Genomic DNA, 57,671 nt, shown 5'->3' on the forward strand with positions numbered 1-57,671 from the left:
AATAGCAAATAAATTATTTTCCAAGGCTTGTGATTTAGAAATTGCCGAAGGGTGCAATAATCTTGGATATTTATATGAATCCGGCAAAGGGGTAAAAAAAGATAAGAGTATGGCGAAAAAATACTATGGTAAAGCCTGCGATCTAGGGATTAAACGCAGTTGCTACACCTATAAAAAACTAAACGAGCAAGGTTTTTGATCCATTTAAATTTTAAGCCGCCCGTTAAGCCCGTTTAAATTTGTGGCTTAAATTTAAAGGTCTAAATTTAAACCATATTATCCGCGCGGCGGTACTAAAAGCGCGCAAAATGCGCGGACTTAAAATTTAAACCCATTCGCGCCAAAATAAAAGGATACGTTCCGCCACCGTTAAAATTTCAGATGAGACGTTAATTCTTTAGGAATTTTAAAATTTTAAGCCCTCTTTTTTGCGGGCTAAAATTTCGAGCGAGCCGTTAAGGGTGAGCCACTAATTCGTAGCGTTCGCATCGAACTGCAAAAATTTCCTGATCTCATCCATCGCCTCTTTGTTTGAAAGGGTAAATTTGATCTCGATGCGGCGGCTGGCGTCCTTGTCCTCGACGCCTCTGCGCATCACGGGCTGCGTGTAGCTGCGACCGCTGGCTATGAGATATTTTTGCAGTCGCTCATCTTTATTCCACGAATTGATGAAATCCATCACCGCAAACGCCCTATTTTGCGAGAGCTCTAAGTTATACAAATACCCGCCGTCGCTGTCCGTGTGCCCCTCGATGATGATCTGATCTAAATTTTCGCGAATTTCGTCGTTATTCAAAAGCGCGGCGAAATAGCTCTGCAGCGTCGAGCGGAGCGTCTCTTTGGCGCTCTCTTTCAGCTCGCTTGAGCCTTTGTCGAAAAGGATCGACGAGCTTAGCGTCATCGCGCCGCTTTCGTTGTCGATGCGGATCTTGCCACCCAGCTTCTCCTTCAGATCGGCGATGATCTTGACCTTCATTCCGGTTAGGTTGCGGATGCGGTTTTTCGTGACGTTGAGATCCTGCAAAATTTTATTAAAATCGCTCTGCTTCTGCGTGAGCTGATCGAGCAAAAAGGCGATTTTAAGCTCGTTTTGGCTGATCGTAGCGTTGGCGTCCTCGCGCGTTTTTTGCAGAAGCGAGTTTATGTCTAAATTCTCTTTTTTCAACCTCTCCGCCATCTCGGTCAGATCTTCGATCTGTATGAAGTAGATGGAATTTTGCTTTCGAAGATCGGTGTTTTCGATATTTAGCTTCTCGAGCTGATCGCTAAAAATTTTATTCAGCGCTTCAAGCTCGGCGCTTTTTTTCTCCTGGCTTTGCAGGCTTGCTAGCGCGCTTGAAATTTGGCTTTCTTTCTCTTGCAGGTTGCTTTGCGTGAGGAAGTATTTGACGATGATGCCGCCTACTAAAAGCACGAAAACGAAAAGCAGTCCCGCCATCAAATCGGCGTACGCAATCCAAAAGGTCTCTTTTTCTTCGTTATTCGTTTTCATCTAAAAGTGCTTTTTCATCGATGCTCGCAAGCGTTTTGCGAAGCTCTTCGATGATGCTTTCGTTGCTCGTTCGCGCAGCGCCCTCTCCAGCTAAAAGTGCCTTCAAATCCGCGCTTAGCCCCCTAAAGCTAGCGTCAATTTTAGCGGCGTAAGCATTCTGCGAACTTGAAATTTCGCCCGCAAACCCACCTAAGGAGGCATTTAGGCTCTTTATTTGAGCGCTTAATGCATTCGTAACGTTAGCCAGCTCGCCTTGTCCGTCCGTTAAAGCCTTGGACTGGCTTAGATACTGCGCGGAAATTCCGTTTTGAATTTCGATTAGGCTTGCAGATACGGACTTAAGCGCAGATAAAATTTGAGCGAAGCTCTTATCTAGCTCACCGTGAGCAAGATTTGTCCTTTGGATCATCTCTCCTGCTTTTTCAAGCTCTTCTTGTGTAATCGCCATACTTCGCTTCTCAGCTTCCATCACGCTTTCAAAAGCGCCGATTTTTTCATCGATTAGGCGGTTTAGCCTTTCGGTAAAATTCGTAGAGCTCATCATCGCAAATGAGCGCGAAATTTCAGAATTAGCGTTTAAAATTTCGCTCAGATAGCCCTGCGTGATCTCGTCTTTGTTCCAGAAGAAATTTTTAGTAGAATTTTTGTATTTGATGAGCAGACGCTCATATTTGCTGATGCCCTTTTTCTCGAAATATATCCACCAAAGCGCCAAAAAGATTCCATAGATCGAGACGTAAAATGCTGTACCTACGCCGCCTAGAAGCTGCGCAATCTCGGTTTCTAGCCCATCGATATTGCTTGAGGAAAAGTGTGGCATCGAAATCGCAATCGAGATGAAAGTTCCTAAAATTCCAAGCATCGGAAAGACTGCCGACGCGACGGAAGCGTAGTTTTGATTACGTAGCGAGTAGCCGTATTCGTCCACAAAAAGATCAAAGCTAGCATCGGATTTTTTCTTACCGCCGATACTTAAGAGATTGGCGACGATGTAATTCTTTAGCTCACGCTTGAAATCATCGATATTATTTTGAAAATTTAAGCAGCCGTATTCTGCATTATGACGAGCTAAAATTAGTGCAATAATAAGCAAAACTGCAAGCATCAGGATTGAGTGCGTTTCTACCTTCAGCCCGATAAGTCCCAAATAGCCCAGCAAAAACACCACAAAAACCGCGATCGGCAGAGCTGCGATCTTAAAAAAAACGCCCGCTAGCGAGCGCTCCTTCGCCTCAGGTAGCGTAATATCGAGCACTTCGTTATTCGGGCGATCCATATTAGTTCCTATTTAGGCAATTTAGATTGTCAAATGCGACCTGCAAGCGCGCCACCATACTCTGCTCGCCTGCTCTCAGCCATTTGCGAGGATCGTAGAATTTTTTATTCGGTTTATCCTCGCCTTCCGGATTGCCGATTTGAGCTTGCAAATAGCCGCGATTTTTGGCCTCATAAGCACGCACGCCGTCCCAAAACGCCCACTGCGTGTCGGTGTCGATATTCATCTTTATCACGCCGTAGCTAACGGCTGCCTTGATGTCGGAGGTCTCGCTGCCGCTGCCGCCGTGAAAGACGAAATTTACGGGCTTTTCGGATTGCAGATTAAATTTCTCGCGCACGAATTTTTGCGAATTTTTTAAAATTTCAGGTCTCAGCACGACATTGCCCGGTTTATACACGCCGTGGACGTTGCCGAAGCTTGCTGCAATGCTGAATCTATCGCTGATTTTGCCAAGTCGCTCATAGGCGAGTGCGACATCTGCAGGCTGGGTGTAAAGCCGCGCGTTATCGACGCCGGTATTATCGACGCCATCCTCTTCGCCGCCTGTGACGCCAAGCTCGATCTCAAGCGAAACTCCAAGATCGCTTAAAATTTCCAAATACTTCTCGCAGGTGGCTAAATTTAACTCCAAATCATCCTCGCTAAGATCGAGCATGTGCGAGCTAAAAAGCGGCACGCCGTGAGCTTTTTTATGAGCGGCATTAGCTTTAATAAGCTCATCGATCCACGGAAGCAGCTTCCTTGCGGCATGATCGGTATGCAAAATTACCGCGACGCCGTAATGAGCCGCCAAAGCATGCACTTGATGCGCACCTGCGATAGCGCCTAAAACTGCGGCATTAGGGCAAGCGGCACCCGCATAAAACGCCGCGCCGCCGTTGCTAAACTGAATGATAACGGGCGAATTTGCGATTTTAGCGCTTTCCAAGACGGCGTTTATGGAGTTGCTCCCCACTACGTTTACCGCAGGGATCGCAAAGCCCTGCTGCTTCGCATACGCATAGACCTTACTTACGTCATCGCCGCTTAAAACGCCCGGCTTTACTATATCTAAAACGCCCATTTTTAGCTCCTATATTATTTATACTCGATTTTAGCGTTTTTGTGAAGATCTGCCGCTTTTTGCTCGACTACTTTCGCCGCTTTTTGCTGTCTAAGTACGCGCTCTATAAAAGGCTTTGCCTCGCTTTGGCTAAGCTGCTTTTTAGCTTGAGACTCCTCTTTTAACACGACGTGATATCCAACCCTGCTTCTAATCGCTTTAGTAGTGATTTGACCATCTTTTATCTTAGAGATAGCATCGGCAAAAGGCTTGACCTGATCGCTAGGCATCCAGCCTAGCTCGCCGCCGGTTTGTTTAGCCTGCGGATCGATAGATTTAGCTTTGGCAAGCTCTGCAAATTTAGTAAATAGTGCACTGTCGCTAAGCCCTTTTAACTGCTTAATAATATCGTTTGCCTCAGCTTCGGTTTTAACGACGATCTGAGCCGCTTTGATTCTCGCAGGCTCGGTAAAGCGCGCCTTGTTTTTGTTATAAAAATCGGCTATTTCTTTATCGTCGATATTTATTTTACTGGCTTCTTTAGCCTGCCATACACGAAGCGCTAAGTTATCTTTTACGATTTCAAGCTCTTTTTTATAAACGTCCTCATCCATAACGCCCGATTTTTTAGCTTCATCCGTTAGCAGCATCAGATCAATGCCTTTATCGATAAGCTCCTTTTTTTGCTCTGCATTAAGAGCGGCGATATCTACATTGCCTATGCCTTGAAGTAGCGGAGCAAGCTCTTTTTCGGTTACATCTTTGCCATTTACGGTAGCGTAAACGGTAGCGTTAAGGCTGATAGCGGCAGCCAAACTAAGTGCTGTAAATAAAACTTTTTTCATCACAATTCCTTAAAAAAATTTTAACGGCGATTATAACTCAAAGTTGTTAACAATCAAACTGTACTTTAGAATTTTAGGGTAGAATTCCGCCTTGAGGAAATGCAAATGAGAAGTAAAAAAGATATTTTAGAGATAAAAAAGAGAATTTTGCAAAACTTTGCGGAAGAGCGCAGCGAGCTGAAATTTAAAGACAACTATCAGCTTTTGGTCTGCGTGATGCTTAGCGCGCAGTGTACCGACAAGCGGGTAAATTTGATCACGCCGCGCTTTTTTGCGGAATTTCCTAGCGTTGCAGAGCTCGCAAAGGCCAATCTGGCGAGCGTTAAACTGCTAATTAGCTCGTGCAATTTCTACAACAACAAAGCGGTAAATTTGATCAAAATGGCACAGGCGGTGGTTAGCGACTTTGGCGGCGTCGTGCCGCTTGATGAAACGGGGCTCAAATCTCTTGCGGGCGTGGGGCAAAAGACCGCTCACGTCGTGCTTTTGGAGGGCGCGGGCGCAAACGTGATGGCGGTGGATACGCACGTCTTTCGCGTCGCGCATCGCCTAGGGCTGAGCCGTGCAAAGACGCCCGAGCTTACGGAGCGCGATCTGAGCGAGGCTTTTAAAACGGATCTTGGTAAGCTGCACCAAGGCATGGTGCTTTTTGGCCGCTACACCTGTAAAGCGATCAAGCCAAACTGTAAGGAGTGCTTTTTAAACGGGATGTGCAGCAGCAAGGATAAGAATTTTCCGTAAAATTTAAGTCTATGTTCGCGAGTTAAATTTTACGGATTTAAATTTTATGAAATTTTACTTTTCGGAGCCTACTGCTTTGCCAGCCAAGCCCGGTATCCTTCGCTTTTAATCACGTCCGCGATGCTTTTTGCCATCTCCTGCGGCAAAAATTCGGACTTTTTATCGATGACGGACACTAGCGCGTAAGTGCTATCGTAATCTTGCAGCGCTAGGCCCGCGCGCACCAGCGTTTCGTATAAAAACGGCTCGTCTTTTTCGATGCTTACCGCATCATCGTTTAAAAATTCATAGATGAACGCAAGCTGTTTTTTATCGCCGATTTTTAAAAAATAATCGGCTAAATTCGTCGCGCTCTTAATGATGATTTTGCGTAGCTCGTCTATCTGCCGTGCAGAGTAACGCTCGGTAATCAGCCGCCAATTTTCCGCCATCCTCGCCGCAATGATAGACAGCTTGAAAGCTCTGCCGCCATAAGCGTATTTTTCGCTTTCATCATCTATTTTTTCTATAGCCCCGAATTCGCTCACTATGTACTCGTATAGCTCCTCATCGCTGCCGCTGAAATTTTCTAAATATATCGTCTCGGCGATAGTCTCGGAATTTTTGGGCAGATCGCCCGCGTATTCGGGCTCCTGCTCTTCATTTTCTTCGTCCCAGGCGGCTTTTCTAGCTTCAAAAGTTTTAAAATCCACTAGCGGATTAACACCCTTTTTTACGAATTTAAAAAAGGCAGAAATATCGATCTGATGCTCATCTTCGCAAATTCCGTCCTTAAACATCAGCTCGCAATTTTGAAAAAATTCCCAACCATCAAGCGCGCCCAGGTAGCTTTGACCGATCTGTCCGTCTAGGACATAGACGCATTCGCTAGCGCTATGATCAGGCATCGCGTGGTCGTTTGAGACGATATACGGCGCTTGCGTTTTTCCAAAAACCTGCAACATTCCGTCGTTGTATTCGCCGCTTATGCCCCAAAGCGCCGTTAGATTGCCGCCGATTGCGATAACGCCGTCCTGCGAATGCAGATAATTGCACGCCGTATCTTTGGCGACTTGCAAAAACAGATAATCATCATCGACGATATCGCCGCTGATAAATAAATTTCCATTAACAAACATCGCTCGTGCGCTATTTTTACCGCCCGCGTCGTTAAATTTATCCTTAAGCCAAGAGGAATTTAGCGTGCCTCCCGACAGGCTAAGATCGCCCTCAAACACCAGCACGTCAAAACTACCATCCAAATATAAATTTGAGCCGTATTTTTTCTCAAATTCATCATAAGGCAGTATAAAAACGGGTGGAATTTTAGTTGCGAAAGGGCTGCGGTTTTCGTATCGCTTTGCTTGTGATTTAGCGATCTGCTCGCAATTTTGCAGAAAATTTTTGATCTGGCTTTTCATTTTATCTCCTTTTAAATCATTATTTACGGTTTGCGTATTATTTATAAAAGTTTTTTGTTTGGACGACAGATCCACCGCCATCGCGCAGGCCACGCCAAAAGCGCACAAAACGGCGATCAATGCTAGTCGTAATATCTTTTTCATTCGCATACTCCTTAATTAAAACAATAATTTTAACCGCAAAATTTTAAGGCTAAGTATCGCGAGATGATTTTGAAAGTTGTGCAGAAAATTTTAATCAAGACTAGGAATAAAGTCCGTCGCAGATTAAAATTTTCAAATTTCTTTCAAAACCAACGTAGCGACGCCGCAAGCGTAATTTCTATAAAGACGCTCAAAAGAGAAACCGCCGTTAAATTTTAAAGGCGAAGTATTTTTTCTTTAGACTAGGCGGAAACGACGGAGGCTAGGGAGCGTATACGCAATACGTGACCGAAGCCGACCGAGTTTCCAACGACGTATAAAGGAAAAAGACAAGCCGTCCTAAGCTACTGAAGTCTAGCGATTATGTTTCTTACTACCTCTGCTACCATCTCCACCGACGCTATCTCGCAGTGCTCGTTCACCGAGTGAGGCGAGTGGATGTTTGGGCCTATGGAGCAGGCTTGCAGCTCGGGCTGTTTTGCGACCAGTACGCCGCACTCAAGGCCTGCGTGCACGGCGGCAAATTTAGCCTGCGGCTTTTGTTTTTGCAGTTCCTCAAGCACCAGATGGGCAAAGTCGCTGATGCACGGCGCCCAGTTCGCCGAGCGGTCGGTTACTCTAACCTCAAAGCCCAGCGCGCTAGCTAACGTAGCTGTCTCAAAGCCTAGATTTTCGAGCCCATCTCGCTTCATCGCGCGTCCGAAAAAGTCAAACTCGATCACGCCCTCTTTTTGCTTAACGGTCGAGAGATTTATGCTTTCGTTTACCATACCAAGCTGCGTGTCGTAGCTGCGCACGCCCTGAGCGAAGGAGTTGATGAGCGCCAAAATTTTACCGCTATTTACCAGTACGTCCGCTTCGCCCTCGCCTAGGCTCTTTACCCACGCTAGGCCGCGCTGCTTTGGCTCATGCGCACATAACGCCTTACACACGGCGTTTGCGGGGATCGAGTTACTCCTCTCGCCAAAATCTAGGCTGATTAGCTCACAGCCCTCCTCGGCGAGGAATTTCGCCAGCAGCTTCGTCGCGTTTGGGATATTTTTATGTATCTCGTTGCCCGAGTGCCCGCCGCTAAGCCCGGTAACGCCGATCTCGTAAATTTTACCGCTCTTTTTGACGCTCGCGGCGCCGATTTTCGCGCTCACGTTTATGCCGCCGGCACAGCCCAGCGTTACGCGGTCATCTTCTTCGCTGTCTAAATTTAGCAGATTAGGCGATAAAATTTTACCCTTAAAGGCGTTTGCGCCCACGAGCCCAACCTCTTCGTCGTTGGTAAATAGGCACTCTAAATTCGCAAACTCCCGCATCGCGCCCATCATCATCGCCACGCCGATGCCATCATCAGCGCCTAGAGTCGAGTTTTTCGCCCTTAGTATGCCGCCCTCTTCGATGAGCTCTAAATGCGGCGCTGCACCCACGCAAACCATGTCGTAGTGGCTTTGCAGACAGATTTTAGGCTCGCCCTTTACGGCGTGGATATTGCTCGCCTGATCGATGTTCACGCTAAAGCCCTGGGAGCGCGCAAAATCCGCCAAAAACTCCCTCATCTGCTCCGTTTCGCAGCTACAGTGCGGTATCTCGCACAGCCTCTTAAAATCGTTCATAACCTCGTTTTTTTGCATGTTTGCTCCTTTTGAATTTATTATATCCGCGCGTTATTGCGACACACCCGTTGAATTTAAAAGCAACCGCACTCGCTTAAGCGCTTACGAAATTCTGCTAAATTTAAACGCGACCGCGCCGACATAGCGCTTCCGCAAAATACGCGCAGAATTTCAATCGCGCTAGTTTACGCCGCAGGTAAGCCGCGCAAAATGAAATTTTATGCAAATCACAGGAATTTTACCGAAATTTAGCAAGAATTTTATTTAAAATTTAGTCCGAATTTCGTAGGGGGATTTTTATTTTACGATTACGCCTTCATAGCCCGTTTTTGCGATCGCCTCAAGCATCGCAGTCTCGTTTGCGTCATCTTTTGCTACGACGGTCGCGGTTTTGCTCTGCTGCGAAACCTTCGCGCTTATCACGCCTGGCGTTTGCAAAAGCGTCTTTCGCACGATTGTGGTGCAGAGCGGGCAGTGGATTTTTTCCACGTAAATTTTAACCTCTTTGTCGGCAAAAAGCGCCGTAAATCCAAGCATCAAAAACAAAATTTTACACATAAAGCTCTCCTAAAATTTCGGGATATGTAAGCATAAAGGCAAGCAGGGCTCCTAAGAGCACGTAAATCAGGATCCACTTTTTACGCCTGCTTTGCAGCGAGCATGCGCGCGACTTTTTGAAAAAGAAAAACGCCGAGAGCGCGAAGCAAAAAAGTGCTAACGTAGAAAGCGGCGCGCGGTAACCTTCCAGCGCCTCCGCGCCTGAAAAAATGGAAAAACTCGCGCCGAAAATCAAAAATAAAAGCGCAGGCAGACAGCAAAAAGTCGCCGCGACTGCGCTAAAAATCGCGGCAAATATCAGCCACAGACTGCGCGTGCTGAAGCGATTTTTGCCAGGATATTCTCGCTTTTGCGTCAAGGTTTCTTGCGCGGGATTTTCTAGTTCGGTTTTCAAATTTTGCCTTTAAGTATAATCTTAATAATCTTGTCGCGCCCTCGTCGGCTTTAGGCGTGGAATTTTATCTGCAAATTTTACCGCTACCAAATTTCGCACAGAGTGGCAAAGAGGCGAAATTTTAAATTCCGCAAGCCGTAAATTTTAAAATTTCGCGCCGAAAAATTTCAAAATTTTGCTCGCTTTAAAATTTCAAAATTTCGCCGCCATGTCGCTCGCAAAATTCTAAAAATTTTAAAATTACACGCCAAATAAGACGCAGAATCTTTTCTGATGCAGACGCGGCAGCACGTAGATTAGGCGCGCTTTTACACATCCGCCCAAAGTCGTCTAGCGGGAAGCCTTTCTTGTATACCTACTCAAAAAGCTCAAGTAGTTCGACGTGCCGCATAGCAAAACGCGAACCGCTACAACTCTTTCGATCTGTAATCGTAGCTGAAATCTTTCGGCGAGTAGTAATTAAGCGTGTTGCCGTCCACTTCGCCGTAAGGATAGCCGAAATTATTGATCGGAAACTGCGCTGGGCGTGGGCTTAGCGTGAAGTCTCTGCCGTAGTTAAAGCCGATCCAGCACATCTCCCAGTTGCCGAATAAATACTCGCGGATTTTAATGAGCTTGCTGTCGTCATTGCTTAGCTTCTCGCCCAATCGCACCTTTGTAACGTCCGCGGGATCGACTGGGATCCAGCCGTAGCCTTTGAGATAAAATTCCGCCCTGCAGTGCTGCGCGCCCGAGATATGGCTGACGCCGTCTTTAGGCGCGGCGCCCATTTGAGCGCTAAATCTCGACGCGCCGACGCGGATGCCAAACATCTCTCTTGCGGCGATACCCTGCGCGCGGCAAAGTGCAACGAAAACGCTATTTATGTCGGTGCATTTGCCGCTTAGCTTGCCGCTACTTAAAATTTGCTTCACGTCCCCTAGCCCGCAGCCTAGCACACTGTTATCGCGCTGCATAGTGTTCGCCACCCACGTATAAATCGCGCGCGCCTTTTCCAAATCGCCCTTGATGCCGCCTGCGATCTCGTCTGATTTTTGCTTAACGACGCCGTCGATTTGAATCTGCGTGCTAGGCTCTAAAAACTTCGCCACCTCGGGGTTAAGCTTTTCGTTCGGATTAAATTTTACCTTGCTAAAATCGGTATTTCGCTCAAAGGTCTCGACGCTAAATTTAATGTTTAGCGTGGGCTTTGCCACACCGACGTAGCCGGCATAGAGCGTCGGAATTTCGCCGTAGTCCACGGACGGATCGTTGAAATTACCGTCAAATTTTACGTCGCTTACTTTTTGATATTCCGTGATAAGAGGAAGCGGTATCCAAAGCCGCGTCTGCTTACCCTTCTCCAAAATTTCGTGATTTAGCGATAGCCCGAAAGCTCTCTTTTTGCCAATGACTTTTTCCCCGCCCAAAATGGTACTCGGAGTTGCCATAACGGCGCCTAAAATCGCAGTGTTTCTTAAAAAATCGCGTCTTTGCATGAAATGCCTTCAAAATAAAGTGGCTAAGCCTTAGCCCTAATTTACGCGCTAATTTTAGCCTTTTGCGGCTTTGAAATTGCTAAATTTTAAAATTCCGCAAGCCGTAAATTTTAAAATTCTATCCATATTTAAAATTTCAAAATTTCGCTCGCTTTAAAATTTTAGAATTTTGCTCGCCGCGGAATTTTAAAATTTCAAAATTTCGCCCAAAGACATAGCGCGAAATTTCGCCAAAGCGGGCGTGATAGCCCGCAAACTAGGCGCGCAGGTAGTATACAGCGGCGTAGGCAAAACCACGCAAAAGCGCCGCTGTCGCAAAGCCAAGCGTACGCTTCGATGAAATGGTTGAGCCTCGACGAAGCGCGGCGGCTTAGCTTAAGCCAAATTGCGGCGGTAAAATGCAAGCCGTCAGAGGATTAAATTTCTCGCGAAAAATACTCGTAGATAAAATTTTTAGGCGAGTACGGATCTTTCGGCGTGCCGCCCACTTCGCAATACGGATGCGAAAAAATTTCAATCGGAACGTGCGCCGGGCGCGAATTTAGCACGATTTCGCGAGCGTAGTTAAAGCCCAGCCAGCACGGCTCCCAGTTGCCGAAAAGATACTCCCGCACTCGCGCGAGTTTGGAGTCATCCTCGCTTAAGCCTTCGCCGAGTCGCACCTTTGCGACGTCCGCAGGATCGACAGGGATCCAGCCATAGCCTTTTAGATAAAATTCCGCTCTGCAATGCTGCGCGCCCGAAATTTCAAGCACACCGCCGTTTAGGGCACCCATGACGCCCATTTCAGGCGAAAATTTCTGCGCTGCGCCCGTGCGGATGCCGTAAATAGCGCGAGCAGGAATGCCCGCTGCCCTGCAGAGCGCAACGAACACGCTATTAATATCGGCGCATTTGCCGCTTAGCTTGCCGCTGCTTAAAATCGCCGCTGCATCGCCGCTGCCGCATGCGATCACGCTATTATCGCGACTCATATTTTTTGCGACCCACTCATAAATCGCGCGCGCCTTTTCCAGATCGCCTTTAAGCGAGCCGGTGATCTCGTCTGATTTTTGTTTCGCAGCGCCTTCTACCGGAATTAGCTTTGAAGGCTTTAAAAACTCCTCGATCTCGGGGCTCAAGCGCTCGTTTTCATTAAAGCTTACCTTGCTAAAATCGGTATTTCGCTCTGAAATTTCAATATCGAAGCTAAGCTCAAAATAATCGTCATCTTCGCCTACGACACCTTGCTCGCCGTATTTGCCGACACCCGCTCTTACCTCTTTATCGGGTGCGAAGCGCGCGTAGTACGTGCTTATATGATCTCCGCAGATAGCCGACTCTTGTGCATTTGAGCGGGCATGATATTCGCCAAGCAACCTCTGATAGGGCTCTTGCAGCACTAACGGCAGCCAAAGCCGCACCTCTGCGCCACTACTTGAAATTTCGTGATTAAACCTGAGACTGAATTTTCTCGTTTTTGCTTCTTGCATTTTTGCTCCTTTGCTTGAATTGCAAGTCGATTTTATCTCTTTGCGCCTTAAAATGGATAAAATTTTATGTTAAAATGGTGCTAAATTTGAAATTTTAGGATTAAAAATGGATCTGCAAAAAATCAGAGACGAGAACTTTAAAAAGCTGCAAAGCGGGCAAAACCGCGAAATTTTAAGCGCGATCGAGGCGCTACAAATAGGCGAGTGCGACTGCGAGTGCGGTGACGTCGTGCGGGCGAGCTTTAGCGCGAAAGCGGATCAGAGAGATGAAATTTTGCGTATCGCGCGAGCGCTAAAGCCGTGGCGCAAGGGGCCTTTTGCGCTGAATGATCTTTTTATCGACGCCGAGTGGCGAAGTTTCGTAAAATTTAACCTGCTGCGGCCGTTTTTAAATCTGAGCGGCAAAACCGTCGCTGACGTGGGCTGCAACAACGGCTACTATATGTTTCGCGCAAGCGAGCTAGCGCCTGCGCGGCTAGTGGGGTTTGACCCGAGCGCGCTATTTTATCTGCAATTTCGCTTCATCGAGAAATTCCTCCGCAGCGGCGCGAAATTCGAGCTTTTGGGTGTGGAGCATCTGCCCTTTTACGAGCACAAATTCGATACGATCTTCTGCCTCGGCGTAATCTACCATCGCAGCGACCCCGTAAAGATGCTAAAAGATCTGCGCACCTCGCTAAATACGGACGGCGAGGTGTTTTTAGACACGATGTATATCGAAGGAACGGGCGATTTCGCGCTGTGCCCGAAAAACAGCTACTCAAAAATTTCAAATATCTACTTCGTCCCGACCGTCGGCGCGCTACAAAATTGGTGCGAACGGGCGAAATTCAGAGATTTTGAAATTTTGGCTCAAAAGCCCACGGATGCTAGCGAGCAGCGCAAAACGGAGTGGATCGACGGGCAGAGCCTGGAGAATTTCCTAGACCCGCTCGATAGCTCGCGCACGATCGAGGGCTACCCCGCCCCGCGGCGTATCTACGTGCGGCTTCGGGCGTGATCTGCGCCTTTAAAAACGCGTAAAATTTACTGAATTTATCGACTCGCGGGGAAAATTTTGCATTCGGCGGGATGTGAAATTTAGCTAAATTTAGCGAGCTTGAGCCAGATTAGATCGCATTGTAGCGGCTGGGATCAGTACGGCGGCGCTAATTTAAATTTAGCCTCCTCCCGCACGCGTTACGCTTTGCGTCTTGCATGCGCGGCAGTGCGAAATTTTGCTAAATTTAATCAAGCGGCGGTAAATTTTAAAATTTTATCTGCGCAGCGCACGCCAATGCGCGCATCGTGCGAACGCAGCGCAAAATTTAACGCCCGCAGCGGCAAATAAAGCTGTAAATTTTGGCGCCTACAATGCGAGCAAAGCGGCATCAATTCCGGTGCCCGCGAATAAAGCGGTATAAAATTTAACGCCGACCGGCTTCACGCCACTTCGCCGCTTCGCCGCTTATTGTGCAACGAAGCGCAATTAAATTTAAACGATCAGCGCTTAAAAAGCTGCAAAAAATATTTTAAATTTTGCCTCTCGGCCACTAGGCTAGTATTTGCTCCGTGCCCCGGATAGAGCGTAAAATCGCCCTTTATCTGCAAAATTTTACGCAAAGACTCTCTCATCTGCTCGCCGCTTGAAAAGGGAAAACCCCCCCTGCCGATAGAGCCTTTAAATATGACGTCGCCGCTAAAGATCACGCCGTCCACTTCAATCATACAGCTGCCCGGCGTATGTCCGGCAAAAAGACTAAATTTAACGTTAAAGCCCGCTATTTCAAAGCTTTGCTCCTGCCCTTTTACTAGTACGTCAGCTTCTATGGGCTCGGGCATCGTCTCAAAAGGATCCGCCCGCAGCATAAAAGCATCTTCCTCGTGGATATAAATTTTAGCGCCCGCCCTTTGCAGCTTGGCGTCGTCGTAAATATGATCGAAATGCCCGTGCGTATTCAAAACCGCGGCGATCTTTCCCGTATTTTGCATCACCCAATCAAAACTGCCCTCGCCCGGATCGATCACTAGATCGCCCTGCTCGCCCTTTACGATGTAGCAATTCGTCACGTATTCACCGAAAGCTTTTTTTAAAATTTGCATTTAAATCCTCCTTTTAAGCTTAAATTAAAGCCGTAATTTAGCCAAAAATAGTTAAAATTCGCGCAATTTAACGTAAAATTTTAAGGCTAAATATTATGTTCTTGGACGATTTGCTGCCGCAACTGACCGATTTTTTATCGGAGAGACTCGATGAAACAGGTGCGGACGCCTTTGTAGTGGGTATCAGCGGTGGGCTTGACAGCGCCGTGGTTTCTGCGCTTTGTGCACTTACCGAGATCCCCACTTACGGGCTTATCCTACCTAGTGCGGGTTCAAATTTAGAAAATATGGCCGACGCGATCTTTCACTGCGAATCCTTTAATATCGCCTACGAAATCCAAGAGATCGCACCATTTGTAGAAAATTTTACCGCTTTAAATCCCGGTGCAAGCCCGCTTCGCATCGGAAATTTCGCCGCGCGAATACGCATGAGCTTGCTTTATGATTACAGCGCGGCTAAACGCGGCGTAGTCGTAGGCACGAGCAATCTTAGCGAGCGGATGCTCGGCTACGGCACGATCTACGGTGATATGGCCTGCGCGTTTAATCCGATCGGAGAAATTTTTAAAACCGATCTGTTTAAATTTGCAAAAATTTTATGCATAGACGATGCGATCATAAAAAAAGCTCCCAGCGCCGATCTATGGGAAAATCAAAGCGACGAACGTGAGCTTGGATACAGCTACGAGATCTTAGATAGTGTGCTAAGAGATATTTTTTCGCACGAAACGCTGCGGACGAAATTTCGCTCAGGCGAGCAAATAACCGCAAACGATCTAAAATATCTGCAAAACTCGCGCCACAATCAAGAGCTGGTGAAATTTATCGTCCGTAGAATTCTTAAAAATAATTTTAAGCTTCGCGCGCCCGCGGTCGCCCGCATAGAGCCCACACACTAAGGAGAGATTTATGAAAGAGATACCGTTTTATAAGGCTCAAATCGATAAAAAAGAGGAAGACTTAATTAAAAGCGCCCTCTACAATAGCGATATAAGATATAGCGAAATTTTTGAAGAGGATATTTGTAAATACTTCGGCGTAAAGCATGCCGTATCGACTACGAGCGGCACGACGGCGCTGCATCTAGCGCTTTGTGCGATGGATATTAAGCGCGGAGATAAAATTTTATGCTCCGTAAATTCCTTCCCCAACGTCGCCGAAGTGATCCGCCACTTCGACGCCGAGCCCGTTTTCGTAGATATCGATCCGATAAGCTTTAATATCACGAGCGAAAGCCTTGCTCGCACGATAGATCAGAACCGCCACAAGAAGCTAAAATGCGCTTTCATCTCGCACATCGCGGGGCTTGCTGCGGATATAGACGCCATCAGCGAGGTTGCCAAAAACGAAAATATCATCCTCATCGACGATGCGTGCCGCGCTATGGGCGCTACCTATAAGGGCGCAAAAATCGGAGCGCTTAAAAGCTCGCTCATATCGTGCTTTCAGATCAATCCTCAAGCGCAAGACGCGATCTCTACGGCGGGCTTTTTCGTTACGAACGACGATGAGATCGCAAGCGCCGCGCAAATTTTAAGAAACGGCGGCATCGTTGGAGACGCCTTTTACAAAGACGGCAATATGTCCTTTACCTACGACGTCGATCGCATCGGTCAAAAATACGATCTTGACGCCATAAATTCCGCCTACGCAATCGCCCAGTTTGCAAAAACCGATACCTTTATAAAGCGCCGTAAGCAGATCGCCGCAGCGTATCGCGAGCAGCTCGCAAACTGCCCTCACGTGACGCTTCCAAGCGACAGCGAGGAGCATATCTATACTCAATTCATCGTAAAGATCGACAAAAACCGCGACGATTTCGCCAAGGCGCTGATTTCACGCGGAGTGAGCGTTTCGCTGCACTATGTGCCGGTGCATCTGCTAAGCTATTACAAAAGCAAATATAATTACAAGGTCAATGATTTCCCGAATGCGCTTAAAAACTATCAGCAAATTTTATCCCTGCCGATCTACACGGCGCTTAGCGACGATGATGTGAGCTACATCTGCGAGCAAATCAAAGAGATAGCGCAAAATCGTGTTTAAACTCCTAATCGAGCGAAACCTATACGACCCGAGCCCCGCGTGGCTTGCGCTAGGGGTGATTTTAGCACCTCTTTCGCTACTTTATACGCTGATCGCCTGCCTAAAAAGGCTCTTTGCTAAGCCGCAAAAATTTAAAATTCCAATAATCAGCGTCGGAAATTTAACCCTCGGCGGCAGCGGAAAAACCCCGCTAGTGCGGGCGCTTTTTAAAGAATTTAACGGGGAGTTTAAAACCTGCATCATCCTTCGCGGATACGGGCGCAAAAGCAGAGGCTTGCTCGAAGTAGCGCTCGGCGGACGGGTACTTTGCGACGTGGAGCAAAGCGGAGATGAGGCGATGGAATACGCGCTGTTTTTGCGCGGCGCAAACGTGATCGTTAGCGAAGATCGCGCCGCAGGGATTTTGCGCGCGCAAACTCTCGGCTTTGAGCTCGTGATCTTGGACGACGGATTTTCTAAATTTAATATCTCTAAATTTGATATTTTGCTGCGCCCGCAAAGCGCGCCGAAGCTACCCTTTTGTCTGCCGTTCGCCGCGTATCGCTACCCGCCGTTTTTTTATAAATTTACGGATTTCATACCCTCTCCGAGCGACATTTCGCAGGAGCTTAAAATCATTTCGGCGGCGGATCTGCAAGAGGGGCTAAACGACACGGATGAAATTTTAAATCCTGCGGATGAAATTTCGGATTTAAATTTAAATCGCGCGGCAGATGAAATTTTAAATTTAAACCCCGCGGCTGCGGATAAAATTTTAAATTCCAAAGAGGCGAGCTTTGAGAGATCCCGCACGATCTTAATCAGCGCTATCGCCAAACCTTGGCGCTTGCAAGAGTTTTTGCCGCTCGCAAAAGCTCACGCATTTTTCCCCGATCATTATGATTTCAAAAAAGAGCAGATTTTAGAGCTGCTAAGGCGCGAGGGCGCGGAGCATATCCTTTGCACGGCGAAAGATTACGTGAAATTAAGGGATTTGGGCGCGGAAATTTCGGTGATTTTGCTAAATTTAAAGCTAAGCGAAAACTTTATACGCGAAATTCAAAACTACATAAACCAAGCTATGATAAAATAAGGTTTTTAAAGGAATTTTATGATAAAAAAGAGCAAAACCGCCGAAGTCATCATCTCCGCGCTGCCTTATATCCGTAAATTTAGAGATAAAATTTTCGTCGTCAAATACGGCGGTGCGGCGCAAACCGACGATGCGCTCAAGCTTGATTTTGCCCGCGACATCGTGCTTTTGCATATGGTCGGCATCAAGATCATTGTCGTGCACGGCGGCGGCAAAAAGATCAATCAGACCCTGGATAAGATCGGCGTGCAGAGCGAGTTTAAGGACGGGCTTCGCGTAACGAATAAAGACGCGATCGAAATTACCGAGATGGTGCTAAGCGGCGCGGTAAATAAAGAGATCACGGCGCTTTTGAACCAAAACGGCGCGCCCGCGATCGGTATCAGCGGCAAGGACGGCGGGCTTTTGAGGGCAAAATTCCTCGATGAGAAAAAATACGGCTTCGTAGGCGAGATCACCGAGGTAAACACCAAACTGATAAACGACCTGCTGCAAAAGGACTATCTGCCGGTGATCGCCCCGCTTGCGGGCGGCGAGACGGACGAAAACGTGAGCTTTAATATCAACGCCGATCTCTGCGCCAGCAGGATTGCAGCCGCGCTAAAAGCGAGCAAGGCGATATTTTTAAGCGACATTGACGGAGTGCTCGATAAAGAAGGAAATTTAATCAGCAAGCTCGATGCCGCGCTAATTTCGAAGCTTAAAAAGGACGGCACGATCGCAGGCGGCATGATCCCCAAAGTCGATGCGTGCCTGCAGTGCGTGCGAAACGGCGCAAATGCCGCGCATATCATCAACGGCAAAATTCCGCACTCTATCCTGCTTGAGCTTTTCACGGACGGCGGCATAGGAAGTTTGATAAAAGAAGAAATTTAGGCGCGAGCGCGGAGGCGGCAGGCTTAAAGCGGCGATGCCGCAAGTCCGCGCAAGAAGCGTAAGCGATCAAATTTGAAGCGCCTAGGCGGGCGTAAATTTTAAATTTTAAAAAGGAAAAAGATGAAACTGGTTTCAACGAGAGATTTTTCGCAAAAAGCGGATCTTAGTTACGCGCTGCTAAATCCGAGCGCGAGCGGCGGCGGGCTTTTCAGCCCCGAGCGGCTGCCGCTTTTGAGCGAGGATTTTTTTAAGCAGTGCGAGGATCTGAGCTACAAACAGATCGCGCTTAAAATCATCGAGAGCTTCGATTTTGACGTAAGCAGCGAGGTCTTTGAAGACGCGCTAAAGCGCTACGATAAATTTGAAAATCCCGCCTGCCCCGTCCAGATCAAAAAGCTAAGCGAAAACGCCTATATTTTGGAGCTTTACCACGGCCCGACGCTCGCGTTTAAGGATATGGCGCTGCAGCCCTTCGGCGCGCTTTTAAAAAGCATCGCAAAATCCAGGAATGAAAAATTTTTAATAATGTGCGCCACGAGCGGCGACACGGGGCCTGCGACGCTAGAGGCTTTTGCGGACGATGAAAACATCAAAGCGGTCTGCCTCTATCCGCAGGGCGGCACGAGCGAGATACAGCGCCAGCAGATGGTTAAACAAAGCGCGGCAAATCTTAAAATTTTAGGCGTGCGCGGCAACTTCGACGATACGCAACGCGCTCTAAAATCGCTGCTAGCTGACGAGGATTTCAAAAACGAGCTCGCGCGGGCAAATTTAAATCTAAGCGCCGCAAACTCGGTAAATTTCGGTAGGATTTTATTTCAGATCATCTACTACCTCTACGCTAGCATCTATTTCTCAAAGCACGGCGTATTGAGCCCCGAGCAAAATTTAAAGCAAAGCGATCAGTGCACGGCGGGCGGTAAAAATTTTGGCGTCGCAGTGGACGCAAACAGCGCGCAGAGCGTAAAACAGAGCGCTAAATTTAACACCTTCGACGTCATAGTGCCTAGCGGAAATTTCGGCAACGCGCTGGGAGCGTATTTCGCCAAAAAGATGGGCGCAAAGATCGGCAAAATCAAGATCGCTTCAAACGCGAACAATATCCTGACCGAGCTTTTTACGCGCGGCATCTACGATCTACGCGGGCGCGAGCTCATCCGCACAATCAGCCCTGCGATGGATATTTTGATTAGCTCCAACGTCGAGCGGCTGCTTAGCGATATGTTCGGCGATGCGCGCACTAGCGAGCTGATGCAAAGCCTGGCGCGAGATAAATTTTATCAGCTTAGCGCGAGCGAGCTTGCGAAGCTGCGCGAGGTCTTCGAGGCGGATTTTTGCGACGATGCGCAGTGCGCTAAATTTATCAAGCAAGAGAGCAGCCGCGGCGTGCTGATCGACCCGCACACGGCGACCTGCTTTAAGCTACTTGACGAAAGTCGCCTAAATCTCGTCGTTTCAACCGCGAAATGGATTAAATTTACGCCGTCGATGATCGGCGCGATCAAAGGTAGGGTTTGCGAGGACGAACGAGCCGATATGATCGCGCTTTCGAAGGAATTTCGCAGCGACATTCCGCCGCAGATCTCGCGCCTTTTTAGCGCGCCGCAGGTTCACTCCAGCGTCGTGGAACAAAGCGAGATCAAAAACGCCATAATGGAGTGGATCAAAAAATGATAGTAATCCCCGCGCGCCTTGCTTCGACGCGCTTTAAAAATAAAATTTTATGTGAGTTTGACGGCGTGCCAATGTTTATCAAAACGGCTCAAAATGCCGCCAAGGCGGACCGCGTGCTAATCGCCGTAGATGAGCCGCAAATTTTAAAGATCGCGCAAGATTACGGCTTTGACGCCGTTCTCACCGCGCGCGAGCATCAAAGTGGCACCGACCGCATCGCTGAAGCGATCGCAAACGCAGCGCTTGCTGAGGATGAGATCATCATCAATATCCAAGCCGACGAGCCCTTTTTCGAGAGCGAAAATTTGATTAAATTTAGAGATTTCGCCAACGCCATGATCGCGCAAAAGGGCGCATTTATGGCGAGCTGCTACAAATACATAAGCCAGCAGGCGGCAGAGGATCCGAATTTAGTCAAGCTCGTGCTTGATAACGCAGGCTTTGCGATCTATTTTTCGCGCTCGCTCATCCCCTACCCGCGCGCGGCATGCGAGTGCTACCTCGGACACATCGGCATCTACGCATACAGTGTGCGAAATTTAAAGCGCTTTTGCGCCCTGCCCGCCTCGGTACTGGAAGATACCGAAAAACTCGAGCAGCTTCGCGCCATAAGCGCCGGCGAGAAGATCGCGATGCTTGAAATAAAAACCGCGAGCATCGGCATCGACACGCCGGCTGATTACGAGCGCGCGCTAAAGGAGTTCGGCGATGGAAATTGATCGCGCCTTTTTAAACACGAAATTTAAAGCGAACGGACCCACAAAATTTAACGATAATGGGCTGCTGCGCGGCGCGGAATTTGGGATGCAGGGGTCTGCCGCGGAGCGTAAAATTCTAACGGCGCATGAAATTCTAATGGCACATGGAATTTTAAAATTTAAAGATGCGAGCGCAAGATGAACTACGATGAATACAGATCTGCAGTAGATACGCTAAATACGTGGGCGCGGGCATATTACACCGACGATAAGCCAATCGCGAGCGACGAGGAGTATGACGAGCTTTATTCAAAAGCAGAGAAATTCGAGGAGCAAAATCCCGCGCTAGCACTGCCGTACTCGCCTACGCGGCGCATCGGAGGCGCGATCAGCGAGGGCTTTTCCAAGCTCGCTCACGGCGCGCAGATGTGGTCGATGGAGGATATTTTCGACGACGCGGACCTTTTGGCGTGGCTAGCTCGCGGCGAGAAGGGCGGCGCGCAGTTTTACGTCGAGCCGAAATTTGACGGCGCGAGCCTAAATTTAACCTACGAAGGCGGCGTGCTGATAAGCGCGGCGACGCGCGGCGACGGGCTTATAGGCGAGGACGTAACGCAAAACGCAAGAGCGATCAAATCGGTACCGCTTCAGATCCCCTACGCGCAAAGGATCGAGATCCGCGGCGAGACGCTGATCGCCAAGAGCGATTTTGACGCGCTAAACGACGAGCGCGCCGCAAACGGCGAGAGCCTGTTTTCAAACCCGCGCAACGCCGCCGCGGGGAGCCTGCGCCAGCTGGATAGCGCGATCGTAGCGAAGCGAAAGCTAAAATTTATCCCGTGGGGAGTGGGCGAGCATTCGTTAAGCTTTGCGCTGCACTCGCAGATAATGGAGTTCGTGCGCAGTCTCGGCTTTTTGCGCGACGAGTTTTGCCGCATCTGCAAGAGCGCAAGCGAGATCAGAGCTGCATACGAGGCGCTGCATAGCATGCGCGCGAGCAAAGACCTGATGCTTGACGGCATGGTAATCCGCGTAAATGAACTTTCAAAGTGCGCCCAGATGGGCTATACGGTGAAATTCCCGCGCTTTATGGTCGCGTATAAATTCCCTGCGATCGAAAAGGTAACGCGGCTGCGCGAGATCAATCTGCAGGTCGGCCGCACCGGCACGGTCACCCCCGTAGCCGTCGTAGATAGCGTAAACATCGACGGCGCGAACGTTTCAAACGCGACGCTTCATAATTTCGATGAGATCGCGAGACTTGGGCTGATGAAAAACGATTTCGTGGGCATCATCCGCAGCGGTGACGTGATCCCGAAGATCACGAGCGTTTATAAACAGCGCAGAGACGGCACGCAGAGTGAAATTTCGCGCCCCGATCGCTGCCCGGTTTGCGGCGAGAGGCTGCTTGACGAAGGCGCGCTCATAAAGTGTCAAAACCTCGATTGCAAGGCGCGCGTGATAGGCTCGCTGATCTATTTCTGCTCCAAAAAATGCATGAATATCGAAGGGCTAAGCGACGCGACGATTACGCAGCTTTTTGAAAGCGGCAAAATTTCAAAAATTGGCGATATTTACGCTCTCGGCGCGCAGGATTTGGCGGATCTTGAGGGCTTTGCGGATAAAAAAATTTCAAATCTTTTGGGCGCGATAAATGCGAGCAAAAACGCGCCGCTTGAGCGCTTCATCGCCTCTTTGGGGATCGAACACATCGGCGAGGTGGCCGCGCGCAAGATCGCCGCGGCATTCGGGCAGGATTGGCTAGATGCGAGCGAAGATGAAATTCTGCGGCTGGAGGGCTTTGGAGAGGCGATGGCAAGGAGCCTAGCGGAGTTTTGTAAAATAAATCGTGAGAAAATTCTAAATCTAAGCGAAATCATCACGCCGCGCGCGCCCCAGATGCAGACCACTAGAAGCGCCTTCACCGACCGCAGCGTCGTCATCACCGGCACGCTCAGCCGTCCGCGCGACGAGTTTAAGGCCAGGCTTTTGGCGATGGGCGCGAAGGTGCAGGGCTCGGTATCTGCCAAGACTGACTTCGTACTCGCAGGCGCAGAAGCGGGCTCCAAGCTACAAAAAGCTCGCTCGCTTGGCGTGCGGGTGATCGACGAGAGCGAGTTTGAAGCACTCGCAAGCCTGGCGACGACCGACGCAAATTCGCCTAACAAGAGCAAGCCTGAAGCGCTTGCGGGGAGCGGCGAGTGAAGGTTTTTTGCTTGGCGCCGAATCCGCACTCAAACGGCGCAGGGTTAAATTTCAAAAGCAATCTCCGCTCTGCGGCGCTTGCGTGTTTTATGAAGCGCGAGAATTTTAAAAATTTTGTAGCGCACGAGCAAGCGGCAAGAGCGACAAATCGAGAGGCGGTTTCTGCGAGGCGCGCGGGCTCCGTCTGCCGCGGCGCTAAAACGGCGGGCGCGATGCCGATAGATGCGGCTGCAAGCAAGAATATCTCAAATTTTGCGGCGCACAAACGCTGCGCCGATAGGAAAAATTTTAAAATTTTCTCTAGCGGCAAGATAAAATTTGCAACGCACGGCGAGCTAAAATTTACAATGCGCGGTATGGTTAAATTTATGGCGTGCAGCTGGCTGAAATTTGAGCCGCGTAGCACTGCTACGCGCGGCTTTGCTTTGTGCGATAGAATTTTAAACCCAAGGCTGCTCAAAAGCTGCACAAGCTTTAAGGTTTCATCGCGGCGCGGAGAGAAAGCAAAATGAGATTTGATCTGCTCGTTGCAAACACGCTTAAAATCAGCAGAAATCAGGCCGCTACGCTGATAAAGCAGGATAAAATTTTGCTGCGAGGCGCCGTGCAAAACAGACCCTCCGCGCAGATCGCGCCCGAGCAGAGCGGCGAAATCGGTACTGCCGAGCAAATTTACGTAAGCAGGGGCGCGCTCAAGCTTGCGGGCTTTTTGGACGAGCTCGCCGAAAACGGGCTTTTGGCAAGCTGCAGCGTAAATTTGCCTAACTCGGCGACAGAAATTTCAAAGCCGTGCAGCGCCGCAAAGGACGCGGATAGCAAAGCGACAGCGACGCAAATTTCAAGCGCAGATTTTGCGGCTACGGATAAAATTTTGAGCGCGAACGAGACGACCGAAATTCCAAGCGCGACGGCGGCAAAGATCGCAGAAACAAATACCGAGGCGATCCGTACCGCAAAAACTGCCGATACGGCGGAGCTTTTACAAACCGGTGCAGGCAAGCAGACAGTGGAATTTTTACAGATGAGTATAGGCGCAGAGACGGCAGGGCTTTTGCAAACGGACGCGGGCGCCGAGACGACAGAGATTTTAAATGCGGCGAAAGCCTCTAAAACAGGTGGAAAGGTAGACGCGTGCCGCAGAGAAGGCAGTGCGGAGCCTATGCAAGCAGAGCCCTCGCAAAAAGATATTTTAAATTTAGCGGGAGCCGATGTTTTGGACGTGGGCAGCAGCACCGGCGGATTTGTGCAGATTTTATTGCAGCGCGGCGCAAAGAGCGTGACTGCGCTTGACGTCGGCAGCTCGCAGCTAAGCGAAATTTTGCGGCGCGATCCTCGCGTGATCGTGCGCGAAAACACCGACATCAGGGAGTTTACAAGCGAGAAAAAATTTGATCTAATTACCTGCGACGTGAGCTTCATCTCGCTAAATTTGATCTTAAAAAGTCTCGCGAGCCTTGCAAAAAGCGCTCTCATCGTGCTATTTAAGCCGCAATTTGAGGTGGGTGCGGAGGCGAAGCGAAATAAAAAAGGGGTGCTCAAAGACGAAAAAGCGGCGCACGGCGCACGGGCAAAATTTGAGCGGCTATGCGCCGAGCTGGGGCTTGCCGTGCTGCATACCGGCGCTTGTAAGATCACGGGCAAAGAGGGAAATCAAGAATTTTTCTATCTTCTAAAAAGGACGAACGATGAAATTTAAAAGCTTAATTATCTTGGCGTTTTGCGCGCTATTTTTGGGCTCATGCGCCAAAAGTCTGAGCCCGAAAGCGCCGATCGTAAAAAACTTCGACATCGCTAAATTTAGTGGCGGCTGGTACGAGATCGCCCGTATGAAGGGCGGCGGCGAGCTGCAAAACACCGCGTACGAGTGCTTCATCGATAAAAACTCCACGATCAATCTTCTAAAAACTGCCAAAACAAGCTCTGGTAAAATCGAAAACGAGCAGCACGTGTTGGAGTTTGCAGGCGATAAAAGCGTAGGTCTGCTCTATCAAAAAGGTCTGATTTCCGACTCCCTCTACCGCGTGGCGCAGGTGGACGGCGACTATCGCTACGCCCTGATCTTCGGCGCCGATACGAGCGAGCTTTACATCCTCTCGCGCACCAAAACCCTGCCCGAGCCGATCCGCATCCTCTATCTGAAAAAGGCGAAGCATAGCGGTTACGACACCAAAAAAATCGTATGGACAAAGCAGCAATAATGGCTAATCAAAAATCAGGCAAAGACCATACAGAGGCTTCGCTGCGGAATTTTAAAGAGCAAAATTTCGTAGCGCAGAATTCCAGCTTGAAAAATTTTACGGAACAGAATTTCACAAGTAATGGGGAAAATTCATCTCAAAATATCAAACGTCCAAGGCAAGAATTGAGCGAAAATAAAACCGGCGATGCGCACCGCGAAGATAAAGCAGACACCGACGCCGCTTGCAGTAACGAAACGGCTTATGGCGGCACTTGCGGCAATGGCGTAGACGCGCAAGCTCAAGGCACGCTTCCTGCTTGTGCGGAAGTACTGCGTGCGCGCCTAAGCGAGCAGTTCGCACGAGGCGATATTTTCGCAACGCTACAAGGCGCAAACCGCGATGACGTGCGCGCCGTAGCAATCGGCAACTTCGACGGCATGCACCTTGGGCATCAAAAATTATTTCAGCGCCTAGGCGAGCAAGGCGCAATAATCGTAATCCTAGCAGGTGGTGGCACGAAGCTAACCCCTTTTGCGTCGCGGCAGGCTTTCACGGACAAAAAGATTTTTTATTGCGATCTACGCGCTATCAAAAGCCTTAGCGGAGGCGAATTTATCGCACTTTTAAGGCAGAATTTCATAAATTTACAAAAAATTGTCGTCGGTGAGGATTTTCGGTTCGGGCGCGACAGAGCGTGGGGTGCGGAGTTTTTGCGGCGCGAATTTAGCGGGCAAACCTGCGTCGTAGGGGAGTTTTGCTTAAGCGGCGGCGGCGTGCATTCAAGTAGGATCAAAGAGCTTTTATCGCGCGGCCAGTGCGAAGCGGCGGCGGAGTTTTTAGGGCGAGATTACGAGATCTGCGGGCGGATCGTGCGCGGTCAGGGGCGCGGGGCGCGGGAGTTCCTAGCGACGCTAAATCTTGATGCGAGCGGCTATTTTATGCCAAAAAGCGGCGTATATGCGAGCCTAGCACGCGCCGGAAGCAAGGAATTTGCAAGCGTGAGCTTCTTGGGGCACAGGCTCAGCACCGACGGGGTTTATGCGCTTGAAACGCACATTTTAGGGGACTTTGCAGGCTTTAAGGCGGGTTTAAATTCCGCGCAAGATCGCGCGCCGTGCTGCGAGGGGCAAGCCGCACATTCTGCGCGAAATTCAGATGAAATTTCGGCGCGTAATTCGACCGAAATTTCTACACAAAATTTTGCGGCGAGCGAGAGCTTGGACGCCGAAAATAAAAATTTAGAGGCTACAAGTAAAAATAGCACCACGAAATTCGTCTGCGTGAAATTTATAAAGTTCCTACGTGAAAATCGCAAATTTAGCGATCTAGCGCAGCTTAAAGAGCAAATTTTAAAAGACGCTTCAGAGGCGGAGGCGGTACTACGAAGCCGTAAATTTTAATCTGCGGCTTGTAAGCTTAAAGATGAAACTTGCGGGCTGTGTGCTTGAAATTTGATGCGTCTGCCCGCGTTTTGCATCTAGGCGTATTAAATGAGCCGTCCGCGTCGTCCCGTATAAAAGTCGTGCGCCCGTTGTCACTGAGAATACTTGGTTGCACCGCCTACGTCTGCGATGCCATATATGGGAGGTGTACACAAAAGTGGCGCGCAAGCCGATAAAAAGTCGTTAAATTTTAACGACGTACCATCCGCAGGACTTTAACGCACCTTGGGCTTGGGTTTATATAAGACGAGGCAAGTGCAAGCCGTACTGAGAATCGAGGGTGATAAAAAATCTTAGTTGCGCTGCAAAGCTTTAAAATTTAGCAGATCTGAGCTGCCGAGCAAGAGTCAAGCGGCTAAATTATGCGCCTAGCTAAACGCTGGATTTTGTCAAGCGGCCTCATTTTACGGCGCATAAAATCGCAAAATGGGCGCGAAATTCTACCAATGGAGCTTTGACTATGCTTTTAGTTTAAGTTTGTAATTAAAGAATTTAAAGGAGCTGTTTTGGTAGCGTGAGATTTGGCGACGTAAAATTTAATGCTGAGAAATTCCAAGCCCGCTAAATACGGCGCAAAATTTCAAGAACGTATTTGCACGGCACGGAATTTTAGAGTCTGTCAAGCAAGACGTGAAATTTAATCATGCATCGAGCGTCTCTGGGCTAGAAGTTGGGCGCAAACTGGGATGCAGCTCGCTTGCATCAAAAGTGCTCATGCTGCGTTTAAAATTTAGGTATGCTTCGCGCGGGGCAAACTAAGCGCAATAATTCCATGCGTAGCGGTCGCAAATAGAGTGTCGCGTAAGTGAAGAAAGCACGGCGTGAGAATTCTGCGCTTAGCATGCGTAGAAAGTATAAATCGAGTGCTGCGTAAATAGCGAAACTAAAAGGAAACGGATGAAAGACGAAATTTTTAAAGAGCCTATCAAAAAACAGTTTGAGTTTGACGCCAGCGTCGCGTCGGTTTTTGATGATATGATCGGGCGCAGCGTGCCGTTTTATGAGGCTAGCACGCGGCTTAGCAGCGAGCTTTTGGCGAGGATACTGCCGCAAAAGGCGCGCGTGATCGATCTTGGCTGCTCGACTGCGACCGCGCTACTGGCGCTGTTTGCGCTGCGCCCCGATCTGCGGCTGTGCGGCATCGACAGCTCGGAGGCGATGATACAAAATGCCCGCGCTAAGGCGGCGGCGTTCGGCGCGAAGCTCGAGCTTAGCGTATCGGACGTGCTGGATGCGAGTCTCGCGGACTGCGATGCCGTGATTTTAAACTACACCCTGCAGTTCATCAGACCGCCGCGCCGCGCCGCGCTCGTGAGTAAAATTTACGACGGATTGCGTGAGGGCGGAGTTTTGATCTTTAGCGAAAAGATTATCTACGAAGAGCCTGCGCTCGCGCGTCAGATGATCGAAATTTACGAGGATTACAAGCGCGCGCAGGGCTATTCGCGCTACGAGATCGCGCAAAAACGCGAGGCGCTTGAAAACGTCCTCGTGCCCTACACCGAGGCAGAAAACCGCGCCTTGGCGCTAAGCGCGGGCTTTAAGCGCGTCGAGAGTATCTTTAAATGGGCGAATTTTATGAGCTTCGCGGCGTTTAAATAAAAGTTCAAATTGCAAGAAGCAAAATTATTTTTAAAAAATTCCAAAAACGGAATTCTACGAGCCGCCCTATTTTTGGCGGCATAGTAAAGCTTCATCCAAATTTTTGGAATTTGACAATTAGATTTTGATACAAATAACGCGAATGTATAATTCTAGCTGTATGCAAGACGGCGCAGATAAAATTTATCGCCGCTTGTAATTTCAAAATTCCGTCGCGGATGTGAACTACGCAAATTATTGGAATTCGGCAAAATTTCAAAATTTCTATGGAATTTTAAAATTTCATAATCCAAGCAGAATTCATAAATTTTACAAAATTCTCAAAAAATTCAAAGATTGAAAAAGTGTGGCTGTCTAAATTTCAGGCATAAAAAAGCGCCCGCCGTTTGTCGGACGCTGTGTATAAATCGCGGGGCGAAATAAACGCCGCCGCGAGCAAAGGAGCTTATTTATCTCTTAAATTTAACTCGCTAACGAGCTTGGAGTAAACCGCGTAGTCTTTGTTTTTAAGATATTTCATCATTCTTTTGCGCTGACCTACTAGCTTTAGCAGTCCTAAGCGAGATGAAAAATCTTTCGGATTTGCTTGCAAATGAGAGGTCAAAAGCGTGATCCTTTCGGTAAGAAGCGCGATTTGCACCTCCGCAGAACCTGTATCTTTCTCTCTTCTAGCGAATTTCGCAACTATCTGTGCTTTTTGAGCCGTGTCTAAAGCCATGATGACCTCCTGATCGGTAAAATAGGAAGCGATTATACTTAATTAACCTAAATTTTTGCTTTCTTTGTGTAAAATGCACGCTTTCAGACCAAAGGAGAGAATAAATGCTTTTTACAAAAGCAAGCGAATATGCCCTACTTTCAATGATTTGCATCGCGGGCAAGGAGGAGTCGATGGATGTCGATTCGATCTCTAGCGAGCTTGGAATTTCACGCAGCTTTTTGGCTAAAATTTTACAAAATTTAGCTCGCGCGGGACTTTTAAATTCCTTCAAAGGCGCCAAGGGCGGCTTTGTGCTCGCGCGCAATGCGGATGAGATCACGCTAAGCGAGATCATCAAAAGCGCCGAAAGACGCAAGGCGACGGTATTTGACTGCACCGCCGAAGGGATCGACGCCTGCCCGAACGGTCGCACGCTATGCCGCGTCAATCTAATGTTCGGCGAGCTTCAAGAGAAAGTCGATGAGTATATGGATACGATCACGCTAGCAGACGTCATCGGCAAAGAACGCAAATGAAAATATATCATCTAAGCCACACCGATCTAGACGGCTACGGCGCGCAGTTCGTCGCGGCGCACTATTTGACGGACGTGGAATTTTTCAATGCCAACTACGGCAAGGAGATAAACGAAAAATTTGAACTCATCCTTGAGCGTATCGACGAGCGGCTCGCTACGGACGCAGACGAAAAAAGCCTGGTTTTAATCACCGATCTAAATTTACTGCCCGCGCAGTGCGAGAAATTTAGCGGCGAACTAGCCCGCCGCAACGCCCGCATGATCCTTTTGGATCACCATCAAAGTGGGCTTGAGTGCGCGAAAAAATTCCCGTGGTATTTCCTGGACTCTTCGCGCTGCGCCACGAAGATCACCTATGATTTTTTCAGCGCGATGTTCGGCGGCAAGACGCGGCTGGATAAACTCGTGCGCGTCGTAAATGCCGTGGATATCTGGCTGAAAGAGCAGAGCGAGTTTGAGCTCGGCAAGGTCTGCCTCGGCATGGTCTCGGGCGCGAAAGAGATCAATAAGATCATGTTCGAGCGGGAGAGCAGGGATTATATCTTTTACTTGCTGGAAAAAATTTTTAAATTTCAAGATGAGCCGAGCGCACACATCGCGCTAGATAGCGCACTGCACGGCATAAAGAAAGAATTTTTTAAAAGCGAGCGCGACGATACGCTAAGCAATCTCGTTTCGCACTTCGTAGTCGATCGCCTAAGCGCGCAAAAGCAGCGCTTCGAGATCAGCTACCTCGATAAAAAGGGCATTTTGACCTACAATATCGGCAACGTAAGCGTCATCGGCAACGACTTTTTGACGCAAAACCCCGATGTCGATTTTTTCATCGACGTAACGAGCAAAAAAACGCTCAGCTTCCGCGCCGACGGCAAAATCGACGTTAGCGAAATGGCAAAGCTGCTCCTAGGCGGCGGCGGGCACGTAAACGCGAGCGGCGGGATGTTTGCGGGCTTTAAAGACGCGAGCTCGTACGAAGCCGTAAAGGCGCAAATCGTGGATCTAATCGAGAAAAAAACTCAAATTTCAAAGGAAGAAGATGAAAAATAATGACGAAAAAATCGCCGAGCAGGACCTCATCTACGAGATTAATATCCTGCTTGACGCGATGCTGCTTTATGCGGGCATCAAGCGCGAGCGGCTCGCCGATGCGGTGCAGCTATATATCGAAAATATCGACACGGTGCTTGCGAACTCTGACGCTAGCGGTGCGGACGAAGTGATCGCCGTGGTAGAGTTTTTGCGCGGCAAACACGCGGAGTTATTTGAAAATAAGGGCTAGCTCGCGAAATTTTAAGCGAAATTTTGCGAGCTAGAATTTTACGAAGCGCAAACTATGCGGAGTAAAATTTCATTTAGCGCAGAAATTTATAGAGCAAGAAATCCGCGAGATAAAATTTTGCTAAATAGAATTTCAAAACGCAAAATACGGAATTTTGCGGGTTTAGATTTAAAATTTTAAAATTTAGCAAGTAGGCTTTGCGAATAAAATTTTAAGGCATGATGGCTGTAGAATTTTGTTTTAAAATTTTATGCTGTCAAACAAGAGCAAAATTTCAAGGCTTAGAATTTACGTTAAGAAATTCCGCGCAATAGCAAATTTAAAATTTTAAGTGCATTTTGCAGCACGGAATTTTGCAAAAAATTTTAGACAACGCGGGGTGGCTCTGCGTAAAATTTTAATCTAGACTTCGCGCGGAATTTGCATCAAAACTCCGCGCGGAATTTTGCGCTCAACTAAGGCGCAAAATTCAAATATAAAGGCGCACTCTCCGCTTGCCAGTGCGGTACAAAGAGTGCGCTGATTGCGGAATTTTAAATTTAAAAGCACGATTCTGCCGTCTAAGATCAAAAAATGGCGTAGCGTCTAAGCTTACCGATAATGACAAAGCTCGCTTTTAAAGAAAAAGAGAATTTTATCTGCAAAAGCGCAAAGATAGCATTTTAATATACTTTTGTTGTTTCTAAGCAAAATAGGTCTGCTGCCAGAGGTTTTTAAATAAGCGCGCTTGATAAAATATTATCGCTAGATATGATGCAGGTGTAAGTAAGTACGCCCAAACGCGGTAAAATTAAAACGAACGCAGCGCTCTCTATCGTCGCAAAGCCAGGCATCGTAAAATAAAAAGCTTGGGCGGAGCGCTTAGAAACAAAATATCGCGAAATAAGACGTATTCAAAGCAAGGTGCCTATAAGATGAAGCGTCGTAAAATAGAATAGCAAAGCAACGTGTCGATAAAAATAGACGCCGCGAATCAGGATTTAGTAGCAGTAACGCAGAACGCGATTAAATTTTAAGCCGGCGGCGCGCTAAATTTTGAAATTTTATGAATTTAAAACTTTATGAAAGGATAGAAATGAAAAAGATTTTTTTGTTTGCATGTCTCATGCTTTTGGGCTCGCAGCTTTTCGGCGACGATAAGGTCTATCGCCTAAGACTTGCTAGTACGTGGGAGGCGACTACGCCCGTTTTGGGCGCTGCCGCTGAGGATTTTAAAAACTATGCCGAAAGCCTTAGTGGCGGTAGGCTTCAGATCCGCATCGATACGCCGAGCAAGCACAAGGCAAGCTTTGGCATATTCGACTTCGTCAAAAGCGGTCAATACGATCTAGGATATACTTCGCTTTATTATTATAAAGGCAAAGATGCTAAAACTATGCTCTGGACGGCGGTGCCTTTCGGTATGACTACTGATGAGCAGCACGCGTGGTATTACTATGGTGGTGGACGAGAGCTTAACGATAAGATATTCGCACAATACGGCATGAAGACCTTTTTGATGGGATCTACCGGCATGCAAATGGGCGGTTGGTTTAAAAAAGAGATCAACTCGGTTGCAGATTTGCAAGGGCTTAAATTCCGCATACCGGGGCTAGGCGGAGAGGTGATGAGCAAGCTGGGTGCCACTATAAACACGGTGCCTACGGGCGAGCTATTTATGGCGTTAGAGATGGGTACGATCGACGCGGTCGAGTGGGTAAGCCCCGTCTATGATATGCCACTTGGATTTCACAAAGTGGCTAAATACTACTACACAGGCTGGCAAGAGCCTATGGGAGACTGCCAACTGCTAGTAAATCAAAAGGCGCTAGAGAAGCTGCCTACGGATCTTCAAGCGATCTTAGAGGCTGCAGCAAGACTTGCCGGAGAGAATTTCCAAAATAAGGGCTTTTATGAAAACGCTCGCATTTGGGCAGAGCTAAAAGCGCAGTTTCCGGATGTGCAGGTGCGCGACTTCCCTGCAGACGTGATAGCCGCGCTTAAAAAAGCAACGAATGAAATCTTAGACGAAGAAGCGGCGAAAGATCCGATGTTTAAAGAGATCCTAGACAGCCAGCGCGCATTTTTGAAAATCGGTAGAGAATGGAATAAAATAAGCACCGTAGCCTACATAAATAACGTAAGCGGTATCGCAGGCGAAAGTGCAGCAAATCCAATCTCCGCAAGCCCTAGCGGTACGACAAGCTCAGATTCTGCAAGCAGCGAAAATCACGGCGCTGCGAGAGATTCTAACGCGACGGACGGCAAAAATTTAGGAGTGACAAAGTAAAGTGGGTGCTACTAGCGATAAAAATTAAAGCGAGACGAACAGACCGGCACAATAAGTAGCTCAGGCGCGACGAGCGGCAGAAATTTTAACTACTTTTGCATAAAGTAAATGGAATTCTGCCGCAGCAGCTTTGGTGCAATAGCTTTAACATCAGAGCTTAGTTTCATAAATCTCATCCACAAGCAAGGCAGAAGCTTTGGCACAATAGCTTTAACATCGCAAGCAGCGTGATCTGGCGCAGCAAAGGGCTCCCGCGTGAAAATAGAACGCCAAAAACACACGATAAAATAAAATTATAAAAATTCCGAGCTCCAAGCACGGCGGAATTCGGAATTTTAAATCTAAAATTTTAAAATCAAAATTTATGAATTTCAGACGGAGCGCGAAACTACTCCAGCTATGCTAGAAACCGGCATTTGCGACCATTAAGACTAAAAGCCGCGTCTAGCGCTTTAAAAGCCTATGAGCCTTTTGTATTTATATATTAAAATCACAAAAATTGCATTTGCGTTATTAAAATTATGACATTTCTTGGCAATATAGGCTAATTCGCATAAAATCAGCCTGCGCGCGTTAAAATTTAATCAATAATGTAATTTGGTAAGATTTGTCGCGATAAAATAGCCTTATTATCATGCTTATCTTTAAAATTTACTCCATTACGCCGCTCTTATAGAGACTACATTTATTAGGATTTAATAAATCACGAATGCCTGGTCTCTGCCGCCACATCTATTAAATGAAATAGCAGATAAATTTCTATGCCCTTTTATCGATAGTGCAACTACGCAAAAAAGCGTATTAATACCGCGAAATTTATTGAATTCTTGAAATTTTTGATCTTTAAAATATCGCAAGACGGCTAGATCGCCAAAATTTCATATTATTTGAATTGATTGTTAAAAAGTAGATTCGGGAGCATAGCCCCGAATCTACGGATAAGATTTTAAATTCTTAGAATTTAATCGGATGGTGGTGGAAGTCGTCGTAAACGACTTTATTGGTCTGAAATTTAATGCGCTTAAGCTCGCGGATACGCAAAAATTCCTCTTCATCGATCTTTTTAATCTGAATCGCTGCCTTAAACGTAGGCGTTTTGGCGATGAGATCCCAGCCGCCGCTAGTTAGCTCGTTGCAGCAGCTCTCCCAGTAGTGATAAGACATCTGAATGATACCATCCATTATACACTCGGTGATGTCCGCCTTGATCGCGATATAGCCGTAGCGGCTCCACGCGACGATGAAATCGCCCTGTGAAATTCCGTATCGCTCGGCGAGTTTCGGATTCATTTCCGCAATCGGTCCTATCGCGTCGCCGCCTTGCTCGACAGTCTTAGAGCGCCTAGTCATCGCGCCTCCTGCGTACTCGTAAACCTTACGCGTAGTCAGAAGCTGGATTGGAAACTCTGCATCGGTCTTCTCATCGACCGAGCCCGCCATTACAGGATAATCTTTCGGCATATTCATACGCTTTGCGAATTCCTCTTTGGCGCTTTCGATCTTGCTCTTATCATCCACGAATAGAACTGGGACGAAATTTCCTTTACCGTCCGGGGTAAAGAATTTTTTATCAAGGTACAATGCAGGTCCGCCCATAGAATTCTCATCAGGGCACGGCCAGTGAAGTCCGTGGTATTTTTTGATACGGTAATAGCTCATTCCGCCGTAGTTGTGCGGAGCTACCCTGCGCACCTCTTCCCAAATCTGCTCTGGAGATTGAAATGTGAAATAATCACCTAGTCCTAGGCGTCTGGCAAGCTCGCAGATGATAGCCCAGTCTTGTCTAGCTTGTCCCGGAGGGGCAACTACAATCTCGCTATGCTGTACGCGGCGCTCGGCATTAGCATAAGTGCCCTCCTTCTCGCCGCTGCAAGCTCCAGGAAGCACGACATCTGCTTTGCGGCTCGTCTCGGTTAAGAAAATATCTTGGATCACATACATCTCTACCTGCGAAATCGCGCGCAAGAAGTGGTTTGCGTTCGGATCGGTCATAACCGGGTTTTCACCCATCGTCCAGAAGAATTTTACCCTACCATCAAGAATTGCGTCAGGCACTTCGGTTTTATGAATACCGATCTTGCCATTTAGATGACCTTTCGGCAAATTCCACTGGCGCTCAAACCAATCACGGGCACTTTCGTCGGTTACGGCTTTATAGCCGGTAAATACATTAGGAAGCATTCCCATATCGCAGCATCCTTGGACGTTTTCTTGTCCACGGATCGGTAGATCGCCGCTTCCGAGCTCGCCTACGTTGCCCGTTACGAGCATTAAATTTGAAATGTCGCAGACTGCGCCCACGCCGTGGTTGAAGTGAGTTACACCCATTCCGTGCGTGATAACCGCAGGTCGCGTAGTAGCATAAATTCTGGCCGCTTTTCTAATATCCTCGGCGTTTAGCCTAGTGTATTTAGCTACGGCCTCAGGCGAATAATCCTTAACCGCCTCTTTTACATATTCAAAACCCTTGGTGTATTTATTAACGAATTCATGATTTACCAAATCCTCGTCGATAATAGCATGGATTAAAGCGTTGATGACTGGGATATTGTGCTCCGGCTCAAGCTGGAGGTGGATATCTGCGCGATTTGCAAATTCCGTCTTAACCGGGTCAATGACGATGAGTTTGGCGCCTCTATTTAGCGCTCTTTGAACGTGCATAGCTACGATCGGGTGGCCGTTTTCAGGGTTTGAGCCGATCATCATAATGCAGTTGCTGTGAGTTCCGATCTCAGTAAAGCTATTTGTAGCCGCTCCGTTACCGATTGTTTTGGCAAGACCTGCCACAGTCGGAGCGTGTCAAATGCGCGCGCAGTGATCGATATTATTCGTGCCTAAAATTCTAAGTAGCTTCTGCGCTACGTAGTTATCCTCATGCGTGCAGCGTGCGGAATAGTTTCCGGCTATCGCGTCGGCACCGTATTTTTCTTTAACCTCGAGCATCTTTTTAGCAACCAAATCAAGCGCTTCGTCCCAGCTAGCTTCGACCAAATCGCCGTCTTTACTAAATTTGCCATTCTTTTTACGAATTAGCGGAGTAGTAAGCCTATCTCTAGAGCCTACGTAATTCCATCCGTAATAACCTTTCAAACATAAACAACCTTGATTTACGGGGTTGTCGCTTACGCCGGTTGCGGATTTGATATAATTGTCTTCCGCAGTCAGCTCGATTTGACAGCCTGTGCCACAATAAGGGCATATGACCTTGCCTTTATTCGCCATATTTTCTCCTTTCGAAAATACTAAACATGCAAAATTACCATATATGCAATTTCGGCACAATTATATAAATTCTTACCTAAAATAAAATTGAAATTTTGCCTTAAGCTAAAAGAATTTTTTCAATTATAATTAGGAGTAAGTTAGGGTAATTTAAGTAGTAATTTAAATTTTAAAATATACTTTAATACTGATATACTAGACTTTTAAAGCAAATAATCAACTAACCGGTTTAAAAAAGAAATTAGTTTTTAAATTTAAGCTTTTAAAGCAAATTTATCAAATAAATTCCAAATATCGTCAGATAAATGACGGAATTTTTTTGCGGACTTAAATATAATTACACCAAAATTTTTAGTAAAAAATTTTTAAAATTCCTTAAGTCAAGGAGAAAGGTATGAAACAACATAAATTTGTAATCTGCGATTACAAACGATGTATCGGTTGCACGACGTGCATGGCGGCCTGTTACTCAAGTGCCTACGAGCGCGGCAAGCTTGCTAAATCGCGACTTACCGTGCTTAGACAGGCTTACGGCGTTATGCCTACGCAGTGCAGGCAGTGCGATGACGGACCATGCGCAAACGTCTGCCCTACCGGTGCGCTTCGCTTCGATAATAACTATATCGAATTACACGAAGAAATTTGCATCGGATGCAAGATGTGTACGCTCGCCTGTCCTTATGGCGCGATCAGCTCGAATGCCGAGCTTATGCCGTCAGTAAATTATGCGGTCGAGCCGAAGTATTATCTCGAGATCGAAAGCCAAGCGGGCGCCAAAAGCACCGCCATCAAATGCGATCTATGCAACGGACGCGAGAATGGTCCTGCATGCGTCGAGGTTTGCCCAACTAGCGCTATCATTATGATAGATCCTAAAGAGGGTAAGCATAAATTGGGCTTTGCGATAGACTACGATGCGGCTAATGCTTTTGCAAAAGACGTGTTAAACGGCGAAATCAGTTGCGTCGCCAAAAAAGAAGGAGGCGCAAAATGATAAGCGTCTATACTTTATTTATCGTCAGTGCAGTAATTAGTATCCTTTTATACTGCGCTCCAAAAACTGCTGTTAAGGTGGGATTTGGATTAGGTGCTATCAGCTGTTTTTACGCGATGTGTCATTTCGTAGCTAATATGGGCGTAAGCGATAGCTTCGTTTTGGGCGGTACTTTCTTATATGCGCCAAAATTTGCTTTAAGTCCGCTTGGAAATTTCTTCAGCTTCGTAGTCGTTTTTATAGGCTTTGCAAGCAGCGTTTACGGTATGAGCTACGCCGAGGAATATATCGGAAAAGCAAATATCGGCGTTTTTGCATGTTTATTTAATACCTTCATCTTATCTATGCTTTTAGTTATCAGTGCGGATAATGTATTTTGCTTCGCTGTTTTATGGGAGCTTATGACGTTAATTTCGTCATTTCTAATCATAGTAAACGATGGCAAAGGCACGCTCAAAGCTGTTATGGTATATCTAGGTATAGCGCAGATCGGTGCATTTTGTATAACCTGTGGATTACTTATCATTGCAAACTACGCAGGCAGCTTTGAATTTGCGAAGTGGGGAAACGTAAATATGCCGATGGGCGCTTCCGTAGCTACTTTTATACTATTTTTGGTCGGCTTCGGCTCAAAAGCGGGAATGTGGCCTTTTCACGTTTGGCTACCGCAAGCTCACCCTGCGGCTCCATCAAACGTCTCTGCTCTAATGAGCGGCGTTATGATTAAAGTAGCGCTCTTTACCCTTGTTAAATTTACACTATTTTTACCGCTAAGTATCTATTTCGGACTTGCAGTTTTGATCCTAGGAGCAGCTAGCTCGCTTTTTGGCGTTTTATACGCGTTGTGCCAGCACGACTTTAAAGCGCTTCTTGCGTATCACTCAGTTGAAAATATCGGAATTATCCTACTAGGTCTTGGCACCGGAATTTACGGCGTCGCAGCAGGCAATGTAACGCTAGCCGCAGTTGGATTTTTAGCAGGCTGTTACCACGTAGTAAATCACGCAATATTCAAAGGCTTGCTATTCTTATGTGCAGGCTCTGTAATCCACGCTACTCATACGCAAAATATGGACGTGCTAGGAGGGCTAGCTAAAAAAATGCCTCTAACTGCTGTTGGTATGTTTATCGGTATCATGGGTATTGCAGCGCTTCCTCCGGTAAACGGCTTCGTTTCAGAGTGGTTTACCTATCAAGGAATGCTTCAAGGCGCTAAGGAAAGCGGAATTTTCATTAGATACGCTTTCTCGCTAGCAGTAGTCGCACTTGCGCTTACGGGCGTTTTAGTCGGTATGCACCTTAAGCTTTATGCGGTAATCTTTGCAGGAACCCCAAGAGATGAAAAAATTTGGGAGAATGCAAAAGAAAGCCCATTAGGAATGGTTTTAGGAATGATCATTTTGATGATAGGTTGCGTGGGATTTGGCGTAGGCGCACATTTCATAGTCGATTACATTATGCAGGCGGTAAATTCTATCACTTCCAATAGCGGGTATGTCGCAAGCCTAGGCGCTTCGTCAATCACTTCGCCTTTGGGAAGTATCGTTTCAACTCCTCTTATTGCAGTGATTTTGTGTTCTACAATGCTGCTTCCGTTTATCATCCTAGCGGTTATGAAAGCAAATCGTGACAAACCTCGTGAGACCGATCCTTGGGCATGCGGTTTTAAATATAGCCCTCGCATGCAGATGACCGGCGGTCCTTTTACCGGCGATTTAAGAAAGATTATGGACTGGCTATTTAGAGGTCATAAACGCAGAATAGAGCAAAACGGCTACTTCGGACCGATCGAGTATCATAACCACCCACAAGACATTTGGTGGACGATGATTTATCAACCGGTAATCGATTGGAGTAAGAAGATCGCCGATAAGATAGGAATTATTCAAAGCGGCTATGCAAATTTATATACGCTTTACATCCTAATCTATCTTTGCGCGATACTGGGCGTCGGATATTTCTTGATCTAGGAGGTTTAAGATGCAGACTATACAAACTATATTTTTAATGATATTTCAAGTCGCGGTTATCGTCCTAGTCGCTCCACTCTTCGACGGTATGGCGAGAAAACTTCGAGCCAAGCTTCAGTCGAAACAAGGAAGCGATTTTTTCCAGACTTACCGCGATATTATTAAGCTTTTTAAGCGCGGCAGAACCGTTCCTGCGTGCAGCCACTGGGTATTTAGGTGGGCGCCGTTTTTCCTATTCGCTACTTCGGCAGCGATTTTGGCGGCTATTCCTATTACATACAGCGATCCAACCACCGATAAAATTTTCGGAGCATATTCGGATATTTTCGTTATCCTATATCTAGGCGCGCTTTTGCGCTTCGTATTCGGTGCGGCTTCGATAGATAGCGGTAACCCGTTTGCCGCAACTGGCGGCGGACGCGAGCAGATGCTTGCCGTTTTTGTCGAACCTGTGATGATGATGTGCCTAATCGTAGTAATGATGGCTGCGGGAACTTCAAATTTAGTTGAGATTCAGGGGATGGTACGCAGCGGTCAGATCGGCTATCAAATTCCAAGCTTTGCTGTCGCTTCGATTGCGTTTTTATGGTGCATGTATGTCGAGACCGGCAGAAAGCCTTTTGATCTTGCCGAAGCCGAGCAAGAGCTTCAAGAAGGTCTACTTGGCGAATATGCAGGCAGCGATCTCGGCTTAGTGCAAGCGGCACTTATTTTGAAGCAGTTTGCGATGATCGGATTATTCCTAACGATATTTGAGCCGTGGAATTTTAGCAATCCGTTTTTGGCGATCATAATCTTTGTGCTAAAAACCGGCGTATTTTACGTAGCAGCCGTTTTCATCGACAACTTTGGACCACGCTTCAAAATGACTTCAAGCATGCGCAAAATTTCATGCGGTGCTCTTGCCATCGCTTTTGCGGCATTAACGCTTTACGTAGTAGGATTTTAAGATGAATAGTATCGATATTTTAGCAATTTGTATGATCGTAACGTCACTCGCGGTATTCGGACTTAGAAATTTAAAACTTTCGATCGGAATTTACGCGATTCAGACGCTACTTTTGGTAAGCATATTTTTTATGCTGTATTCTAACTTCAATGCGCCGCAGCTTAGAATTTGGGCGATAGTGGCGTTTTTTACGAAGGTTATTTTCGTGCCAGGAATTTTATTTTGGCTAGTTAAAAAGCTGGATGTGATCAGCGAGGATGAGCCGGTAGGCGGCTTTTTCGTAAGCCCCGTTATTGCGATGGGATTTTCGCTAGCGATTGCGATGACAATCAATCCGATCTTGCTTAAATTCTCTCTTATTCAAGAAAGAATCGTTCTAATAGCGGCGGTAACCGTATTTATGATGGGAATTTTCGGCTTCATGCTAAGAAATTCTTTCATCAAGCAAATTCTAGCCTACTGCCTCTTTGAAAACGGCATCCACCTAAGCCTTGCACTTATGGCTTACAACTCTCACGAGCTAGTCGAGCTTGGAATTTTAACCGATGCAATCTTTGCGGTTATTATTATGAGCATTTTGGCGGTTAGATTTTACAAAGCTTATGACGGGCTTGATACGTCTAAAGCTTCGAATTTAAGGGGTTAATGATGAATAGTTTAGCTTTTATATTAATTTTTCCGTTGCTCGGAGCGCTGATATTATTCTTATGCCCTAAGAATTTCAAGCTCCTAAGCTCGCTACACGTTTTGATTTCTGCAGTTACATCCGCAGGGCTACTCTGTAACGTAGGCAAGCTTATCAGCGGCAACTTTGAGGCTTTTTACGCATACGATAAATTTCTATTCCTAGATAGCCTAGGCTGCGTATTTTTAGTGCTAATCGCCGTAACGGGCTTTTTGGTAAATTTATACTCTACCACCTATATGAAATGGGAGATACAGGGCGGTCATCTGGATCTTAGCGATCTTAGAAAATACTATGCGCTCTGCCACGTTTTCGTTTTTACGATGACGCTTAGCGTTATATGCAACAACGTCGCGTTTATGTGGGCTGCAGTAGAGGCCACTACGTTAGCATCGGTATTTTTGGTCGCTATTCATAAAGACAAAAAATCTACCGAGAGCGGTTACAAATATATCGTTATCTGCTCGATCGGCTTAGCGTTTGCGCTTTATGCGACCGTTTTACTATATGCGGCTACATTCAAAATCACGGGCGATGGCGAGGCTTCGATGCTTTGGACTAGCATTATGGATCACGCCAAAGGCTTAAACAAAGATGCCGCTAAGCTTATCTTTATATTCGCTCTAATAGGCTTTGGAACCAAAGCAGGACTTGCTCCTACTCACACTTGGCTTCCTGACGTTCACGCAGAAGGTCCGGCTCCTATTTCAGCACTACTTTCGGGTGTGCTTTTAAAATGTGCGATGCTAGCGATATTTAGATATTACGCGGTAACCGCCGAAGCGGTAGGGCCAGACTTCGTTAAGCACGTGATGCTGATCTCGGGCACGATCACGCTATTTATAGCAGGAATTTTCCTCGTTCGTCAGCACGACGTAAAAAGGATGTTTGCTTACCACTCGGTCGTTCATATGGGTGTTATTGCATTTGCGCTAGGTATCGGCGGATATTTCGGCTTGCTTGCCGCGATCTTTCACTGCTTAGCTCATAGCTTTACTAAGGCTCTTGCATTCTGCTCTACCGGTAATATCGCTAGAATTTACGGTCACAAAGATATGACTAGAATGGGCGGTATGGTAAAAATCGCTCCGCTTACTACGATAATGTTTGGTGCTGCGGTTTGCTCGCTCGTAGGCGTTCCTGCGTTTGCGATCTTTGTAAGCGAATTTAACGTTTTCAAAGGCGCGATAGCCAGCGGTCAATACATAGCCGTAGCATTATTTGCGATCGCGCTCGTAATTATTTTCATTGCGGACTTCGCGCACTTTAATCTAGCGAGCTTCGGTACGCCTAAAGGTGAAGTGGTTTATGCTAAAGAGATGAGCTTGTTTGAAAATTTACCGCTAATCTTGCTTTGCGCTTTAGTGATAATTTTCGGCGTATGGCACGTAGGTGATTTTTGGATGCTCGTCGAAAACGGCGTTAGAATAATGATGAGAGGTTAAAAATGAGAGGCGATAAATTTATAGAAATTTTAAAGACCAAAGTCAAGGTCTTAGAAGTTACCCGCCAAGCCGAGGATCAAATCACCGTTTTAGTGGATAGAAATGATCTGCCGCTTGCGGTTAAGACGCTATATTATGACATCGGCGGTTTTATCAGCACGATGATCCCTAACGATGAGCGCGAGCTAAACGGAAATTTCGCACTTTACTATGCGATATCTATGGAAGGTGGCAAAATGACCGAAGCGGAGGATTTCGCCGCAGAGGATAAATGCTTCATCACCGTTAGGACGCTAATTCCCGGATCGGATCCTACATTCCCGTCAGTTACTCCTTTAGTGCCTGCTTGCGTATGGTACGAAAGAGAAGCCTTTGATATGTTTGGTTTAATCGCCGAAGGCTTGCCTGATAAACGCCGTTTGGTGTTAAGCGACGATTGGCCAGATGGGCTTCATCCGCTTCGCAAAGACGCGATGGACTATCGCTATAGACCCGATCCTGTAGATCATAAAGACGAACCTAATGCAGAGTTTTTATTTCCTAGCGGTGATGGCGTAGTAGATGTTCCACTTGGACCTCTTCACGTAACGAGCGATGAGCCGGGACACTTTAGACTATTTTGCGACGGCGATGAGATTATCGATGCAGATTACCGCTTGTTTTATCAACACCGCGGTATGGAGAAGCTAGCTGAAAACCGAATGAATTACGATCAGATGGGCTACCTTGCAGAGCGTGTCTGCGGAATTTGCGGCTACGCTCACGCGATTGCGTGTATTGAAGCGGCAGAGAAAGCCATCAAGCTTGAAATTCCGCTTCGTGCGCAAGCCATCCGCGTCATCTGCCTTGAGATCGAGCGCCTTCACAGCCATCTTTTAAATATCGGTCTAGCCTGCGAGGTAACGGGTAACTACAACGCCTTCATGCATATCTTTAGGGTGCGCGAATACTCCATGGAGTTAGCTCAGCTCGTAACCGGCGGCCGCAAGACCTACGGCAATGTCATTATGGGCGGACTTCGCCGCGATATGACCGACAATGAAATTCGCAAGAGTATCGAGATCATCAATAAACTTGATGTTCAAATTTCTGAAATTTGGGACGCCGTTATGGAGGATAAACGCCAAATCGGTCGCTGGAAAGGCGTGGGCGTATTAGATCGCAAAGTAGCGCGTGATTTTAGTCCGGTAGGTCCAAACATGAGAGCTTCTGGCTTTAAACGCGACAACCGCTACGATCATCCTTATGATTTCTTCAACAAGATAGAATTCGAAGTAGCCGTAGAACACGGTGGCGATGTATTCAGCCGCGAAGTCGTAAGATATAAAGAGCTCAAACAATCGATCCACATAATCAGACAGTGCTTGCATCAAATGCCGCAAACTCCGATAATGATCGATCCACAGACTATGATCAGACCGGAAAACTACGCTTTAGGTCACGACGAAGCACCGCGCGGCGAAAATGTCCACTGGATCATGCAAGGAAACGCTCAGAAGGTTTACCGCTGGAGATGTCGCGCCGCTACGTATAACAACTGGCCGAGCTTGCGATTTCAATTCCGCGGAAATAACATCTCCGATGCGGCGCTAATCGTATGCTCGATGGATCCGTGCTACTCATGCACCGAGCGCGTAACTTTAGTCGATATTAATAGCGGAAAGAGTAAAATTCTAACCGAAAAAGACCTTAAGAAATTTTGCCAAGACGGCAAGGTTAGCAAAAAGGATTTAAGATGATGAAATTATTCGACATTACCGAAAAATATGGTAAGGCGACCTATGCTTATCCGTTTGAGCCATACATCGTGCCCGAGAATTTTCGCGGGCAGCCTGAATATACCTATGAGCTTTGCATAGGCTGTGCTGCGTGCGGAATCGCCTGCCCATCTAATGCGATCGAGCTTAAGATGAACGAAGCCCAAACTAAACTAATTTGGGAATTTGACTGCGGGCGCTGCATATTTTGCGGTCGCTGCGACGAAGTATGCCCTACGGGAGCAGTAAGGCTAGGCAATAGCTTTGAGCTAGCGGTAAAATTTGATAAAAGCGCGCTTATCCAACACGGCGAGCTTGAGATGGAGAAATGCAGCTGCTGCGGCAAGCCGATGACCCCAAAAAGGCTCATCAATTACACGCTAGAAAAGTTAAGTACTGCAAATTTGCTCCCAGGCAGATTAGAAGAAGCTAAAAAATATCTCTATATCTGTCCTGAATGCAAAAAAGCTCAAGCGGTCGAAAGAGTAACCAAAGGTATAGAGGAGGCAATAAAATGAGTTTGTATCAAGTCCCCGAAAATATTAAAAACGCAAACGATCTAACCGCAAAATTGGAGCTTTTGAAAAATATCAAACGAAGCTTCAGCGTTTATCGTATCGACTGCGGAAGTTGCAATGGCTGTGAAATCGAAATTTTTGCTTCTATCACGCCGATGTGGGATCCGGAGCGCTTCGGATTTAAACTTGTAGCTAACCCTCGCCACGCAGATATCTTAGTCTGCACCGGTCCGGTTACTCGACAGATGTATTATCCGCTGCTCCGCGCTTATGAGGCTGCACCTGATCCAAAGATCGTAGTAGCTCTTGGGGCCTGCGGAAGTACTGGCGGAATTTTTCATGACGCATATAGCGTATGGAGTGGTATAGATAAGATTGTACCGGTGGATGTTTATATCCCCGGCTGCCCTCCGCATCCTGCTAGCATCATCTATGGTCTTGGCATGGCGCTTGGCATCATCGATCAAAAGCTTCAAAAGAAGAGCTATGAGCAAGATAGCACTCTTCCGCCACCGGTTAAGAATTCAGTTATAGGCGATATTTTATTCGAGCGCGATCTGCAAGCTGAAGCTAAGAGGCTGATGAGCTATATTTTCGGAAGAGTTTTATTCGCAAAATATATGGATGCGATCAAAACCTCATCTGACGTTCACGATCCAAAAGCTTCTCGCGAGGCTCTACTTAACGCTATCCACACCGAAGAGGATCCTAGATACGCGGAGTGCATGGCACTATTGCACAATGACGTATATCTAAAATACGCCCGCGCTACGGAGGAATTTAAGATCGATCCGCAAAAAGAGGTCTGGAGCAAACGATGATTGAGGTTTTTAAGCTTACAAAGCGGCATATGGACGAAAACGAAAATTTACCTAAAGAGCTAAAGGATATCAAGGTTTTTTCCACCTGCGTCGGTCACGGCGTAGGTACGATAGATTTTAGCGAAAAGGTACTTGAGATAGACGATGAAGAATTTAAACGCATCATCGAGAACTCGGGCGACTACGTTAAATTTAAGATCGGTAACCTAAGCAAGTATTTCGAGATTGAAATTTTTGCCGAGCACGCAGCTAAGCTAATCCCTCAGCTTTGCGAATGTGAGCTTAAAGATCTGCTAAAAAATATGCGCGAAGGATATTTCGTGCTAAGGAAGGATTTTTGATGCGAAAGGCGTTGCTTTGTATCGGCAATCCCCTTCGCGGCGACGACGACGTGGGCAATGAAACAGGACGAATAGTCGAGGCGAACTTAAAAGACTGGCGCGTTTTTTATGGGCAGGATGTGCCCGAAAACGAATTTGCAGCACTTAGGGAATTTGCCCCTGAAATTCTAATCGTAGTAGATGCGATGAGCGGCTTTGATGAGGATAAGATAGAATTTTTCGACCTCAGCAATGATCGCGACTATATCTACTCGACGCATAACCTGCCTACGCCGGTGCTTCTAAGCTATCTGCGCAAAATTTGCCCAAAGACGCTGTTTTTGGGCATCAGCGTGCTGCTCGATAATGTCCTTGATTTTAAAGAAGGGCTAAGCGAGAGCGCAAAAAAAAGTGCGCAAAAAGCTTATGAGCGTATCTTAGAAATTGATTCAAATTTAAATGAGGAGGAGTAAATGTTAAATCCTGCAGAAACCGCGCAGGCGGTGTCTAGTTCGATGCAACACAAGGCGCATACCCCGCTAATTAGCATAATTTTTCTAGCTATAATGGCGGGCGCTGCAATCGCTATGGGCGATATTTTCTGGGCTCACTCGACCGTCGGAATGGCTGAAAAGCAATCTATTGGCTTATCGAATTTCATCGGTGGTATTACCTTTAGCTGCGGTCTGATGATGGTGGTTTTTTACGGTGGGCATCTATTTACTAGCTCGGTTTTAACGGGCGTACCTGCTGCCGATGGCAAATTACCGCTAGGTAAAACAATCGGCTATTGGGCTATCGTTTGGTGCTTTAACTTTGTAGGTGGCGCGTTAATCGCGTATATGTATTATTACTCAGGACTTCCGCTTAAATATGATGGCTACATTTTGCAGCACTTCATTCCTGCAGCAGCAGGCAAAATAAACGCACCTTTTCATGAGCTATTCATCCGCGGAATTTTTTGTAACGTGTTTGTATGTATGTCTATCTGGACTGCGACCAGCGAGAGCAATCTATCGGGTAAATTCTTTGCAATTATGTGGATGATCGGCGCATTCGTAGCTTGCTCGATGGAACACTGCGTGGCAAATATGTTTATCCTAACTGAAGGTATCATCGCTAAAGGCCACTACCTTGCGGCTGCAGGTGGCGATGTAAATGCTCTTGCAAGCTCGCTTCACGGTGTAACGGCGGCTCAAATAGATTCAATAAACTGGGGAAATTTCATCGTTAAAAATATGATCCCAGTTACGCTAGGTAACATCTGCGGCGGTCTATTTTTCGTAGGCTTGGTCGGATTTATGGTAAATAAATACGATATGAAAAAGAAAGACTAATCTATCGCGCTTCAGCACGATATAAACAAAATACGGCGCGGCACTTTGCCGCGCATTTTTAATTTCTAAAATTTTAAAAATTCCGATGCGTAAAATCTCACCCAATTTGAAATTTTAAATTCCATTACAATACATAAAATTTCGCTCGATTCAAAATTTTAAATTTTATATTGCCGCTAAATTTAAAATTCCAAAGCTTTGCGTTTTAGGATAGTGGATAAAATTCAAAAGTGAATTCTGCGTTAAAATTTTAAGTAAATTCAAAACAGAATTTTAAACGAGGTCACAAACCCAAATTTTATATAAGTTAAAATTTTAGACGAAATCCTAACGAAATTCGGGATGAAATTCTAAAACCAAGCTCTTGATAAAAATTTTACGCTATAAATTTATGCAAAATTCTACTCCACAACTTTAGACAAAATTTCGCGCTTAAGCCGTAGGCGTAAGTCGCAGAAATGCTTTAAAAACTCTAGCCCGCGCCTAAACACAGTAACTAAGCAATCTGTCGTAGTCTAGGATCAAAAACTCGTGCTGGCTGATTTTTTGAATTACGTTATCTTTTACAAGCTCGTTAAACGCAGTACTCGCGCTTTGGCGCTTGAGCCCCACAAAGGATGAAAGCACCTTTAGCGAAAAGGGCAAAAAGACGTATTTGTAGCCATTTTGATGAAAATTCTGCTCGTTTGCAAGCTCGATCAAAAAGCTCGCGATGCGCCCTTTTGCATTTTCAAAAAGTATAGAGCGTGTGATTTTGCGCTGCAGCAGAATTATCTCTGTTAAAATTTTTATATATGCCTCGCAAAAGCTGCGATTTGCCAAGATCTCCCCTAGTCCGCTCGCATCGATCGTGTAAATCTCGCTGTCCTCTAAAAACTCAAGCGCGCAAATTTCATTAAGAATGGTAATATTGTCCTTATTTAGGTAGTTGATGATGAATTCCTCGCCGTCTTCAAAAAACGAAAGCTTCGCCTGCCCGCTTTTAAAAATAAAAACTTTAGGCGCCTCGCTATAAAAAACATAGCCTTTTTTAATGACTTGGTGCTCGAACATAGCAAGCTCCTCGTCGCTAAGCGTGGCGATAGCCTCGGTTTGCAGTAGTCCCAGCCGCGATTTTTCCATATAACCTCCAAAAGCTAAGAATTATACAATGAAATATTTAGACAAAGATAAAGCTGCGCGGATTAAATTTACCATCCGAACTATGGCTGCGCATCTGGGTCGCCTAAGCTAATAAATTTTATAGCTTTTAAAATTCTAAATTTTACCCGCGCTTTGCATCGCGTAAAATTTCAAAAATTTATTGAGCCTTATGTGGCGAAATTATAGCCAAAACCCGTGGCGCGAATTTAAAATTCTGTCTCTAAATAAAAATTCATATCATTTCATTGAAATTTTATTTAGCAAAGATATAATAATGCATATTAAAAATAAGCGGTATTTTGCTCGCGGCAATACCGCAAGAAAGGAAACCTCATGCAAAAGTTAAATTTTAAAGATAACGTTTCCGAGACGCTGCTAATCAACGTCTATATGCGCCATTTGGATTTTAAAGACAAGGATCCGATCCTAAATGATCCCTTTTCAAGCGCCGTCGTAGAGCAGATCGATTATAATTTTGCGAAATTTAATGACGCGCGCCTTAGCAAGACGGGTACCGTGATCCGCGCGAAATTTTTCGACGACGAGACGCTGCGGCTCGCGGCAGAGCTTGATCGCCCTATCATCGTGCAGCTTGGCGCAGGGCTCGACACCCGCCCGCTTAGACTACAGCGCGCCCTGCCGAGCGCCCTATTTTACGACCTCGATCTGCCAGACGTCATCTCCGTGCGCGACGCGCTGCTGCCCAAAGCGCAGAACAATTTCAGCCTGTCCCGCTCGATGCTGGATCCCTCGTGGATGGACGAGCTAGCCGCAAAGCACGGCAGCGCGGGCTACATATTCATTTTAGAGGGGGTGAGTATGTATTTTGAAAAGGAGGAATTTAAAGAATTTTTTATCGCGCTTGCGCAAAAATTCCGCGGCTACGTGCTGAGCGACTTTATGAGCGAGTTTTCGGTTAGGAAATTCGACTCCAGGCGCCATGACGCTATGAAACACATGCAAAACGCACCCTTTAAAATGGGTATCGGCGGCGGCGCAGAGGTGCAGGACTGGGATAGCGCGCATATCAGATTCGTCAGGGAGGCCGCAATGCTAAAAATGTATAAAAGCCACTGGAGCCTCAAAGGGCGCCTATTTAGCCTGATTCCCGTCTTTTGTAACGCTTGCAAGATGTTCGTTTTCAAAATCGGCGGTGATGAATAGGCTTAAAAATTTCAGTTGATTGCTTTTCAAATTTCGACAGCTAAGGCGCGAATTCTAAGCTGCTTATCTGGCAAGCTGGCATGCAGAGCAAACAGCACATACCGCTTTGCTTAATGCTTGAGTAAAATTATAAAAACGCTTTAAAATTTTGCTTAAATTTACCTCGATTTATAGGAATTTAAGAGTTTTTAAAATATATTTTCGCATCTTAAATTCACGGAAAAGATCATGCAAAATTTTCTCGACAAACTCACTGCCACAATTGACGCGATCAACTCCTTTTTGTGGGGTCCGTACTTTCTAATCGCCCTACTTTGCGGCACCGGCGCGTATTTTACGGCGCGCTTGCATTTAGTGCAAATTTTTAAATTTAAAATGGGTGCGCGCAAGCTTTTCGGCAACTTCTCCCTGCACGGCGAGGCTGCGGGCAAAAGCGGCATGAGCTCGTTCCAAGCCGTCGCCACGGCGATCGCCGCACAGGTCGGCACGGGCAACCTGGTAGGCGCCAGCACCGCGTTAGTAATGGGCGGACCGGGCGCGATATTTTGGATGTGGTGCGCGGCGTTTTTGGGCATGGCGACGAATTTCGCAGAGATCTGCCTGGCTCAAATTTACCGCACCAAGGACGACAGTGGACATATGATCGGAGGGCCCGCGTTTTACATCAGTCGCGGACTCAAAAGCCCCCTTGCCAAGCCTTTAGCGGCGTTTTTTGCGCTAGCCATCATCTTTGCTTTGGGCTTCATGGGCAATATGGTGCAGGCAAACTCCATCTCAGACGGCTTTAGCGGCGCATTCGGGATTCCGAAGTGGGTGAGCGGCGCAGCCTTAGCACTCATCTGCTGCGTCATCTTTTTCGGCGGCGTCAAAGCGATCGCGCGCGTGGCCGAAAAGGTCGTGCCACTAATGGCGATCTGCTACGTGCTTGTGGGTCTCGTCATCATCGGCTCAAATTTCGATAAAATTCCATCCGTCATCGCGCTGATATTCAAAGCCGCATTTGATCCATCCGCTGCCTGGGGCGGTGCTACGGGCGCTACGATCGCTACTGCGATGAGATACGGTATCGCGCGCGGGCTCTTTTCAAACGAAGCGGGCATGGGCTCGACGCCGCACGCACACGCCGCGGCGAATGTCAAACACCCCGTAGATCAAGCCGTGCTCGGCATAATGGGCGTTTTCGTCGATACATTCATCGTGCTTAACATCACCGTTTTTGTGGTGCTCAGCACCGACGTAGTCGCCTTTGAAAACGGAAAGGCGGTATTTTCGGGTATCTCGCTGGTGCAGGAAGCCTTTGGATCGCAAATTTTGGGTCGCAGCGGCGGCTACGGTTTCGTGGCGATCTGCCTGTTTTTCTTCGCATTTACCACGATTTTGGGCTGGTATTACTTCGCCGAGATCAACGTGCGATACCTCCTGGGCGCAAAATTCGTCAAGCTCTTGCAAATTTTAGTCGTAGCATTCGTATTCATAGGAAGCGTGCAAAAGATCGACCTCGTCTGGGAGCTAGCCGATATGTTTAACGGACTGATGGTGATCCCCAACTTAATCGCGATCATCCTACTTAGCCCCGTCGTCGTGCGGCTTTTGAGCGATTTTAACGACGGCAAAAGCTACGACGCGAACGACTATAAATAACGCTACGCGCTAAATTTCAAGCCTGCACTTGGAATTTAGCGCAAAATCATCTTAAAATTTAGAATTTTAAAATTCTTTTCGAGCTAAAATCCTTGCCTAAATTTTATGATCTAAGGAGAACGGATGCAAATTTTAAGGAGCGAAAAATGCCCGTTTTAAAAGCATTACTGACCGGGCAACCGCGCGCTTACGGCGACGAGCGCGCTACGCAGCCTCTAAAAAAGCGCTGGGAGACGGCGATATTCAAGCAAGCCAGAGTGGGCGAAGTGCGCGCGAATGAGCTTGGATTCGAGGGCGACGCGGTAGCCGATACGCTGCATCACGGCGGCACGGAAAAGGCGATTTTTGCCAACTCGTTGCAAAATTACGCTGCGTGGGAGAGATTTTTGGGGCTTAAAAATCTAGCCTACGGTGCAATGGGCGAAAACCTCACGATCAGCGGACTACACGAACAAAACGTCTGCATCGGCGATGTGCACCGCATAGGCTCGCTGGTGCTACAAGTAAGCCAGCCGCGCAAGCCCTGCTACAAGCTCTCGATGCGCTGGGGTAACGCGGAGATGACGGCGGAGATCGCGCGCAGCGGACTTACCGGCTGGTACTACCGCGTGCTGGAGGCTGGCTCGTGCCGCGCGGGAGACGAGATCTACGTCGTAGAGCGCGACCCCGCTATAATGAGCTTGATGGAGCTTAATCGTCTATTTTACGGCGATCGCCTCGATGAAGGGCTGTTAGCAAAATTTAACCTACTTACGACGCTTACGCCAAAATGGCGCGAGGATATGCGCCGCAAGCTAGAAGGCAGCTACGACGACGGCTTTATGCGGCTATGAAATTTAGCCTCGAAGCGGCGTGATAAAACCAGCAAAGCAACGCCGTGCTTTGTTATTTCACACTCTTGGCGCGGATTCCAAAATACTTTCCAAGCCGCCGATGCTAAGTTTCAAGACACTTCTTGGCTACTCAATATCGGCTTACAAAAAATACTTTCTTGATGCAAGCCGTAAATTCAGGCTAAATTTTAAAACTGAAATTTTAATCTAATCCGCGCCGCACGCACGCAAATGCGATCTGTTCTCGCACCATGTTTTGCGGCATGATACAAGGCTGCAAGAAGAATTAAAGACGCAATTTAACCGCACTTAGAATTTAATCTTTTATGAAATCTAAATTTAGACGCACATTCAAAGCCGCAAGTGCCGTTCTTTGTAAATTTTAAAATTTAAAAGCTGTAAATTTAACTCTCTTGCTGCGCAGTGAATTTTTTTCCAAAAATCAAAAATCAAAAATCAAAAAGCGAACTATTTTTACTCGCGCGACACTCTTATCTTGCGCATTTAGCGACGCAGATCTTATGCTGTAAATGAGCTTCCTCTAAGCTTTTAACGCGCGCCAAATTAGACATGTCAGATGCTTTGCCAAGCGCCTTTCAAAGAGCTCATTTATAGCGCTCGTTATAAGTAGAATTTTACGCGGATTTTGCGCGACGCGGTAACAATTACAACCTTTTAAAGAGCGCACCGCAGCTCAAAAGCCTATTTCGGCTTTTAAAAACTGCGCACTGTATGGCTCAAAGTCCACTTCCGCGCTCAATCAACTATCGCAATCCCCGCATCTGCGCAGGCTTTTCGCGCCTTTTTAGATATGCCGATGCCGGTCGTTTCGATTCTCTTAAGATTAACGAAGGGCGCAAGCTCGGCGGCGTCAATGTTTTTAACGTCGAAAAGCTCATCCTCGCCGTCCCAATCAGGCGCGATTTGCAGATAAATTTCGTTTCCGCCGTCAAGATATAGCTCGCTCACCTGCTCCGCCAGATTTGCGGGGATCGGGTAGTTCTTAAACCACTTTTTGGCTTGTGGCAGGGCGCCAAAATCCGCATACGGATCGATGCCGCGCTCCTCGCAGTACTCAAACACGTCAAATTTAGGCTGTAGCAGGGCTTTTTCGTACATCAGCTCGTTCATCACGGCGATTTTGAAATTAAAATTTTTAAACGTTAGCGTCTCACCGGCCGCGCGCGGAAGCTTAAATTTATCGCTCGGCCTGCGCTTTACCTTTTTCTCTTTTTGATTGATGCAGACGCGCCCTATCGGCATTTTCGTAGCTCGCACGATGTTTGCAATCTCGTCGGTGTCGCGCTTAGCGAAGCGCTCGGCAAAGTCCATCGCGCCTATGCGCTCCTGCACGGCCTCGGCTAGAGCTAGCGAGACTTCAAACTTGCTCAGGCTAAGCTCCAAAAATATATATGCGCCGCGCAGCTCCTGCTCGGGCACGGCTTCAAGCGGCGGTCTGCCATCTATCGTGAACGCGCCGGCGTATAGCTTGCGCGGAACCTCGTGCTGCACGCCCTTTGCGACCTCAAGCATCAAAATTATCTCGGTAAGCTTCGGTTCTGCGAGCTCACCTGCGCGCACGAAGGCGAAAATCCCCCGCTTCATCCCAAAAATAGCGGCTTTTGCCCTTCCCGTCATCGATCACGCGCGGCTGCCCCAAGGCTTCGTTAAACTTAGCTAGATCAAACTCGCAGTTTACGCCGCCGATGAAAATGCCGTCCGGACGCACGTCGACGTCAAAATTTTGCTTTTTAAAAATATCAAACAGTCCCATTTATCGCTCCTGATTTTGCCTTAAATTTCGTTTTAAAATTTTTCCAAAAACCCGTAAAAATCACCCGCGAAAAGCCTATCCTCGCCCTCCGCGTAGTCGCGCACATAGACCTTGTATTCACACGGCGCGTCGTCTGCCAGCTCGCTTGCCATCTCTTTCATCGCTCCGCTTGCCGCCTCGTCTGCCGCCTCGCTCGTTGTCATGCCCGCAGCTTTGCACGTCGTTGCGGCATTTATATCGCGCGCCGCATCCGCCGATCTCTCTCCGCGCGCTTCGTCGTCCGATGCCATATTTTCCGCACCGTCGGCTACCGTCGCGACGACCGTATCACGCACCGCCGCGCCCATGGCTTCGTCGCTCGTGCTCTCCGCCGTCTTGCTGCGCGCCGTATTCGACGAGCCGTCCGCTATACCGCCGCCGTCGCCTGCGGGCAAAATTTTAAAATAATACTCCTCGTCCTCGAGCTGCAAGAATACGAGCTCGTCCGCGGCGAATAGCCTGTTTTTGAGATTTACCTCATACGTGTGGCAGATGTCGGCGTCGGCACTATCCGCAAACTCGGGCGGCGCGATCGTTTTTAGCTCCGTCCCCGCCGCGCTGACGCTAGCGTATCTTAGCAGCATCTGCTTGTAGCTCGCAGGCAGCGCGAAACCAAGCCGCCGCTGCGCCTGCGCGATCCATGCGGGCTCTATGTCGCTGCGCCCCGCGGCTGCGATATTTTTAGATTTTTGAATAAGTTTTTCTATCATTTTGATCCCGTTTCGAGCGAGAAATTTTAACGCCTTAGCGCACCGGACACGCTGTTTACATAAAACACGGGTGTTTGGCGCGGCTTTGAAAATCTAAATTTAAAAGCACGCGCAGCTTCAAAATCAAAGCGAGCCGTTTAAAATTTCAAGCAGCCCGCGTCTAAATTTTAACCGCAAACACGAACTGGCAGAATTCTAGCGATCTAAATTTAGCGCTAGCCCCTAGCCAGCGCTATTACTTCGATCTCCACAAGCGCGCCCTTGGGGAGTTTGGCGACCTGCACCGTGCTACGAGCCGGCTTGTGCTCGCCGAACGCTGCCGCGTATATCTCGTTCACCGCGGCAAAATCGCCCATATCGGCTAGGAAAATCGTCGTTTTGACGGCATCTTGCAGCGTCGCGCCCGCTTCTTTCAGGATCGCGGCGAGGTTTTTCAAAACCTGCCTGCTTTGCGCCTCCACGCCGCCCGCGACAAACTCGCCGTCCGGCTTAAGCGCGATCTGCCCCGAGGTAAAGATGAGTCCGCCCGCCTTGATCGCCTGGGAGTACGGTCCGATGGCCTGCGCCGCATCGGGAGTCGAGATGATCTGCATAGTAAATCCTTTGTGAAAAATTTCGACCATTTTATCGCAAAATATTTTAACTTTGTTTTAGGCGGCGGAATTTCGCGAACGAGGTTGCGGGTGTAGAGGGCGCGACGGTGCAGCTAAAATTAATGGGCGAAAAAGCGGTGGCACGGTAAAATTAATAAGCGCGGGGCGGCTAAATTTCGTTTATGCAAACACTGCAATGCGGTGAAATTTAAATGGCATGGATGGGCAAAATTTCGCCTACGATAGCAGAATGAAATGGCAAACGCAGCGGTGCGGTTAAATTTATCGCACAAAATACAGCGGACAATATGCGAGAAGCTAGCGCGGAATAGCGAGCTGTGGCGGCGAAACGGCAAATTTAAAAGAGCTGACGGGCACAGAAAACAGAGCGTGAAAGTGCGGCTAAATTTAATCGATACGGGCACGGCGGCGAATCTGCACAGCAAATGGTTGAACTGTGGGCACGAGCACAGGGCGAGTAAAACGACTCGCTAACGGTGGCGTGTATTTTAAAAAGCAAGTAAGCGGGAAAGAGGCGTACGTGACGGTGCCCGATTAAATTTCATCAATGCGAGCATGATAACGCCACGCGCTCGGCAATACGACAACTCTATCAGCGGCACTGAATGAATGCATGGCGATACGACAAAATAGATACGGACAGTACGGCTAAATTTAGCCGATGCGAATGGACGAAACTTCATCGGCATCGTTACGGTAATAAATTAAATTCCTTGCGGTAGTAAGATCATCAATGTCTCGACCAGTAAAATCAAGCCGCCTATGGTAGTGATACGGGCGAAGGGGCGGTAAAAGCAGCGCCAAAATCGCTACCATCGCAGCAGAAAGAACAGCGCCGTCATAAAAAAATCAATGCGACACCGCGCAACGCAATTAAAATCCTCTCAGTAGCAAGCGCGACAACGAAGTTGTCGATGTAGCGGAGCAAAATCAGCGCCACCAAAATAATAAAATCAAAGACCTCATGACAAGCAAGGCATCCGACGTAACGCCAATAAAATCAACATCGCAGCAGCGGGAAATTAGTGCCATCAAAGCGAGACTGGCGCGACCCTACAGCAAGATCTGCGCTACTGCGGCAAGTTCGGTGCGACGTTACGACAATATTCGCGCGTTATTCCAGCAACAAGCTAGGCTCCGTCGCAGCACAATAGATACGGAAGCTACGATAAAATCGACACTACAATTAAATTTGCAGTGTAGCAGTAAATTTGGTGCGACACTGCGGCAAGATGGCGCCGCAGCAGCAAACTAAGCACCATCGAGGCGGCAAGATCGGCGCTGCCGTAGCATATCGGCGAGGGTTCATAAAATTTTACGCGAAATTTTATACGAAATCCTGTATAAAATTCTATGATTTTGGCTTGAGATTGGTCTGCGATCGGCCTTCAATCGGTCTGTATCAATTTGCAATCAGTCCGTAAAGTAGCTTTAAAATCGTCGCGGCAACGACGAACAGAAGCATCTTGCGCACGAATTTCACGTCGCATCGCATCACTAGACTTGAGCCTGCGAAGCTGCCTGCGATCTGTCCGACCGCCATCACCGCTCCGACGAGCCATAAAATTTGCCCGCCGATGATAAAAACGCCCAAAGAGACGATATTTGAGGTGAAATTTAAAACCTTCGTGTGCGCGACCGCCTTTTTCATATAAAGCCCTAAAATTCCAACCATCGCAAACGTCCAAAAAGAGCCTGTGCCCGGACCGAAAAATCCGTCGTAAAAGCCCAAAACAAGCCCAAAAATCGCGTAAAAGCTATTTTTTGACATCTTGGGTTTTGCGGGCACTTCGCCTAGGTTTGGCGAAAAAATCATATAAAAGAAAAGTGCCAGTAGCAGGATCGGAATGAGGTAATTTAGGAATTTCGCATCAATTAGAAGCAGGACATAAGCGCCTACGAGTCCGCCGATAAACGTAAAAACTACGCCGCGCAAGATCTCCGCCGCATCGACGTAACCCTTGCGGATGAAATTTAAAGCGGCGGTGAAGCTTCCGAAACTGCCTTGAAATCTATTTGTAGCGATCGCTACATGCGGCGGAACGCCCACGGCAAGCAGCGCAGGCAGCGAAATCAACCCGCCTCCGCCCGCGATCGAGTCGATAAATCCGCCGAAAAACGCCGCTGCAAAAAGCACCGCAAACTGCCAAAGCTCAAGCTCCATTTTTGTCCTTTTTTTTCAAATCACGCAGGCACGTGCTATGAACGCCTGTCAGAATTCTCGCAATTACGATCGCAAACCGCTCATGCACCGCAAAGTGCATACGAGCGCCTGCTAGAATTCCATGCAATTTTATAAAATTCCACGGAATTATATCGGATTTTGCCGCACGGCTCCTGCTTAAATTTTATGAAATTTACCGCGCGATTGCCGTTTTAGCTCCATGCATTTTATCGCGTCACGCACAAGCTGCAAAATTCTATAAAATTTTAGCAATGCAAAGCGGCGAAATTTTACTTGAATTTCATAAAATAGCCCTATAAATTTCGCGCAGCTATCCGTGAAATTTGCAGAATTTTATAAAGCGATCTTTTGCTAAAATTTTATGAAATTTCGACGCGCTATACTTAAGGCGCGCGGCAAAATCCATAAAGCCAGCCCTACTTATGCGGCAAAACAGCG

53 protein-coding genes are annotated in these 57,671 nt (G+C 47.3%); 34 read left to right on the plus strand and 19 right to left on the minus strand.

What is annotated here, in order from left to right; translation table 11 throughout:
• The coding region (locus Q0393_RS06240; protein WP_367179176.1) for a tetratricopeptide repeat protein at positions 1–199 on the plus strand (199 nt) is incomplete at its 5' end.
• 270 nt (positions 200–469) lie between these two features.
• On the opposite strand, the gene Q0393_RS06245 is transcribed toward Q0393_RS06240, so the two are convergent.
• Genes Q0393_RS06245 through Q0393_RS06260 form a run of 4 tightly spaced genes read right to left on the minus strand, consistent with a single transcriptional unit; the run spans position 470 to position 4,658 of the window.
• Positions 470–1,492 (minus strand): OmpA family protein, encoded by a 1,023-nt coding sequence (locus Q0393_RS06245; protein WP_298978765.1) that lies wholly within the window; start codon positions 1,490–1,492, stop codon positions 470–472.
• Complete coding sequence (locus Q0393_RS06250; protein ID WP_298978766.1) at positions 1,479–2,768, minus strand: MotA/TolQ/ExbB proton channel family protein; 1,290 nt, start codon at positions 2,766–2,768, stop codon at positions 1,479–1,481. Before Q0393_RS06250 ends, Q0393_RS06245 begins: the two co-directional genes overlap by 14 nt.
• 1 nt (position 2,769) lies before the next feature.
• Positions 2,770–3,834, minus strand: coding sequence for a class II fructose-bisphosphate aldolase (gene fbaA, locus Q0393_RS06255; protein ID WP_298978767.1), 1,065 nt, complete (start codon positions 3,832–3,834; stop codon positions 2,770–2,772).
• Between the two features lie 14 nt (positions 3,835–3,848).
• Entirely contained in the window at positions 3,849–4,658 is an 810-nt protein-coding gene (locus Q0393_RS06260; protein ID WP_297924405.1) for a peptidyl-prolyl cis-trans isomerase, read from the minus strand.
• Between the two features lie 105 nt (positions 4,659–4,763).
• On the opposite strand from Q0393_RS06260, the gene nth reads away from it, so the two are divergent.
• A complete protein-coding gene (gene nth / locus Q0393_RS06265; protein ID WP_298978768.1) occupies positions 4,764–5,399 on the plus strand; it encodes an endonuclease III in 636 nt (211 codons plus the stop codon).
• Positions 5,400–5,467: 68 nt separating this feature from the next.
• Here nth and Q0393_RS06270 read toward each other — a convergent pair whose 3' ends face one another.
• The 6 genes from Q0393_RS06270 to Q0393_RS06295 form a co-directional block, all read right to left on the minus strand.
• Positions 5,468–6,943 carry a hypothetical protein gene (locus Q0393_RS06270; protein WP_298978770.1) on the minus strand — a complete coding sequence of 492 codons (1,476 nt, stop codon included), beginning with the start codon at positions 6,941–6,943 and terminating at the stop codon, positions 5,468–5,470.
• A 344-nt stretch (positions 6,944–7,287) separates the two neighbouring features.
• Positions 7,288–8,565 carry a M20/M25/M40 family metallo-hydrolase gene (locus Q0393_RS06275; protein WP_298978772.1) on the minus strand — a complete coding sequence of 426 codons (1,278 nt, stop codon included), beginning with the start codon at positions 8,563–8,565 and terminating at the stop codon, positions 7,288–7,290.
• A 279-nt stretch (positions 8,566–8,844) separates the two neighbouring features.
• Positions 8,845–9,105, minus strand: coding sequence for a heavy metal-associated domain-containing protein (locus tag Q0393_RS06280; protein WP_298978774.1), 261 nt, complete (start codon positions 9,103–9,105; stop codon positions 8,845–8,847).
• Positions 9,098–9,499, minus strand: a complete 402-nt coding sequence (locus Q0393_RS06285) for an aryl sulfotransferase (RefSeq protein WP_298978775.1) — start codon at positions 9,497–9,499, stop codon at positions 9,098–9,100. Before Q0393_RS06285 ends, Q0393_RS06280 begins: the two co-directional genes overlap by 8 nt.
• Before the next feature lie 407 nt (positions 9,500–9,906).
• Positions 9,907–10,977, minus strand: coding sequence for a transglutaminase-like domain-containing protein (locus Q0393_RS06290; RefSeq protein WP_298978777.1), 1,071 nt, complete (start codon positions 10,975–10,977; stop codon positions 9,907–9,909).
• 416 nt (positions 10,978–11,393) lie between these two features.
• On the minus strand, positions 11,394–12,449 hold the full coding sequence (locus Q0393_RS06295) for a transglutaminase-like domain-containing protein (RefSeq protein ID WP_298978778.1): 1,056 nt from the start codon (positions 12,447–12,449) through the stop codon (positions 11,394–11,396).
• A gap of 106 nt (positions 12,450–12,555) precedes the next feature.
• Between Q0393_RS06295 and cmoB the strand changes: the two genes are divergently transcribed.
• The gene (gene cmoB / locus Q0393_RS06300) at positions 12,556–13,449 is read left to right on the plus strand and encodes a tRNA 5-methoxyuridine(34)/uridine 5-oxyacetic acid(34) synthase CmoB (protein WP_298978780.1); all 894 of its coding nucleotides are present in this window, start codon (positions 12,556–12,558) and stop codon (positions 13,447–13,449) included.
• A 482-nt stretch (positions 13,450–13,931) separates the two neighbouring features.
• On the opposite strand, the gene Q0393_RS06305 is transcribed toward cmoB, so the two are convergent.
• A complete protein-coding gene (locus tag Q0393_RS06305; RefSeq protein WP_298978783.1) occupies positions 13,932–14,531 on the minus strand; it encodes an MBL fold metallo-hydrolase in 600 nt (199 codons plus the stop codon).
• A 95-nt stretch (positions 14,532–14,626) separates the two neighbouring features.
• On the opposite strand from Q0393_RS06305, the gene nadE reads away from it, so the two are divergent.
• The 13 genes from nadE to cmoA all read left to right on the plus strand — a co-directional run bounded on the left by nadE (position 14,627) and on the right by cmoA (position 28,326).
• Positions 14,627–15,430 (plus strand): NAD(+) synthase, encoded by an 804-nt coding sequence (nadE, locus tag Q0393_RS06310; RefSeq protein ID WP_298978785.1) that lies wholly within the window; start codon positions 14,627–14,629, stop codon positions 15,428–15,430.
• A gap of 10 nt (positions 15,431–15,440) precedes the next feature.
• Positions 15,441–16,577: a DegT/DnrJ/EryC1/StrS aminotransferase family protein gene (locus tag Q0393_RS06315; protein ID WP_298978787.1), complete on the plus strand. Its 1,137-nt coding sequence runs from the start codon at positions 15,441–15,443 to the stop codon at positions 16,575–16,577.
• Positions 16,570–17,649: a tetraacyldisaccharide 4'-kinase gene (locus Q0393_RS06320; protein ID WP_298978789.1), complete on the plus strand. Its 1,080-nt coding sequence runs from the start codon at positions 16,570–16,572 to the stop codon at positions 17,647–17,649. Before Q0393_RS06315 ends, Q0393_RS06320 begins: the two co-directional genes overlap by 8 nt.
• A gap of 18 nt (positions 17,650–17,667) precedes the next feature.
• On the plus strand, positions 17,668–18,525 hold the full coding sequence (gene argB / locus Q0393_RS06325; protein ID WP_298978791.1) for an acetylglutamate kinase: 858 nt from the start codon (positions 17,668–17,670) through the stop codon (positions 18,523–18,525).
• A 120-nt stretch (positions 18,526–18,645) separates the two neighbouring features.
• Positions 18,646–20,199 (plus strand): threonine synthase, encoded by a 1,554-nt coding sequence (gene thrC / locus Q0393_RS06330; RefSeq protein WP_298978793.1) that lies wholly within the window; start codon positions 18,646–18,648, stop codon positions 20,197–20,199.
• A complete protein-coding gene (gene kdsB, locus Q0393_RS06335) occupies positions 20,196–20,918 on the plus strand; it encodes a 3-deoxy-manno-octulosonate cytidylyltransferase (RefSeq protein ID WP_298978795.1) in 723 nt (240 codons plus the stop codon). Before thrC ends, kdsB begins: the two co-directional genes overlap by 4 nt.
• Positions 20,908–21,099, plus strand: a complete 192-nt coding sequence (locus Q0393_RS06340; RefSeq protein ID WP_298978796.1) for a hypothetical protein — start codon at positions 20,908–20,910, stop codon at positions 21,097–21,099. Before kdsB ends, Q0393_RS06340 begins: the two co-directional genes overlap by 11 nt.
• On the plus strand, positions 21,096–23,102 hold the full coding sequence (gene ligA, locus Q0393_RS06345) for an NAD-dependent DNA ligase LigA (protein WP_298978798.1): 2,007 nt from the start codon (positions 21,096–21,098) through the stop codon (positions 23,100–23,102). The genes Q0393_RS06340 and ligA overlap by 4 nt, the downstream gene beginning before the upstream one ends.
• Positions 23,099–23,614: a hypothetical protein gene (locus Q0393_RS06350; RefSeq protein ID WP_298978799.1), complete on the plus strand. Its 516-nt coding sequence runs from the start codon at positions 23,099–23,101 to the stop codon at positions 23,612–23,614. Before ligA ends, Q0393_RS06350 begins: the two co-directional genes overlap by 4 nt.
• Entirely contained in the window at positions 23,611–24,798 is a 1,188-nt protein-coding gene (locus tag Q0393_RS06355) for an SAM-dependent methyltransferase (RefSeq protein ID WP_298978801.1), read from the plus strand. Before Q0393_RS06350 ends, Q0393_RS06355 begins: the two co-directional genes overlap by 4 nt.
• Positions 24,788–25,300: a lipocalin family protein gene (locus tag Q0393_RS06360; RefSeq protein ID WP_298978803.1), complete on the plus strand. Its 513-nt coding sequence runs from the start codon at positions 24,788–24,790 to the stop codon at positions 25,298–25,300. Before Q0393_RS06355 ends, Q0393_RS06360 begins: the two co-directional genes overlap by 11 nt.
• A complete protein-coding gene (locus Q0393_RS06365) occupies positions 25,300–26,682 on the plus strand; it encodes a riboflavin kinase (RefSeq protein ID WP_298978805.1) in 1,383 nt (460 codons plus the stop codon). The genes Q0393_RS06360 and Q0393_RS06365 overlap by 1 nt, the downstream gene beginning before the upstream one ends.
• Positions 26,683–27,621: 939 nt before the next feature.
• Positions 27,622–28,326: a carboxy-S-adenosyl-L-methionine synthase CmoA gene (cmoA, locus tag Q0393_RS06370; RefSeq protein WP_298978807.1), complete on the plus strand. Its 705-nt coding sequence runs from the start codon at positions 27,622–27,624 to the stop codon at positions 28,324–28,326.
• A 445-nt stretch (positions 28,327–28,771) separates the two neighbouring features.
• Here the strand turns inward: cmoA and rpsO are convergent, their stop codons facing one another.
• On the minus strand, positions 28,772–29,044 hold the full coding sequence (gene rpsO / locus Q0393_RS06375) for a 30S ribosomal protein S15 (protein ID WP_297989767.1): 273 nt from the start codon (positions 29,042–29,044) through the stop codon (positions 28,772–28,774).
• A gap of 104 nt (positions 29,045–29,148) precedes the next feature.
• Here rpsO and Q0393_RS06380 point away from each other — a divergent pair, with 104 nt between their 5' ends.
• From Q0393_RS06380 to Q0393_RS06395, 4 genes are all read left to right on the plus strand, one after another.
• Positions 29,149–29,562: an Rrf2 family transcriptional regulator gene (locus Q0393_RS06380; RefSeq protein WP_298978809.1), complete on the plus strand. Its 414-nt coding sequence runs from the start codon at positions 29,149–29,151 to the stop codon at positions 29,560–29,562.
• A complete protein-coding gene (locus tag Q0393_RS06385) occupies positions 29,559–30,611 on the plus strand; it encodes a 3'-to-5' oligoribonuclease B (protein ID WP_298978811.1) in 1,053 nt (350 codons plus the stop codon). The genes Q0393_RS06380 and Q0393_RS06385 overlap by 4 nt, the downstream gene beginning before the upstream one ends.
• Positions 30,601–30,843 (plus strand): hypothetical protein, encoded by a 243-nt coding sequence (locus tag Q0393_RS06390; RefSeq protein ID WP_298978813.1) that lies wholly within the window; start codon positions 30,601–30,603, stop codon positions 30,841–30,843. Before Q0393_RS06385 ends, Q0393_RS06390 begins: the two co-directional genes overlap by 11 nt.
• 1,075 nt (positions 30,844–31,918) lie before the next feature.
• The gene (locus tag Q0393_RS06395) at positions 31,919–33,112 is read left to right on the plus strand and encodes a TRAP transporter substrate-binding protein (protein WP_298978815.1); all 1,194 of its coding nucleotides are present in this window, start codon (positions 31,919–31,921) and stop codon (positions 33,110–33,112) included.
• A gap of 954 nt (positions 33,113–34,066) precedes the next feature.
• Here the strand turns inward: Q0393_RS06395 and Q0393_RS06400 are convergent.
• The gene (locus Q0393_RS06400; RefSeq protein WP_298704283.1) at positions 34,067–36,334 is read right to left on the minus strand and encodes a molybdopterin-dependent oxidoreductase; all 2,268 of its coding nucleotides are present in this window, start codon (positions 36,332–36,334) and stop codon (positions 34,067–34,069) included.
• 394 nt (positions 36,335–36,728) lie between these two features.
• On the opposite strand from Q0393_RS06400, the gene Q0393_RS06405 reads away from it, so the two are divergent.
• Genes Q0393_RS06405 through Q0393_RS06455 form a run of 11 tightly spaced genes read left to right on the plus strand, consistent with a single transcriptional unit; the run spans position 36,729 to position 47,130 of the window.
• A complete protein-coding gene (locus Q0393_RS06405; RefSeq protein ID WP_005871891.1) occupies positions 36,729–37,328 on the plus strand; it encodes a 4Fe-4S dicluster domain-containing protein in 600 nt (199 codons plus the stop codon).
• Positions 37,325–39,298, plus strand: coding sequence for a proton-conducting transporter membrane subunit (locus Q0393_RS06410; RefSeq protein WP_298978818.1), 1,974 nt, complete (start codon positions 37,325–37,327; stop codon positions 39,296–39,298). Before Q0393_RS06405 ends, Q0393_RS06410 begins: the two co-directional genes overlap by 4 nt.
• A 10-nt stretch (positions 39,299–39,308) precedes the next feature.
• Positions 39,309–40,247, plus strand: a complete 939-nt coding sequence (locus tag Q0393_RS06415; RefSeq protein ID WP_298978820.1) for an NADH-quinone oxidoreductase subunit H — start codon at positions 39,309–39,311, stop codon at positions 40,245–40,247.
• 1 nt (position 40,248) lies between these two features.
• A complete protein-coding gene (gene hyfE / locus Q0393_RS06420; protein ID WP_297916762.1) occupies positions 40,249–40,893 on the plus strand; it encodes a hydrogenase 4 membrane subunit in 645 nt (214 codons plus the stop codon).
• Between the two features lie 2 nt (positions 40,894–40,895).
• Entirely contained in the window at positions 40,896–42,377 is a 1,482-nt protein-coding gene (locus Q0393_RS06425) for a hydrogenase 4 subunit F (protein WP_177386904.1), read from the plus strand.
• A gap of 2 nt (positions 42,378–42,379) precedes the next feature.
• Positions 42,380–44,116, plus strand: coding sequence for an NADH-quinone oxidoreductase subunit C (locus tag Q0393_RS06430; RefSeq protein ID WP_005871901.1), 1,737 nt, complete (start codon positions 42,380–42,382; stop codon positions 44,114–44,116).
• Positions 44,113–44,652, plus strand: coding sequence for a formate hydrogenlyase complex iron-sulfur subunit (locus Q0393_RS06435; RefSeq protein ID WP_177386902.1), 540 nt, complete (start codon positions 44,113–44,115; stop codon positions 44,650–44,652). Before Q0393_RS06430 ends, Q0393_RS06435 begins: the two co-directional genes overlap by 4 nt.
• Positions 44,649–45,473, plus strand: a complete 825-nt coding sequence (locus Q0393_RS06440; protein ID WP_298978822.1) for an NADH-quinone oxidoreductase subunit B family protein — start codon at positions 44,649–44,651, stop codon at positions 45,471–45,473. The genes Q0393_RS06435 and Q0393_RS06440 overlap by 4 nt, the downstream gene beginning before the upstream one ends.
• Positions 45,470–45,814, plus strand: a complete 345-nt coding sequence (locus Q0393_RS06445; protein ID WP_005871907.1) for a formate hydrogenlyase maturation HycH family protein — start codon at positions 45,470–45,472, stop codon at positions 45,812–45,814. The genes Q0393_RS06440 and Q0393_RS06445 overlap by 4 nt, the downstream gene beginning before the upstream one ends.
• Positions 45,814–46,266, plus strand: coding sequence for a hydrogenase 3 maturation endopeptidase HyCI (locus Q0393_RS06450; RefSeq protein WP_291936428.1), 453 nt, complete (start codon positions 45,814–45,816; stop codon positions 46,264–46,266). Before Q0393_RS06445 ends, Q0393_RS06450 begins: the two co-directional genes overlap by 1 nt.
• Positions 46,267–47,130 carry a formate/nitrite transporter family protein gene (locus tag Q0393_RS06455; RefSeq protein WP_005871911.1) on the plus strand — a complete coding sequence of 288 codons (864 nt, stop codon included), beginning with the start codon at positions 46,267–46,269 and terminating at the stop codon, positions 47,128–47,130.
• 483 nt (positions 47,131–47,613) lie between these two features.
• On the opposite strand, the gene Q0393_RS06460 is transcribed toward Q0393_RS06455, so the two are convergent.
• Complete coding sequence (locus Q0393_RS06460; protein WP_005871915.1) at positions 47,614–48,252, minus strand: Crp/Fnr family transcriptional regulator; 639 nt, start codon at positions 48,250–48,252, stop codon at positions 47,614–47,616.
• Positions 48,253–48,606: 354 nt separating this feature from the next.
• Between Q0393_RS06460 and Q0393_RS06465 the strand changes: the two genes are divergently transcribed.
• The 3 genes from Q0393_RS06465 to Q0393_RS06475 all read left to right on the plus strand — a co-directional run bounded on the left by Q0393_RS06465 (position 48,607) and on the right by Q0393_RS06475 (position 51,911).
• On the plus strand, positions 48,607–49,437 hold the full coding sequence (locus Q0393_RS06465; protein WP_298978824.1) for a class I SAM-dependent methyltransferase: 831 nt from the start codon (positions 48,607–48,609) through the stop codon (positions 49,435–49,437).
• Positions 49,438–49,665: 228 nt separating this feature from the next.
• Complete coding sequence (locus tag Q0393_RS06470; protein WP_298978826.1) at positions 49,666–51,078, plus strand: sodium:alanine symporter family protein; 1,413 nt, start codon at positions 49,666–49,668, stop codon at positions 51,076–51,078.
• Positions 51,079–51,224: 146 nt separating this feature from the next.
• Entirely contained in the window at positions 51,225–51,911 is a 687-nt protein-coding gene (locus Q0393_RS06475; RefSeq protein WP_298978828.1) for an MOSC domain-containing protein, read from the plus strand.
• Between the two features lie 756 nt (positions 51,912–52,667).
• Here Q0393_RS06475 and Q0393_RS06480 read toward each other — a convergent pair.
• The 5 genes from Q0393_RS06480 to Q0393_RS06500 form a co-directional block, all read right to left on the minus strand.
• Positions 52,668–53,516, minus strand: a complete 849-nt coding sequence (locus tag Q0393_RS06480) for a hypothetical protein (protein ID WP_298978830.1) — start codon at positions 53,514–53,516, stop codon at positions 52,668–52,670.
• Complete coding sequence (locus Q0393_RS06485; RefSeq protein ID WP_298978832.1) at positions 53,479–53,685, minus strand: hypothetical protein; 207 nt, start codon at positions 53,683–53,685, stop codon at positions 53,479–53,481. The genes Q0393_RS06480 and Q0393_RS06485 overlap by 38 nt, the downstream gene beginning before the upstream one ends.
• Positions 53,686–53,717: 32 nt before the next feature.
• Positions 53,718–54,434 (minus strand): hypothetical protein, encoded by a 717-nt coding sequence (locus tag Q0393_RS06490; protein ID WP_298978834.1) that lies wholly within the window; start codon positions 54,432–54,434, stop codon positions 53,718–53,720.
• Between the two features lie 215 nt (positions 54,435–54,649).
• The gene (locus tag Q0393_RS06495; protein WP_298978835.1) at positions 54,650–55,027 is read right to left on the minus strand and encodes a RidA family protein; all 378 of its coding nucleotides are present in this window, start codon (positions 55,025–55,027) and stop codon (positions 54,650–54,652) included.
• Positions 55,028–56,450: 1,423 nt separating this feature from the next.
• Positions 56,451–57,212 carry a TSUP family transporter gene (locus Q0393_RS06500; RefSeq protein ID WP_298978836.1) on the minus strand — a complete coding sequence of 254 codons (762 nt, stop codon included), beginning with the start codon at positions 57,210–57,212 and terminating at the stop codon, positions 56,451–56,453.
• Positions 57,213–57,671 lie beyond the last annotated feature (459 nt).

It is taken from the genome of uncultured Campylobacter sp. (genome assembly GCF_938015785.1).
In the GTDB taxonomy this organism is placed as follows: domain Bacteria; phylum Campylobacterota; class Campylobacteria; order Campylobacterales; family Campylobacteraceae; genus Campylobacter_B.

Bases quoted from the DNA above. Each gene is read 5' to 3' on its own strand.
- Q0393_RS06245 (WP_298978765.1), bottom strand. From the start codon at position 1,492: ATGAAAACGAATAACGAAGAAAAAGAGACCTTTTGGATTGCGTACGCC.
- Q0393_RS06250 (WP_298978766.1), bottom strand. From the start codon at position 2,768: ATGGATCGCCCGAATAACGAAGTGCTCGATATTACGCTACCTGAGGCG.
- fbaA (WP_298978767.1), bottom strand. From the start codon at position 3,834: ATGGGCGTTTTAGATATAGTAAAGCCGGGCGTTTTAAGCGGCGATGAC.
- Q0393_RS06260 (WP_297924405.1), bottom strand. From the start codon at position 4,658: ATGAAAAAAGTTTTATTTACAGCACTTAGTTTGGCTGCCGCTATCAGC.
- nth (WP_298978768.1), top strand. From the start codon at position 4,764: ATGAGAAGTAAAAAAGATATTTTAGAGATAAAAAAGAGAATTTTGCAA.
- Q0393_RS06270 (WP_298978770.1), bottom strand. From the start codon at position 6,943: ATGAAAAAGATATTACGACTAGCATTGATCGCCGTTTTGTGCGCTTTT.
- Q0393_RS06275 (WP_298978772.1), bottom strand. From the start codon at position 8,565: ATGCAAAAAAACGAGGTTATGAACGATTTTAAGAGGCTGTGCGAGATA.
- Q0393_RS06280 (WP_298978774.1), bottom strand. From the start codon at position 9,105: ATGTGTAAAATTTTGTTTTTGATGCTTGGATTTACGGCGCTTTTTGCC.
- Q0393_RS06290 (WP_298978777.1), bottom strand. From the start codon at position 10,977: ATGCAAAGACGCGATTTTTTAAGAAACACTGCGATTTTAGGCGCCGTT.
- Q0393_RS06295 (WP_298978778.1), bottom strand. From the start codon at position 12,449: ATGCAAGAAGCAAAAACGAGAAAATTCAGTCTCAGGTTTAATCACGAA.
- cmoB (WP_298978780.1), top strand. From the start codon at position 12,556: ATGGATCTGCAAAAAATCAGAGACGAGAACTTTAAAAAGCTGCAAAGC.
- Q0393_RS06305 (WP_298978783.1), bottom strand. From the start codon at position 14,531: ATGCAAATTTTAAAAAAAGCTTTCGGTGAATACGTGACGAATTGCTAC.
- nadE (WP_298978785.1), top strand. From the start codon at position 14,627: ATGTTCTTGGACGATTTGCTGCCGCAACTGACCGATTTTTTATCGGAG.
- Q0393_RS06315 (WP_298978787.1), top strand. From the start codon at position 15,441: ATGAAAGAGATACCGTTTTATAAGGCTCAAATCGATAAAAAAGAGGAA.
- argB (WP_298978791.1), top strand. From the start codon at position 17,668: ATGATAAAAAAGAGCAAAACCGCCGAAGTCATCATCTCCGCGCTGCCT.
- thrC (WP_298978793.1), top strand. From the start codon at position 18,646: ATGAAACTGGTTTCAACGAGAGATTTTTCGCAAAAAGCGGATCTTAGT.
- kdsB (WP_298978795.1), top strand. From the start codon at position 20,196: ATGATAGTAATCCCCGCGCGCCTTGCTTCGACGCGCTTTAAAAATAAA.
- Q0393_RS06340 (WP_298978796.1), top strand. From the start codon at position 20,908: ATGGAAATTGATCGCGCCTTTTTAAACACGAAATTTAAAGCGAACGGA.
- ligA (WP_298978798.1), top strand. From the start codon at position 21,096: ATGAACTACGATGAATACAGATCTGCAGTAGATACGCTAAATACGTGG.
- Q0393_RS06355 (WP_298978801.1), top strand. From the start codon at position 23,611: ATGAGATTTGATCTGCTCGTTGCAAACACGCTTAAAATCAGCAGAAAT.
- Q0393_RS06360 (WP_298978803.1), top strand. From the start codon at position 24,788: ATGAAATTTAAAAGCTTAATTATCTTGGCGTTTTGCGCGCTATTTTTG.
- Q0393_RS06365 (WP_298978805.1), top strand. From the start codon at position 25,300: ATGGCTAATCAAAAATCAGGCAAAGACCATACAGAGGCTTCGCTGCGG.
- cmoA (WP_298978807.1), top strand. From the start codon at position 27,622: ATGAAAGACGAAATTTTTAAAGAGCCTATCAAAAAACAGTTTGAGTTT.
- rpsO (WP_297989767.1), bottom strand. From the start codon at position 29,044: ATGGCTTTAGACACGGCTCAAAAAGCACAGATAGTTGCGAAATTCGCT.
- Q0393_RS06380 (WP_298978809.1), top strand. From the start codon at position 29,149: ATGCTTTTTACAAAAGCAAGCGAATATGCCCTACTTTCAATGATTTGC.
- Q0393_RS06385 (WP_298978811.1), top strand. From the start codon at position 29,559: ATGAAAATATATCATCTAAGCCACACCGATCTAGACGGCTACGGCGCG.
- Q0393_RS06390 (WP_298978813.1), top strand. From the start codon at position 30,601: ATGAAAAATAATGACGAAAAAATCGCCGAGCAGGACCTCATCTACGAG.
- Q0393_RS06395 (WP_298978815.1), top strand. From the start codon at position 31,919: ATGAAAAAGATTTTTTTGTTTGCATGTCTCATGCTTTTGGGCTCGCAG.
- Q0393_RS06405 (WP_005871891.1), top strand. From the start codon at position 36,729: ATGAAACAACATAAATTTGTAATCTGCGATTACAAACGATGTATCGGT.
- Q0393_RS06410 (WP_298978818.1), top strand. From the start codon at position 37,325: ATGATAAGCGTCTATACTTTATTTATCGTCAGTGCAGTAATTAGTATC.
- Q0393_RS06415 (WP_298978820.1), top strand. From the start codon at position 39,309: ATGCAGACTATACAAACTATATTTTTAATGATATTTCAAGTCGCGGTT.
- hyfE (WP_297916762.1), top strand. From the start codon at position 40,249: ATGAATAGTATCGATATTTTAGCAATTTGTATGATCGTAACGTCACTC.
- Q0393_RS06425 (WP_177386904.1), top strand. From the start codon at position 40,896: ATGAATAGTTTAGCTTTTATATTAATTTTTCCGTTGCTCGGAGCGCTG.
- Q0393_RS06430 (WP_005871901.1), top strand. From the start codon at position 42,380: ATGAGAGGCGATAAATTTATAGAAATTTTAAAGACCAAAGTCAAGGTC.
- Q0393_RS06435 (WP_177386902.1), top strand. From the start codon at position 44,113: ATGATGAAATTATTCGACATTACCGAAAAATATGGTAAGGCGACCTAT.
- Q0393_RS06440 (WP_298978822.1), top strand. From the start codon at position 44,649: ATGAGTTTGTATCAAGTCCCCGAAAATATTAAAAACGCAAACGATCTA.
- Q0393_RS06445 (WP_005871907.1), top strand. From the start codon at position 45,470: ATGATTGAGGTTTTTAAGCTTACAAAGCGGCATATGGACGAAAACGAA.
- Q0393_RS06450 (WP_291936428.1), top strand. From the start codon at position 45,814: ATGCGAAAGGCGTTGCTTTGTATCGGCAATCCCCTTCGCGGCGACGAC.
- Q0393_RS06455 (WP_005871911.1), top strand. From the start codon at position 46,267: ATGTTAAATCCTGCAGAAACCGCGCAGGCGGTGTCTAGTTCGATGCAA.
- Q0393_RS06460 (WP_005871915.1), bottom strand. From the start codon at position 48,252: ATGGAAAAATCGCGGCTGGGACTACTGCAAACCGAGGCTATCGCCACG.
- Q0393_RS06465 (WP_298978824.1), top strand. From the start codon at position 48,607: ATGCAAAAGTTAAATTTTAAAGATAACGTTTCCGAGACGCTGCTAATC.
- Q0393_RS06470 (WP_298978826.1), top strand. From the start codon at position 49,666: ATGCAAAATTTTCTCGACAAACTCACTGCCACAATTGACGCGATCAAC.
- Q0393_RS06475 (WP_298978828.1), top strand. From the start codon at position 51,225: ATGCCCGTTTTAAAAGCATTACTGACCGGGCAACCGCGCGCTTACGGC.
- Q0393_RS06480 (WP_298978830.1), bottom strand. From the start codon at position 53,516: ATGAAGCGGGGGATTTTCGCCTTCGTGCGCGCAGGTGAGCTCGCAGAA.
- Q0393_RS06485 (WP_298978832.1), bottom strand. From the start codon at position 53,685: ATGGGACTGTTTGATATTTTTAAAAAGCAAAATTTTGACGTCGACGTG.
- Q0393_RS06490 (WP_298978834.1), bottom strand. From the start codon at position 54,434: ATGATAGAAAAACTTATTCAAAAATCTAAAAATATCGCAGCCGCGGGG.
- Q0393_RS06495 (WP_298978835.1), bottom strand. From the start codon at position 55,027: ATGCAGATCATCTCGACTCCCGATGCGGCGCAGGCCATCGGACCGTAC.
- Q0393_RS06500 (WP_298978836.1), bottom strand. From the start codon at position 57,212: ATGGAGCTTGAGCTTTGGCAGTTTGCGGTGCTTTTTGCAGCGGCGTTT.